Source organism: Psychromonas marina (assembly GCF_030161115.1).
Lineage (GTDB): Bacteria > Pseudomonadota > Gammaproteobacteria > Enterobacterales > Psychromonadaceae > Psychromonas > Psychromonas marina.
Genome location: NZ_BSPQ01000019.1, coordinates 115,343 through 173,013 on the forward strand (window position 1 = coordinate 115,343; position 57,671 = coordinate 173,013).

A 57,671-nucleotide genomic window follows, 5' to 3' on the forward strand; every position below is an offset into this window, starting at 1 on the left:
GAAAAACGCGTATTTTCTAATACGGTTTTAAAACAACGCTGTGCAACCAACCAATCTCCCTCTAAAAGTGAAAGGTTAGCTAATGCACGTTGTCGAGGAATATTCTTAGGAGAAAGTTTGACCGACTCCGCGAGCACCTCTTTGGCTTGGGAGTAACATTCTCGCTGCGCATAGATGCTAGACAGCCAGTTCAATGCTTCAATACGCGTTTCTGGTACTTCACACAGATCATTTAAAAGTTCTGCTGATCGGGTGTAATCATGAAGATGATAGTAAGCGACCGCTTTTCCTAGTTTAGCCCATGAAAAATCACGCAGTGTCAATACTCCGTTATAGAGCCCAAGTGCCGCTTGAGCCTGTTGCAAATGTAATAAAACCTCTCCCTTAAGGCGCATAATTGCTAGGCCATACTTTTCACTTACCTTAGCTGCTAGAGCACACTCTGCGAGAGCTTTATGGTAATCTTTTATAGCAAGCGAATCATAAATTTTGCCGAGTACTTTACGTTTTTCAAGGGCACGCACTAATCGGGTTTCCAGCTTTTTGTATGAGAAAGGCTTTAGTAGGTAGTCATCAGGCTGAAGCTCGACTAAACCATGAACAACCTGCAAAGCCGTTTCTGCACTAATCAATATAAAAACGGTACTTGGCTTCATTAAAGAACGCAGCTTTAACTCTTCAAAAAGTTGATAACCATCCTTCCCTTTACCTAAATTAAAGTCGCATAATATAAAGTCATATTTACTTTTTTCACATAGCACCAGCGCTCTTTCACCGTTACTTGCTACAGAAATATCTTTACAACCTAGCATCTGTAACATGCCTTTTACTGCACTGCGGATAGTGTCTATATCATCAATTATTAATACCGATTGACTTGAAAAGAAATTACTGGGTAACGCCATAAGGTTAAACCACACTTATTTAAAGGTTGAATAAAAGCTTAGCTGAATAGATGTTTTTTTGCTAAAAAACATTAATGAAAATTAGATAAGTTACTTAATAAAACTGCAACATTTACGAAGTATTGTTTATTCCCGCAACGCTGCTTTAACTTAATTTATGTGAGGATGGAATATGCAAATGCACAATACTGAAGTACCGATGACTGATGAAGAAGCACTTTTTTTCACTCCTAAGAAAAAACCAATACGTACTCGTAAGTGGCGTGAAATAGAAGAACTCAAGGCGAGACAGCGCTTAACCAGAGAGTTACGCGAGATAGATCAAAGCTTTGATTATTCACTTTCAGATCTTGTTTAACCCCACAAATAAAAAACGCATCGTAATGATGCGTTTTTTATTATGCTCAATAGCAATTACACTTGAAACAATGACTCAATAGAAAGCCCTTGTTCTGACAGTACATCACGTAAACACTTCAATGCTTCAACTTGAATTTGACGCACTCTTTCACGTGTTAAACCGATCTCTTTACCAACGTTTTCAAGCGTTGCGGCTTCATAACCTAATAAACCAAAACGTCTTGCTAGTACTTCACGTTGTTTAGGATTTAAATCCTCCAACCAATCAACAATACGTAACTTCATATCGTTATCCTGTAGCTCATGCTCAGGGGTTGCTTCTTTTCGATCAGGAATAATATCAAGTAACTCTTTATCGGAGTTATTACCGATTGGAATATCAACAGAGCTGATACGTTCATTAAGCTTTAGAATTTTAGATACTTCTTTGGCAGGAACATCTAGCTCCTTGGCAATATCTTCAGCCGTCGGTTCATGAGTTAGCTTGTGGGCAAGTTCACGAGCCGTTCTTAGATATACATTAAGTTTTTTAACAATATGGATAGGAAGACGAATGGTACGAGTTTGGTTCATTATCGCACGTTCAATGGTTTGGCGTATCCACCAAGTAGCATAGGTAGAAAAACGAAAGCCTTTTTCAGGGTCGAACTTTTCAACCGCTCGAATTAAGCCGAGATTCCCCTCTTCAACTAAATCTAATAATGACAATCCTCGGTTATTATAACGACGTGATATTTTAACAACTAAACGTAAGTTACTTTCAATCATACGTTTACGAGCTACTTCATCGCCGCGTAATGAACGTCTGGCATAATAAACTTCTTCTGGAGCAGTCAATAGTGGGGAAAAACCAATCTCTCCTAGGTATAACTGAGTAGCATCCATTATTTTATTATCGACACTGCCGGTATCAGTAATAACTTCATTTTTGGGACTTATTGCTGCGGACTTGACACCCGACACCAACTTTTCTTTATTAGCTTCCGTCATGTTAATACTCCCTTTACTGCACTAATGCTTTACTTAAATAAGGTTTTATACTTTATATGCACGCGCTTTTTATATTTTTTTTACATTTTACACGAAAATAAACCCACAAATACACTAATCGTAAATATTTTTATAGTCTGAGACGGCGACACTTACCTTTTAGGTAAATAACGTAATGGATCGACAGACTTGCCACGGTAGCGAATTTCAAAATGAAGGTGTACATGACCAGTACCACTATCCCCCATCGTTGCTATTTTTTGCCCCTTTTTTATTACCTCGTTTTCACGAACCAGTAGGGTTTCATTGTGTGCGTAAGCACTTAAGTAATCGAAGTTATGCTTGATAATGATTAAATTACCGTATCCCCTTAAACCATTTCCTGCATAAACGACTTGACCAGACGCCGTTGCATATATTGGTGTTGCTCGATCATTCACAATGCTAATGCCTTGCATTCCTGATAGCGAAGCTGAGAATTTTTTCGTTAATTTACCCTTTACAGGCCACTGCCAATCACTCACCTTTTGGTCATTAACCGTGCTTTTTTTACTTACTGTTGATCTTTTGTCAACATTATCAGTAGAGTATGCCTTTGTTTTTTCTTGAGCAATAGCCACAGGCTTATTTTTTTGACAGTTTTGACCTGTGCAGGCAGTGTTAGACGTTTTATTTACATTTTGGGAAGGTAGATCACTTTTATTATTTACTTTTTTTGCAGCGTGAATTTTATTATTCGTTAACTGCAGCGTCTGCCCTACTTTAATAATGTAGGGTGCTTTAAGATTATTGTGCTGAACAAGGGTATTTACATCAAGGCCTGTTTTCCAACCAATACTGTATAACGTATCGCCTTTTTGTACCTTGTAGGTTTTTTTATTCGTGCTTCCCTTTTTGACAGCAGAACGCGAGGTCGTAACATCCGTCGCTTTCGTATGACTATTTGGTTGGGCAGTAAGATCAGAAACAGGCGCGCGATCCACTGAGGATGAGCAAGCGTACAAACCTGAAATAAAAATGAGTAGGAGCGTAAAACGAAGAGACATCAGTGCTTAAGGATAAAATAGAGAAAAACAACAAGCAGCATTCTCGTTTTTCCTGATAATTGGCTATATCTACTCACATTCACCTCCATTTTATCTCCGTCAATAAACATCAAATCAAATACTAAAAGTTGCCATAAGTTCAAAAAAGTTAATACGATTAATCCAAAGGATAGAAATAACCGACTGATTATGCTAGCAATAATAGTTAAATATTCTTACAACATTAATGCGAACCGCTATTATAAGAAAATTATTACATTGTTATAAAAAGAGGAAAAGCTTATCACGCAAAAATTGTTACCAGTAAGTTAGTTTGCTAACCACTCAGATAAGTTCTTAAGCAACTCCGTCGCAGTTAAATCAATTTTTAACGGTGTAATCGACACATAACCCTCTTCAATCGCATGAAAATCCGTCCCCTCTCCCGCATCAGCAATCTCACCGGGAGGACCAATCCAGAAAATATCACGACCACGGGGGTCCGTACTGGTTTCAATCATTTCAGCTTGGTGGCGCTTACCAAGGCGAGTTACCTTAATACCTTTAATTTTATCAAAAGGTAAGTCCGGTACATTAACATTAAGTACTTGATCTTGAGGAAGAGGAGAAACTAATAGTTTCTCTACTAATTGCTTGGCGTAAAGGGCTGCACTTTGATAATGGTTTTTGCCCACTAATGAAACAGCCATCGCAGGTAACCCTAAAAAGCGTCCTTCCATTGCCGCAGCAACAGTGCCAGAATAAAGCACATCATCGCCCATATTCGCGCCTGCATTAATGCCAGAGACCACCATTTTTGGTACTACAGCACAGAGTTCATTTAATGCAAGGTGTACACAATCAGTAGGCGTACCACTAACCGCAGTAAAACCATTTTCTAATTGCTGAATACGCAGTGGATTTTCTAATGTTAAGGCATTACTCGCACCGCTATGATTACGTTCAGGCGCAACCACAGTAACCACGGATATTGTACTCAGAGCTTCATTTAATGCCGCTAACCCCGGCGCATAAACACCATCATCATTACTGACTAACAGGTTGATCATTGAATTAGTTCTCTTAATAGACTCGTTGCGTAACAACCAGAAGGCAGATAAAAATCAATACAAACGGTTTGCTCATCAAGCCAACGCGAAGATAGTTTATCGGCGACTAATAACAATGGACGACGTTGTTGTTTTAATCCGTTTTTAGCTAAACCAGCTTGTAAGTCTTCATAACCCTTTAATTTTTCCTGCTCATAATGTTTAGCATCCTGTTCACTAGTCAGCTCACCAGCCCCCCATAAAGGAGCTGTTAAGCAGATTTCACGTGATGCTAAACGATCTAAAGTCGAGGCTTCAAGATCAGGCAACGGAAAGAAAGATCGATTACTCACAAACTGCACACAATCACCCAGCATCGGGTTGAGGTAAAGTTCATCGGAAATTCTGGCAGACACGACTTGGTTAAACAGGTAACTTCTTGCTGCACTGAGGTACATACCACGCTTAAAACGATCTTTTATTTTTCGACCAGTAAACATCGTTTGCGCAGCACTGACATTATGCCCTCCATGACCAAAGCGTTGCTCACCAAAATAGTTAGGCACACCCTTTTTAACTTTTAGTAACGCTTCTTCTACAGCTTGTTTATCAGTAATATCACGTAGCGTGATAGAGAAATAGTTGCCCGCCAAGGCACCAGTTTTAATTTTTTTATTGTGGCGAATCACTTTATGGATCGTTACCCCTGGCGATTCAAACAAACTGAAATCGGGTGTTATTTTTCCCGGAATCTGTAACGAAAACCATTGCCACGTATCACCCTGTCTATCTTTAAGACCCGCATAGCTCACATCACGCGCTTGAATACCGGCAAATTTTGCTAGCTGACGTGCTAAATATTGGGTGTTTTCACCAATTTTTTGAACCCATAAACAAACGTGCTCACCTTCACCCGTTAATTCAAAACCAAGATCTTCCTGCACGATAAAGTCTTCACAGCGTTGCTTGTAAACGCCTTTACTTGTAGGTTTACCGTATAAAAAATTAAAATCTAACGGGAAAGCTTGTTTTGGTTGTGCATCACCTTCAGGTAACGCGGGTGCTTGTTGTTCTATTTCGCTCATTTAGGACTCTTTTTTAATAACTATTTTTTTAATCAGTATTTTTTAACAATAATACAACAGCATGGGTTGAGATGCCTTCACAACGCCCCACAAAACCTAACTTTTCAGTGGTGGTCGCTTTGACATTCACATTGCCAATATCACTATCTAAAAGTGAAGCTATCTCGCTACGCATTGCTTGAATATGAGGAGCCATTTTAGGGGCTTGCGCGGCGATGGTTACGTCTAGGTTACCAAGGTGATATCCCCTCTCTGACGCTTGCTGAAATACTTCTTTTAATAATTGACGACTATCAATACCCGCATATTTAGGATCGTTATCAGGAAAGTGATGACCAATATCCCCTAAGGCTAACGCGCCTAACAATGCATCACAAATAGCATGTAATGCGACATCCCCATCTGAATGTGCGATTAATCCTTGCGTATAGGGAATCTTAACTCCACCAATGGTGATAGGTCCTTGACCACCAAATTTATGTACATCAAAACCATGACCAATACGGATCATCTTATTTCTCCTTGGGAAAGATAAAAAGCAGCAAGCTTGAGATCCTCTTCGCGGGTTACTTTTAAATTATCAGAACGCCCCTCAACGATGTTTACAGGCAAGCCAGACATCTCTAATGCAGAGGCTTCATCGGTAACTTTTTCAGGCTGTTTGTTTTCTTTGATGGCATTCATCAGGGACTGATTAATAAACATTTGCGGCGTTAATGCATGCCAGAGATTATCACGCTCAACCGTATTCAGGATGCTATTGCTAGCATCACTTCGTTTCATCGTATCACGGACTTTACTGGCTAAAATTGCCCCCTGCTGATGCGCTTTTACGTTATGGATCAACTTATTTATATCGCCTGATGTAATACAAGGTCTTGCTGCATCATGCACTAAGACATAATCATCACTATCAATTTTATTTAATGCCGCTAATACCGAGTCAACGCGCTCTGCGCCACCAACAACAGTCTCTATCTTGGGGTGTTTAGCAACAGGGAGAGAAGCAAACCACTGATCATTTTCTGCCAATGAGACAATGACACGCTTAATTTCAGGGAGGTCAAGAAAAGGCGCTAAACTATGCTCGATAATCGTTTTATTCAGTATCGATAAATACTGTTTGGGAATTGTTGCACCGACACGTTTGCCGATACCAGCTGCGGGAATGACCGCTACTAACTGCCTATTAACCATTATATTATTCACTTTTAAGCGGAGTGACAGAAGACCGTTATTACACGCTTTTATTACGGCTACTTAGGTATGATACGGAAGAATGTTTCTCCCTGTTTGACTAACCCGAGCTCATTGCGCGCACGCTCTTCAATCGCATCAGACCCCAATTTCAAATCATAAATTTCAGAAAACATCATTTGATTACGTAGTTGCAACTCTGCATTACTCTCATTTGCTAATGCAACTTCTTGCAATAATTGGTGATGATCTTGCCATCCATTTTTCCCCCACCACAGGTGATATTGCTCAAGGGCAAACACAAACAGTACAAGAACAAAAAAGAAACGCATCGAAAATCACCTTTAAAAAAGTTGTAGTTGATTATCTTACATTGAAACTAGTCAAAAGATAAAAAATTTATTCATTTTAGCGTTACCACTTAAAGTCAGTAAAATAAGTGGCAACGGAATTGATTAAGCTTTTTTCCAAAAAAGTAGTTTATCTTCTAATTCAGGAAAACGTGGGTGAATAAATAACTTATAACCGGTAATACCAGCAACAATTATCTTAATAACTACCATCTGCTCAATTCCTAATAGGTAATAAGCATAACCGCCAACAAATGCAGATAAAAGCATGAAAGATTGGAATATACGAATTTTTTTAACGCTGAGAGCGGTCAAAATAATCACAAAATCAACCCAAGTGAGCAATAAACCTAGTGAAGGGTCTGCCAAATAAGAATTAACAGCGAAATAGAGGAAATACAATAAACCTGCAATCATCAACGCAAGAGATAGATTAATTATTTTTTTAGGCATATTAGTGAAATCACAAAGGTATCGATAAAGCGTAACGCTGCCCACAACCAAGTTGAGCAGTACTTTTGGTAATACACCAATCATAAAGCCCCATATCACATCATTCGCTACCGATAGAAACGACGCTAAGCGCATATGTTTCATACCATTAAAAACAAGCAGGAAAATATAAAATCCAACACTGGTCCAGCCTAATACTTCAATTACCAAGTCCATCACTTAAATCCTAAAAACAAAAAGCGCATAATACTACAAATCACCTTAAAATATGAGCATAAAAACCGCTCTACTGAAGATATAATCGGCTGCTAAATTAAAGGCAAAAAAAAACGCTCAATGAGCGTTTTTTTATCATGCTATAGGAAACTAATTATTCCCATTCGATAGTTGCAGGCGGCTTGCCAGATACATCGTAAACAACACGTGAGATACCGTCTATTTCATTAATAATACGATTTGAAACATGACCGATTAAATCGTACGGTAAGTGTGACCAACGCGCCGTCATAAAGTCGATAGTTTCAACACAACGAAGTGAAACAACCCAATCGTACTTACGACAATCGCCCATAACGCCAACAGAGCGTACTGGTAGGAATACGACAAATGCTTGGCTTACTTTATGGTAAAGATCAGCTTTGTGTAACTCTTCGATGAAGATAGCATCTGCACGACGTAATAGGTCACAGTACTCTTTTTTCACTTCACCAAGAACACGTACACCTAAACCAGGTCCAGGGAATGGATGGCGGTATAACATGTCGTACGGTAAACCTAGCTCTAAACCAATTTTACGTACTTCATCTTTAAATAGTTCGCGTAATGGCTCAACTAAACCCATTTCCATATCATCTGGTAATCCGCCAACATTATGGTGAGATTTGATAACATGTGCTTTACCGTTTTTAGAAGCAGCAGACTCGATAACATCTGGGTAAATCGTACCCTGTGCTAACCATTTCGCATTTTTTAGTTTTTTCGATTCTTCATCAAAAATTTCAACAAATACACGGCCGATAATTTTACGTTTCGCTTCAGGCTCACTTTCGCCAGCCATTTGCTCAAGGAAACGATGCTCAGCATTTACGTGGATGATGTTTAATCCAAAGCGATCACCAAACATATCCATTACTTGCTGACCTTCGTTTAAACGAAGTAAACCATTATCAACAAATACACAGGTCAGTTTGTCGCCAATAGCACGTTGTAATAACATCGCAACAACAGATGAGTCAACACCACCAGAAAGGCCTAGGATAACTTCGTCATCACCAATCTGTTCTTTCATACGTGCAACAGCATCTTCGATGATAGAGTTTGACGTCCAAAGTCCATCACAACCACAGATATCTTTAACAAAGTGAGAAAGCATACGCTCACCTTGACGAGTATGTGTTACTTCTGGGTGGAACTGTACGCCGTAAAAACGTTTTTCTTCATTGGCCATCGCTGCAAATTGACAGGTTGCTGTGTTAGCAACTGTTACAAAACCTTCAGGAATAGCCGACACTTTATCACCGTGGCTCATCCAAACGTCTAACAGTGCTTTACCGTCAGCAGAAACTGCGTCTTCAATTGATTTAAACAGTTCAGAAGGTGTTTGCATTTCGATTTGAGCATAACCAAACTCGCCCTCGCCTTCACCTTTTATCACTTCGCCGCCAAGCTGTTTCGACATGGTTTGCATGCCGTAACAGATACCTAATACAGGTACGCCTGCATTAAATACATACTCAGGAGCACGCGGAGAACCTTCAGCGGTTACGCTTTCAGGGCCACCAGCTAATACGATACCATTTGGGTTAAACTCTTTAATGTCTTCTTCAGAAACATCCCAGCTCCAAAGCTCACAGTACACCCCGATTTCACGGATACGACGCGCGATAAGTTGAGTATATTGCGAACCAAAATCTAAGATTAAGATACGTTGTTCATGGATATTCGTAGTCATTTTTATTCCTTTTGTGTAAATACTTGAGGCAGCTATTATCGCGTTGAGTATTTACGATCAATTTTTTAACACAAGATTAGTCGTGCTAACAGATCATTTTAAAAATAATAAAAGAGGATTTTCATCCTCTTTATAAATTTAGTTCACCACTAGGCAAGCGGATTCTACCTGTAACTGTATATTGAAGATAACTGTTTCTGCATAGAAATTTATAACCGCAAAACAACAATAATATCAACAACATCAGCAACTACTTTCAGGCTGCTAAAGACAACACTGAAAGCATAAACAGGCTAGCTACCAGAGCGGTAATTAGGCGCTTCTTTAGTGATCGCTACATCATGCACGTGGCTTTCGCCCATACCGGCACTAGTAATCTTCACAAACATCGCTTTAGTGTTCATCTCATGAATGGTTGCACAACCCGTAAGACCCATTGAAGAGCGTACACCGCCCATCTGCTGATGAATGATCTCTTTTACTTTACCTTTATATGCAACGCGACCTTCAATACCTTCAGGTACTAATTTGTCAGCTGCATTATCGCTTTGGAAGTAACGATCCGATGAACCTTGAGACATCGCGCCTAAAGAACCCATACCACGGTATGACTTGTATGAACGACCTTGGTATAAAATGATTTCGCCTGGAGATTCTTCCGTACCTGCAAACATACTACCCATCATTACACATGATGCGCCCGCTGCGAGTGCTTTGGCGATATCACCAGAGAAACGAATACCACCATCGGCAATAACTGGAATACCAGTACCTTCAAGTGCTTCAACTGCATCTGAGATAGCTGTGATTTGCGGAACACCAACGCCTGTTACGATACGTGTCGTACAGATTGAACCTGGGCCGATGCCCACTTTAACTGCGCTACAACCAGCAGCAACTAATGCTTTAGCACCGTCACCCGTTGCAACATTACCACCGATAATTTGTAGATCTGGGTAGCTTGCGCGTGTTGCTTTAATGCGATCTAAAACGCCTTGAGAGTGGCCGTGTGAAGAATCGATTAACAGTACGTCAACGCCCGCTTCAACTAACGCATCAATACGCTCTTCGTTACCAGCACCAGCGCCTACAGCAGCACCAACACGTAAACGACCTAATTCGTCTTTACATGCATTTGGTTTACGTTCTGCTTTACGGAAATCTTTAACCGTGATCATGCCTTTAAGCTTAAAGTTATCATCAGTTAATAATACTTTTTCGATACGTTTCGCGTGCATTAACGCTTCGATTTCATCACGAGGTGTATTTGGTTTTGCAGTCACTAGATCTGCTTTACCTGTCATTACCGCAGAAACAGGTTTTGCTAAATCCGTTTCAAAAAGTACATCACGACCAGTAATAATACCAACTAGTTCGCCCGATGCTTCTACCACTGGGTAACCAGCAAAGCCATGCTGCTCTGTTAATTCTTTAATTTGGCCTAATGTTGTTTCAGGAGAAACGGTAACCGGCGCTGCAACCACACCACTTTCGTGAATTTTAACTAAACGAACTTGTTCAGCTTGCACTTCGATTGACATGTTTTTGTGGATAAAACCGATACCACCCTCTTGAGCTAGAGCAATTGCAAAACGCGCTTCAGTTACAGTATCCATCGCAGCAGACAAAATTGGAATGTTCATTTGGATGGTTTGTGTTAGTTGCGTTTTTAAATCCGCAGTGTTTGGAAGTACAGTCGAATGAGCTGGTACTAGTAATACATCATCAAAAGTTAATGCATCTTTGGCAATTCGTAGCATTTGCAATATCTCACTTATAGTTGGGAGGATTGTTCATTACCCAATAATCTATTGGGTATGATATTGCGGATGGATTTTAATCGTTTTGTGACGTAAGCACAATTAAAAAATTACATTTCATACATTCTTTTTATTTTGTGGTTAATAGCAGACAGAATCGATTAATCTGTCATTGGCAACAAGTAGCAAATCAATGTTAATATTGGCTTCTATTTCTCTGTCAGTGAAGCACCTATGAACTCTCAAAACAGTAATATATATAGTGTCAGTAGCCTCAACCGTGCTGCTAAGTCACTTTTAGAGACCGGCCTAGGTGTTATCTGGTTATCGGGTGAAATTTCCAACCTCACTATCGCTGTTTCCGGACATTGGTATTTCACGCTAAAAGATCACAGTGCCGCAGTACGCTGCGCGATGTTTAAGGGTAATAATCGTCGTACCGGTTTTACACCAACGCATGGTCAGCAAGTATTAGTCCGTGCGAAGCTAAGCCTTTATGAAGCGCGTGGCGACTATCAACTGATCGTTGAGAGCATGCAACCTGAAGGTGATGGATTATTAAAGCAGCAGTTCGAACAGCTTAAATGTCAGTTAGCGGCCGACGGCCTTTTTTCTGAGCAGCATAAAAAACCATTACCGCAAATCATCAAACGCGTTGGTATTATCACCTCCTCAACAGGTGCCGCATTGCACGATATTTTAAGTGTGCTTAAGCGTCGAGATCCGCGTTTACAGGTAGTGATCTACCCAAGCCAAGTGCAAGGTGCAGGCAGTGGTGATTCCGTTGCCGCACAAATAGCACTGGCTAATCAGCGTGAAGAGTGTGATCTGTTAATTGTTGGTCGTGGTGGTGGTTCATTGGAAGATTTGTGGTGTTTTAATGAAGCAGTCGTCGCACACGCTATTTTTAATAGCCAATTACCTATCATTAGCGCAGTCGGTCATGAGATAGATGTCACGATCAGTGATTTTGTTGCCGATGTACGCGCAGCAACGCCCTCTGCCGCCGCTGAATTAGTAAGCCAAAATAAAGCCTTTGTCAGCACCCAACTAGATACACTGGTGAACCGCTTAAAAGCAGCGATGCAGTCGAGCCTACACCGTCAACAACATCAACACGCATTGCTTAATGAAAAACTGCTAACTCAAGATCCAAAACATAAGCTACAACAGCAAACATTAGTGTCTGATGAACTGAGTTTACGATTGCAACACGCAATGAGTGCACTCCTTAATCGCAAACAACAACGTCAGAATCACCTGACTTCAGGGCTCATGCAACATAGCCCAGAACAAACGGTTAATCTTGAATTACAAAAACAGGCACAATTAAAAACACGCTTAAAAAATGCGATGCACAATAAACTCAAGCAGAGCGAAACAGACCTACAAAACAATATAAGCCAACTGAATACAGTGAGTCCATTAGCAACGCTAGCGCGTGGTTATGCGATCGTAAAAGATGACAAAGGCAGAGTGACTACCGATGCTAGTAAATTGAATAGTGGTGATCAGGTTGAAGTGCGATTAGATAAAGGGCTGTTTAAGGCGCAGGTGATTTAAAACAGCTGTTAGCGGTTAGCTTTCAGTTGTCAGTAAAAGTGCATTAAAACTGATAGCTGACAGCTAAAAACTGATCGCTGCTGTTAATCAAAGGTCTGCATTCGGTAGATAATGCGATCGTTGCCGCGGAACAGACCAAACTCCACATAGCCTTTAATGCAATCATTTAATCCCGCATTAGCACCTTTACATTCAACTTCATTGCCGCTATCCAATAACCAAGGCGCAACGCTATGCAGTTCGATAAAGTAGTTCATTTTTCCACGTAGTTGAGGAGCAGAAAACTCAAAATGGCTTTGCCCAGAAATTAGAGGGGAATTTAAAATGGTTAAATTTGTTTTTGCCGTTATATCATTTTCCGTTCCCGCTAGTGTTTCTTTCTCTACTTGTGTTGCAACTAGGGTTGTACAGTCATCACGTTTAAAAGGAACAAACTGAGTACCATCAAAATAGGTGGCTTCAACGAGGGTTCGTATCGATTGAAACTCACTGCCGTGACCATTACCCGCTTGCAGTCTGCCATGGACGATATCGTTTAAGTCTCCGAGCAAACACTGATCTATGAAAGCAGAAGAAAATTCATTACACGAAGTCTCACTGTCAGTTTTTAGTTGCTCACCATCCACACCGGTTAATTTTATAAAATAATCAATAGCACTATTATCATCGATTAGGAAAGGCCCTTGCGCAGTAGTTCTATCTCGATCTACTCCGATATATGATGGGGAAAGCGTAAACACACCTCCACTCCAATCACTTTTCGAGTAATAATTAACTGCGGGAGATAGCTTTTCTTGCAATACTGATAACTCATCATTGCTTTGGTCTCGCGCAAACTGCTCAAAGCTTTCGGCAACAGGGTAACCAAAGCTATCATCATAGTTTAAAGTGGTGTCTGTCGCCCCCTGTGGGTGTGCTGTTAGTTTATAAGTAACCCCTATCTCCTCTTGGCCTAAATAACTAAAATCACCTGAATCACTAGAACAACTTGATATTGCAATAAAACTATCAGCGGTAAGCGCTAGATAATCTGGAAAAAAACGCCCTACCGTTGTCAGAATGTTATTATCACCTGCATCTTTTTCCGCGTTAATATGGTTACCTGCCACTAAGTAATTTTTCCCCTCTGCATATAAATCAATACTGCCGACTTCGCTATAAGCAAGTCTCGGAGAATTTTTTGATGATGCTGTCGTTTTGAATGTAGGTGATGAAGCACCGCTAGGTGAATATAATGTACCTAATTCGCCAGAGGTAGGAAAAACAAGTTGTGGGGTGACTTCAATTACATCACCGTCATCACTGCCATTGTAAAAGTTTGGTGCTGTTGATGTACACCCTATAGAATTATCACAATCAATTAATGCCTGTATCGTTACCGTAAATGTATCGACAGCATCAGCAATCCCACCTGTGTAGTTAGTATAACTAGCCCGAATAAACCCATCTCCGATCCCTTTGGTACTCGGGTTACTTATTGGGTTACCAGTATTGTCTGTATAACCATTTATATTGGAAATTTTTATTGCAAAGGGGTTAACGATAGTTTGTGCACTGCCCGTTATGGAAGGGTTATCGACATCTACAACATTGATATTTATTTTCCCTGCGTCTGGGTAATTAACACCGACAGTTGCCTCTCCAAGCAAAAACACTAAGGCTAAATTAACTGGGTCGCTATTTATAGGTAATGGCTGTGTTGTTTCCATTTCGTTGTTATCTTTATCTGCATAGATAATTTGCACCTCTGTTGCAGAGCTATTTGGCGTTACATAATCAGAATTAAATGCAATACTCGAGGGATTATAAGACTCACAAACATTACTTTCATCGGCTTTAATTGCTGTAAGCTTAAGGCTGAACTCTTTGTTAGCTGTGTTAATACAATGGCTAACACCACTTGTATCAGAGATATTTTTATCACACTCTAACGTCGTTTTAATTAAAGCGGGGTGAAAAGTAATCTCTTCTGAAGTCGTACTAATTCCCCCTTCATTTACTGTTACAGTGAGTTTTTCATTAGCGGTTGGATTAGATAACCCTAGCGTCGCAGAGCCTTTATCATCTTCATCAAACGAGTAAGTCGCCTCTCCATTGCCTTTATCAGTCAATATCCCTTTCGCGCCCATGGTACTCCAAGTTGTTAAAACAGAAGCTTGCTCTGCTTTTAAAGTGACTTCTTTAGCATAACTTTCAATCAAATCACCATCAGCATTTTCCACTCTTATTGTTACGGCATGAGGCTCACAAGTTAATGCATCGCTGTTAGTAATAATTTCAAAACGATATTCATCGGGGGAAGGAGGGGATGTACCTGGACACTGCCCGTCTGTAATTTGCGCAAACTGTTTTAATTCAATCAAACCTTCCGAGTAAACCGTTCCATTTACCGTTGCCGAGTTTTTAAGCTCGACATCACCAGTTGCATAAATATTGCCATTGAAAATACTGCGATTATTGAGTGTCACGGTTCCATCAACATATAACCCGTCATAACCACTCGGAACCGTATACTCATCTCCCTGACCTAGCCTAAAATAATTATCAGGTTCAATTTTATAATTACTTAAATCTGGTGCAATATCACAAATATTTTCTGTCGGTGGATTACCATCCCACGGTTGGGAGCAATCTTCACCAACAAATATATTGTCGTAAGAAATATTAGAACCATCATCTATATCTGTATCATCGACTCCTGATTTACCACAAATTTTACCATTCTGTTTAGAGACATCACCAATTAAATAAACAACACCATCTGCGACGACATCACCATTAGGAATTGTAGCCCCATCTTTTAATGTAATATTTCCCTCGGCGTAGACATGCCCATTTTGTACTGTTCCCGCTTCGATAATAATATTACCACCAGCATCAATATTATTATTAACCCTAGAACCAGCTTTCAACGTAATATCGCCATCAGCGGAAACACTACCATTTTGCACTGTTGCGTCTTCGATAATGACATTACCACCAGCCGTAACACTATTATTAACTAGAGCCCCATCTGTTAAAGTGATATTTCCTCCAGCTGAGATATTACCATTCTGCGCAGTTCCCCCTTCGATAATGATATTACCACCAGCCGTAATATCATTAGCGACTATTGCCCCATCAGTTAACGTAACATTTCCATCTGCATTTATACCGCCATTTTGTACCTTAGCATTATTACTAATAGTCACATTACAATAACCATTAATGCTCCCATTATGTGTAGTACTTTCTGGAACCGTTAGGTCATTACCAGGAATATCACAATTATCAGCATAAACATTAGAAATAAAAAACAGACAAAAAAAACACAGAATAATTTTAAAAGGATTCATCATAAACTCACTGCCTCAACAGTAATTTGGCGACGGGTAACGGTTTGTGCATTTTCACAAACGGCTGTGCTGACGACTTGGTAACGGGTTGGCAGGCTTGCAGAGGCCTCGGGTTTAAGTATCTGGCATTGATATGCGGCGCTGCAGCCGTGGAAACCGTCATCATCACTCAGTGTAACTGTTATATCGATTGGATCAGACTCACTGCAATTAGTTTCATTAGCAGTTGTGCTGCCTAGAGGGAACAAGTCTACCAAAGCGATCTCACTTGCTGAATAAGCACTCAAATAGGCACGCGCGGCATACACTTCATAACTTGTGCCCTTTGCACTGTCACGTTGCAGGGAAACTAACGCGGCGCCCACCAGCGAGATAATAATAATCACAAAAATGGCGAGTACGATCGCACTGCCCTGCTGTTTTTTGCATATATTTTTATGGGACATTATTAACATGCAACGTTTGTTCAATTGGCACCTCCTGCCCATCAAAATCTAGCATAAAAGTGACCTTGGCTAAGCCGTTTCGCTGTAGGGTTGGCTCAAATACCAAGAAATCTCCCTCAATATTATTCGCCATTAGACTGCCATCTGAGAAGCAATCTTCAGCTAACCTAAGTTCTTTTGAAGAATTAAAATAGTAACTTTTACTGTCTCGAATAATATACAAGCGCTTACTGGGAGAACCGAGAGGAAAGCTCACTGCATTTGCAAAGCTGATTGTTTCGCCATCAACCTCACTAATAGGCTGTACCTTATTCGAGGTTAACTCGTCCGCCTGTAATAAATAAACCACCGCTTTGTCGCCATCTTCAAAGCTGTAATCATCGATACTAGCGATCCCTGCGGTTGAGCTACTAAAGGGGGAGATAGGAAAATCATAATCGTAAAGCGTACTTTTAATAATTGGTGTATAGGTTAAACACTGACCACTATAAGAGACGATAAGGCTATTAGGCAGTGCGTTTAAAATATCACGACGCAGACGTTCCATCACAAAGCGGGTGCTATTTAGCTCTCTATCGCGTTCGCTAATATCGGTATAGATACCGATTCCCGTGGCGATATAACTACTGGTGGCAATACCTATCGCAGCTAAAACAATAATAACAATCACCAACTCAATGAGGGTGAAACCTTGCTGCTTTAATCTCATTAATAGTTTCCTTTTAATGCGCTAAAGCGGATCTCTTCGTTACTTGGTGTTTTAATGATAACCACGAGTTTTTTGGCTCTATCATCAACTACACCGACATCCGTAGATATTTTTACCACTTCGATTTTGACAGAATAGTTTGTATATTGATCGGGTAAAAGATTGCCTAAAACATCACCATAAGCCACAGCAGGAATAAAAACAGCAATACGGCCGTTATCACCCAAATAGGTAATAAAATCATCTACATCGTTAAAGTCTTGGTGTTTTTTAAGTGTCTCACTCCCATCTCGACCCAATGTAGTGGAGCAGGCACTGTCAACCACTTCGATAGGCCAACCCTCACCACATCGATATAAGCCACCATTGTGGTCAGAGTTTTCATCGTAACTACGTGAAAGCATATTTTGCATAATGCTTTGTCCAAGTTGAGAAGCACGCAATCGATATAAGGGTTCGAGTGCATCTTTGCTTTGTGAAATCAGCATGGTATTCATGATCATCATCGCAACGGCCAGCACCACAATACCAACAACGAGTTCAACTAAGGTAAAGCCTTTAGCGGTAAACTTACTGCGCATGGATAAAGCCCTCAGTTTCGATTGTAATAGACAATCCGTTATCGCCATCAATAGTGATGCTATTATCCCCCTCGACTAACTTCCCCTGAAGATCAAAACGATATTTTTTAGTATCAAGCATACCCGTTGGAAATTTGACGGGTGCAAACTCATTATAACTCTCGTTATTACAAACACTCCCCTGAGAAGGGTTAGCGCAACTGCCACCTGATTTACTAGTATGTTCATTATAAAAACAGTCACTTTTTACCACTAGCCAATAACAGGCATTTTTGCTGGCGTCATCTTTCGGGTCGGCATTCATGCCCTGCAGTTGTACTAAGCGCAAACGCGCGATCAATTGGTCACGCACGGTATAATCTTCAAAACTGGTACGGTTAACAAACTTAGGCACAGCAACCACCGCTAACACAGCTAATACAATGATCACTACCACCAATTCAATCAGTGTAAAACCTTGGTTTAAGCGTTTATCGAATAACCCCATTGATGTTTGACCCTAAAGTAAAGAAAACTGTTAAATGAGTTTACAAGTATAAGAAATATTTACGGTTGTTTCGAGATAAAGTGAATTTTTTAGTGTTTCAGAAACAAAAAATCCCACAAATTTGTGGGATTTTTATTTACCATAGCAGTTATGTTTCTAACTAACAGTCAGTATCATTTACAGTTATTGTTGGGCGAGCAGGCGATGTTCCTAATGTGTACGAAACATTACATTTAGCAGGATTATAAGTTGCAGCAGCACTTGAGGCATAAAAGTACATTGGACCTGTTGCTGTAGTACCATCAGTGGTGTACCAATCATTAGTACTTAAGTCAATTACAGAACCAATACCTGCAGACGTCGCGGTCGGGTAGCCATAAACAACTGGCAGATCTTTAGTATCATTATCATTAATATCAATAAATGTAGAGGCCAATTTCTCAACACCATCAATCGCTGCTTTTGAATAAGTTAATGTCGCACCGCCTTCAAGCGCTGCTTTAACGCCTTTCAATGCAGAAACACGCGCATCACTTTGCAAATCAATAAATTTAGGCACGGCAACCGCAGCTAAAATACCTAAAATAATAATTACGATCACTAATTCAATTAATGTAAAACCACTTGCTTTTTTCATATTACTCTCCAAATTTTAAAAAATAATTAACAGCCAGTATCAGTGACTTCTATTTCAGGACGAACTCCGACAGTCGTTGGTGGCTCATAAGAAACATTACATGTTGCTTGAGAAGCTGATGAATCAACTGAGAAAATAAGAACACCTGTACCGTCTGCTGCAGAAGTCCAATCACCTGAGCTTAATTCAATCGCATCAAATATTCCCGCTACAGTTGGGTAACCAAACTTGCTCATTACACCACTTTTTGTAGGTGTTGCAGTTGAACTCTTTTCAATCCCCTGAATAGCAGCTTGTGAATAAGTCAATGTTGCACCGCCCTCTAATGCCGCTTTAACACCTTTTAACGCTGACGCTCGTGCATCACCTTGTAAATCGATAAACTTTGGCACGGCTGTTGCAGCTAAAATACCTAGAATAATAATTACGATAACTAATTCAATTAACGTAAAACCTGACTGTTTTCTCATTTTCCTACCTTAAATTTATATTAACAGTGACTAAGAATAGACACTTAATTTTAAAAAAATACATTTAACTGCGATTATGAACAATTATTTAGCAATCATCAACTTTTGCATCAATTAAAGGACGTTTACCTTGTCTGGCAGCACTGTATTCGACTCTACATTCCACCGTTGCAAGAGCACCTGATGCAGTAATAATTAAAGGGCTACTTGTTGTTTCAGGACTAACCGCCCAATCAAGCTCACTTAATTCAATCGCCTTGATAATCCCGCCGACTGTTGCTGCTGGGTAACCATACACAAGTTCAACCCCCTCTCGAGTACTTTTTCCTGTGGATGTTTTTTCAATCCCTTCAATAGCCGCCTGTGCATAGGTTAAGCTTGCACCGCCTTCTAGCGCTGCTTTCACGCCATATAATGAAGATGCACGTGCGTCACCTTGCAGGTCAATAAACTTCGGCAACGCAGTGGCCGCTAAAATACCGAGAATAATAATAACAATAACCAGTTCAATTAATGTAAACCCCGACTGTGGCTTCATTGCCGTAACTCCATGAGTAAATAACTTCGCAAAATGCAAAAAAAGCGAGATAAAATGAATCGCCTAGTCTACACAAGCAATTTACACGCCAAGTTAAAATGATAATGAAAATCATTTATTGACAGACAGCTAATTGAATGAGAAAGAGAAACCATTCAATATGTTATGTCAAAAAACAATATGAGAACATATCATTTTTTTAATATAAAAAAAGCCCTTACCTATCCATTTTTTAATTTACTAGGTCAAATTTTTAGCATATTGCGTATTGATCATTAAATGGGTAATCTGCAGCTAAGCTTTGGCAAATGCTAAAGCACAAAATAATAAAACTATTAGTAATTATCAGTTTTTTAAAAAGGAATATTTATGAAACGAGAACAATGGGGATCCCGAGCCGGGTTTATCCTCGCAGCCGTCGGTTCTGCAATCGGCTTAGGTAACATTTGGCGCTTCCCTTATATGGCTTATGAGAATGGGGGCGGAGCGTTTTTCATCCCTTACCTATTTGCTATGTTAACCGCCGGCATTCCCTTTATGATCATGGAATTTGGTATGGGCCACAAATATCGTGGTGCAGCACCGCGTGTATTTGCACGCTTGAACAGCAAGTTTGAATGGCTAGGTTGGTTCCAAGTGATGCTTGCAGCAATTATTGCGGTTTATTATGTTGCCGTTATTGGTTGGGCTATCTCCTACTTTAATATGTCATTTACACAAAGCTGGGGCTCAGATACTAATGCTTACTTTTTTAGTGAGTTCCTACAACTAGGTGGTGATAATGGTCCGAGTAAATTAGGTTCGATTCAGTGGCATATTGCAATTCCTATGGCGATTGCATGGGCGATTACCTTCGCAGCAATTTTCACCGGTGTTAAAGGTGGTATTGAACGCGCAAGTAAAATCATGATGCCTTTACTGTTCCTGATGGTGATTGCGCTGATTGCGCGTATGATCATGCTACCGGGTGCACTAGATGGCCTGAATTACCTTTTCGAACCTGATTTTAGTAAAATTGCGGATCCTAAAGTGTGGTCAGCGGCTTATGGTCAGATATTCTTCACCCTGAGTGTCGGCTTCTCAATCATGCTTGCCTACTCAAGTTACCTACCTGAAAAATCAGACATCACTAATAACGCGTTTATGACGGTATTGATTAACTGTGGTTTCTCTATCATCGCAGGTATCTTAATTTTTGCTATTTTAGGTAACATGGCACACGAACAAGCAAAACCATTAACCGAGGTTGTTTCATCGGGTGTGGGTCTTGCATTTGTGACTATTCCTTCTGCGATTAACCTCTTACCAGCGCCTTATATTTTGGGTCCGGTATTCTTCTTTGCATTAGTGATTGCAGGCCTAAGCTCGCATATCTCTATTATTGAAGCGGTAACATCAGCGTTTATCGATAAATTAAACTTATCACGCAAAGTGGCCGCATCTTTGGTGTGTGGTATCGGCTTTGTGGTATCGATGTCATTTGCAACCAATGGCGGTCTATTACTGTTAGACCTAGTTGATTACTTCATGAATAACATTGCACTGTTAGCAAGCTGTTTGATTGAACTATTGATTATGGGCTGGATTATCAAACTTTCTGATATCCATAAACATGTAAACAATATTTCTGAATTCACTATCGGTAACTGGTTTGAGATCTGCTTGAAGTTTATCAGCCCACTCTTCCTATTGGTGATTTTAGGCACAAATATTTATACCACGATAACGGAAGGTTACGGCGGTTACTCAACCTCAGACTTAATGATGTTAGGCTGGGGATTAGTTGCTGCGATGTTGGTGAGTGCTGTTTTAATCAACAAAGCAAGTAAAAATAACACACAGGAGAGTTAAGATGACAACTGGTGCAATTATAATGATGGTTCTGGGGTTAGGGATCACTTGGGGAGGCGCAGCCTTCTGTATTCGCAAAGCGATGAACGCGAATAAAGCCGAATCGTAGAACGAAGAAATAAAAATGCTGAATCATAGGCAAGATAGCGAATCTGCTATCTTGCCTAATTCCTACCCTGAAATATTCCCCCCATTACCTCCAACACGCATCTCGATTAATTGACAAAAAAATAATTTACATCAAGTTTATTCTCTAAGTTTTAAGTAATCTATTTAAACCATCTACTGATAAGGAGATTAAGGGGTGATAAACAAGACATTTTTTTTGTGTGTGGCAGCTGCACTCTTACCAACAATAGCAAATGCAACACCTAGCGATGCTCAGCAACATGAGCAAGTCTCAGATAAAGTCATTGCAGATCAACGCTTCAAATTATCACTTCAGTCGACGAGCAAAGGGTTTGGACCGCAAGCTCCTCGTGATATCGACACCATCAAAGGAAATAACAAGCGTATTTCTAGTCCTGCACCACCCTACACCTCAATGAATCTTTGTAATATACATTTCCATAAAAATGCAGAGCATAAAGGTGGTGAGTTTACCAAGTATGCTGGTAACGGAGATGGGCACGGTTATAACACCGGCTTTGTTTATTCAGGGACATTAACGAAAGCTGAATTGGCCCCATTAAAACATGCAATTGGTGTGAGCAAACATGCTGGCCTTAATTCCGGTGACACGATAGAAGTACATTACGTGTATTCAACCGCGCTAGTACAACCAGGCCCAACATTAATCGCCTGCTTAGATGACGCAATAACTAATCCACAACTGCGTGTAGAAACACAGGTTTATGTTCTCGTGAATGATCGCAATGCGTTAGATTTTTCAACCTTAACAGAATTTGCTATGAGAGCGGGTTATCACCAAGCCCTTCATATTCCCAATAATACAGGGGTAGCAGTTCAATATGCAGGCTCAACAACAGGCCCAAGTTATAATGAAAAAGCGTCTCCTTTTCAGGTTACCTGGAACGTTCGACCTAAGGTTGCCAAAGTTAATATTAAGAGTGTCGGTAAATGGTTAGAAAGTAATGCTTTTAATGAAAATCATGCCCATGCTGTGCGTAATTTAGTGGTTAACCCATCGTTATTGTCTAGCCGTTAAAGGGCTGATAAATTAGTGAGCAGAGATTACCCAATAAAAATACTCACTAACAGCAGAGAGACTTATAGCAATAACCATGTTCGGTTGTTGGTATCAATAAAGAGGGTAATGCTCCCCCCTCTTTTCCGCGTCTATTTTTGTAAGATAATAAACAATTCAACAGCAGCAATAACAAAAAAAACACAGGTTAATGATTGCCAAAACTGCACAGGATTTCGCTCTAATAAAGAGGTAGGCAAGATCTGTTTTTGAATGGTTTTATTAACCGGGTAGAGGTCGTTAACAAATTCACTCATTGCACCATATCGCTTTGTGGGTAATGGGTTAGCGCCTTTCTTTAGTGCAGCATCCAACCAGTTAGGTAACTCTTCTCTAAACTGCTGGATCGGGCGATACTGCCATTGCGCAGCACGCGCTTTCTCTAATGACTGCGATGTACTTGGTTGGTAAGGTAATTCACCGGTTAATAATTCATAAGCAATAACCGCAATAGAGAATAGATCCGAAAGAGAGGTGGCTTTATTTTCATTAAGGTACTCAGGGGCAATATAGTCGAGTGCGCCTAATGGTACTTCACTTGGGACTGCGGGAGATATTTCATCGAGCCCATCAATCTGTACGGTACCAAAATCAATAAGAGTTATGGTGCCGTTTTCAGAAATCATAATATTTTCTGGTTTCAAATCACGATGTACCATCGATGAACGCTGTAATACACGTGTTGCTGAGACGACTTTTTTTATAATATCGCGTACTACATCGAGGGATGGTTCTGGGTTTTCCTGCATCCAAACACGTAATGAAATGCCCTGCACATGTTCACAGATATGATAGAGAAAAAGCGAATTAGGATCACGCGGAAAAATCCCCATAATACTCGGGTGCGTTAATTTTTGACCGACCCACTGCTCCTTACAAAATCCCTCGAGGTAAGCACTATCATCAATAAAATTTAACGACGGCATCTTTAAAATATGTTGTCTATCGTTGTACTTATCTGTCGCCAGATAAACATGACTGCGGGCACCTTGATGGACGATTTTATCTATTTTAAACCCGTCTATTTCGTTACCAATTTCTAAAGCGGGCGGAATAGTCAGATTAATGGAGTTTTTAAATAACTCCCCTACATCGGAGTTGGGTAGGTTAGTAACTTTGAGCAATAAGCAGGTTAAGTTATCCGCACTGCCTTTTTTAATCGCTTCATGAGAAATGGTTGTTGCGCTTCGCTCTAATGAAGAGACAGTACTTTCCCTTTCAGTATGTGGCGATAATTGTTTACTTAATTCATCTTTAGATAACCAATCATGGATGCCATCACTGCTCAGTAAGAAGATATCACCGCGTTGTAATGTACAGGTTTGATAATCGATATCGACATTGCAATCCATGCCTAATCCGCGCGTTAATACGGTTTTTTTAGCGTATAAACTACGTGCATGATCATGGGTCAGTTGTTTGAGAACACCATCTCGGTAACGATAAATTCGGCTATCACCAATATGGAAGATATGTGCTGTAGTAGATTTGAAAATGATACTGCTGAAGGTGGTGATTAAACCGTTATGGCGTAAATCTCCTTTGCTATGGTGGTATAACCAACCATTCAATGAATTTAATACCTTACTCGCAGAAAGCTTAACACTCCAACTTTCTGCGGTGCAGTAATAATCATTGATAAATTGAGTAACGCTAGTCTGGCTCGCCTGCTGTCCGTTATTGCTACAACTAACACCATCAGCCACACTTGCGACAATACCTTTATATTTTTTTTCAGAGTATGAAGTGGGCACCTTAACCGCAAACGCATCTTGATTGACTTCACGTACCCCTGCATCAGAAAACCCACCAATACAAAGCTCAAGTTGTGCTTGCGATTTTTTAGTCAATTTCATTCCCTAATTATTACCTATCAAGACTTAAAGTTTTTATAAAAATGGTAAATGCTCAGGGCTAAGCTATTTATGCTAAGTGCAAGGCGTAAAAGCGCAGTTTGCTCCTGCAAATGAGCATTTTTCAACGACGCAATTAGCTTAAATAGCAACGACCTGAGCAATTATTTGCTAATGTGAGCCTACATCTATCATAGTCACACTACCATCTTCGTTCACTTCAGCGATCTGGCCCTTAGGTTCAGTCATAAACAGTAATGTAACCAGTCCACCAAATGCAGTCACAGCAATCACATAGAAGAACGTTTGGTAGTCTACAAATGATAAAACCGTTAAGTAAACAACCGCGCCAACATTACCGTAAGCCCCAGTCATCCCTGCAATTTGTCCTGTCATGCGACGTTTAATTAGGGGGACTGTTGCAAATACAGCACCTTCACCCGCTTGCACAAAGAAAGAACATAACATTGCAGCAGCAACGGCAACCCAAAGCGTCCAACCGCCATCAATTTGTGCCATTAATAGGTAACCTAATGCCAAACCAGCAGTAAGAATAATTAATGTTGATTTACGACCAAACTTATCAGAGATCCAACCGCCACCAGGGCGCGACACTAAGTTCATAAAGGCGTAAGCTGAAGCCACCATACCAGCCATAACCGGTGTTAATTCAAAAGTATCGAGGAAGAATAACGGTAACATAGAAACAACCGCTAATTCTGAGCCAAAGGTAGCAAAATAAAGGATATTTAACACCGCAACTTGTTTGAATTTATACTGGTGCATCTCTGGTACAGGAGTCGTAAATATCGATTTATTAACTTTCCAAACCTGAGACCATTCATAAAGATAGAGTGTGAATAAGCCTGCATAAATTGCGTAAGTCACGGTGATCGAAATCATATCAATATTTGCAGGTGATAATTTCCAAGCAAGCAATGCAAGTGCAGCATACATTGGGATTTTCATCAGTAGTAACAGAAAGAAATCACCTTTTGATGTTACTTCCATCGCCGTTAAATTAGCTGGTTTAAAGTAAGTAGAACCTTTTGGAGTATCGGTTATGTTTACATAAAAAATGAAAGCAAATACTAGGCTAATTACACCTGTTAATGCCATTGCATAACGCCAGCCATCTTCGCCACCAAACATCAATGCAATCGTCGGTAATGTAAATGCAGCAGCTGCACTACCAAAGTTACCCCAACCACCATAAATGCCCTCAGCAGTTCCTAATTCATTATGCGGAAACCATTCAGACACTAAACGAATACCGATAACAAAACCTGCACCAATAAAACCTAATGCAAAACGCGCAATCGCCGCTTGGATAAAGGTTTCTGACAGTGCAAAGGCAAAACAAGGAATCGCACAAAGTGCTAATAAAGCGGAATATACGGCACGTGGACCATAGCGGTCGGTTAGTGAACCAACAATAACACGTGCAGGAATAGTGATAGCGACGTTTAAAATAAGCAGTGTCTTAATCTCTTCGGTAGTTAACCCTAAGCTCTCTTTCACTGCGTGTAATAAAGGTGCGAAGTTAAACCAAACAGCAAAGGTAATAAAGAATGCCATCCAGCTTAAATGTAGTGTTTTCATCTTCCCTGAAAAAGAAAAAATATTAAACGATGATTTACTCATAAAAATCCCTATTAAAAAAGCTCATCATTGAGCCTCATTTTTGAAAGCTAAGTCGTTAACTTAGTTTCTGTAAACACTCATCATTGAGTCTTTACTTCGTGGAAGCGGTCTATTGAACTCGCTTCTTGAAGGCTCTACATCGAGCCTATTAAATTGCATACCAAATGCTTAACTTGCTTCTTTTAGCAGTACTTGTTCATTCTCAACACGCACATCAAAAGTTTTAAGCTTATGCACTTCTGAGTCTAAACATTCCCCAGTCGCTAAATTAAAACGTTGCTTTAATAAGGGAGAGGCAACATAAGTGATCTCTTCCGTTGAGCCCATTAGGCCACGCGACAATACATTCGCTTCACCAAAGGGGTCAAAGTTAGCAATCGCATAAACATTGTCGCTACGCTTACACAAAAAGATGGCCACTTGTTGGTCATTAAATTGTGCGCACGTACCACCATTAGGAGTTAAATCTTTAACTGAACAAATCTCAGTCCATGTGCTGTTATTTGATGTTTCCATTTGTTACTCCTTATTACACTAATTCAGTAATTTTGATTTCGTCTTTTAACAGTGGGAAGCGTTGCTCTCTTTCCACTTTGAATTTAAGCCCTGTATCAACCTCTTCACTATTCACATAATGCTTAAAACGTTTCAGTTTTTCTGGACTTTGAATAGTTGTTTTCCATTCACATTGGTAGTTACCAATATTGCTCTCCATTTCAGTTTCTAGTTCTGCATTGATATTTAACGAGTCATTAATAACAACCTCTCTTAAGTATTCAACGCCACCTTCCATATTCTCTAACCACACTGAAGTACGCTGTAAACGGTCTGCAGTACGGATGTAGAACATGTAGATACGATCAATATAGGTGCGTACTTGTTCATCGGTTAAATCAGAGGCAAACAGGTCACCATGGCGAGGACGCATACCCCCGTTACCAGCAACAAAAAGGTTCCAGCCTTTATCCGTTGCAATTAACCCAAAGTCTTTACCCTGAGCCTCAGCACATTCACGCGTACAACCAGACACACCGAATTTCACTTTATGCGGAGAACGTAAACCTTTGTAACGATTTTCAAGTTCAATCGCAAAACCAATACTATTTTTAACCCCGTAACGACACCAAGTGCTGCCAACACAAGACTTCACCGTACGTAATGATTTACCGTAGGCATGCCCTGTTTCAAAACCGGCATCAACTAATTTTTCCCAGATAGCCGGTAATTCATGTAACTGTGCGCCAAACAGGTCGACACGTGCCCCACCGGTAATTTTTGTATAAAGGTCGAATTCTTTAGCCACTTGACCGATTGCAATCAATCCGTCCGGCGTCACTTCACCACCAGCAATACGTGGCACAACAGAGTAAGTACCATCTTTTTGCATGTTACCTAAGTAAATATCGTTAGTATCTTGTAGCTCAATATGAGCATCTTCTAGGATGTATTCATTCCAGTAAGAGGCAAGAATATTACCCACCGCTGGTTTACAAATTTCACAGCCTAAACCCTGTCCACATTCAGTTAATAATGCATCAAAGTTTTTAATTTTCTTAACGCGGATAATGTCAGCAAGTTCTTGGCGAGAATAAGCAAAATGCTCACAGATATCTTTCTTCACTTCAAAACCAAGATTAGCCAATTCGCTATCTAATACTTGTTTCGCTAATGCAGAACAACCACCACAACCTGTCGCAGCTTTAGTTGATGCTTTAAGCTCGCCCATGCTCGTACAACCCGCGGCTACGGCTTCTTTAATATCACCTTTGCTGACATCAAAACATGAACAGATAGCTGCAGTGTCTGGCAGTGCATCAACACCTAAACCAGCTGACTCTTCATCACCTGAACTTGGCAGAATAAGGACGCTAGGATTAGCAGGTAGGTCCATATCATTAAGCATTAATTGTAATAACGAACCGTAGGCATCAACATCACCAACGAGTACCGCACCAATTACTTTTTTACCGTCCGCAGAAACCGTTAAACGTTTATAAACTTGTTCAATTTCATCATTGTAAGTATAAGATTGTGCGCCCGGTGTTTTACCGTGTACTTCACCAATACTGGCTACATCAACACCTAGTAACTTCAACTTGGTACTCATATCGGCACCCGTAAAGGCTAAACCGCTATCACCTTTAATATGTGCAGCTGCAACTTTCGCCATTTGGTAACCCGGTGCAACAAGACCAAAAATGAAGTTTTCCCACAATGCACATTCGCCAATCGCGTAAACATCTTCAACACTGGTTTGACAGTGATTATCAATCACAATACCGCCACGCTCACCAATCGTAAGACCAGAAGAGCGCGCTAATTCATCTTGAGGGCGAATACCCGCAGAGAAGATAATCGTATCGGTTTCTAAAAAGCTACCATCGGCAAAGTTCATGCGGTAACGACAAGTTTCGCCAGCAACAATTTCAGTAGTCGCTTTTCCTGTATGCACGTTTACACCGAGATCTTCTATTTTACGACGTAACAGCGCACCGCCACCTTCATCTAATTGCACCGCCATCAAGCGGGGTGCAAACTCTACAATGTGTGTTTCTAAACCAAGGTTAACCAGTGCATTACCCGCTTCAAGACCGAGTAATCCTCCACCTATAACAACACCCACCTTACTCTTCTGACCTGACTCTGTGATCGCTTCAAGATCATCAATAGTACGGTATACATGACAATGTTCTTGGTCGTTACCAGGGATTGGTGGTACGAATGGAAATGAACCGGTTGCTAGCACTAATTTGTCGTAAGCTTCAACACGACCACTTGCGGTGATCACTTGTTTGTTAGCAAAATCTAACTCAACAACTTTATCGCTAAGCACAAAATTAATGCCGTTTTCTTGATAGTAGGTTTCATCGGTAAGGGCTAAATCTTCAGCCGTTTTACCTGAAAAGAAGTAACTGAGTTGCACACGATCATAAGCAAGACGAGATTCTTCTGAAAAAGTGATCACCTCGTAATCAACGCTGTCGTCAGTAATGATAGAGTCAATGAACTTATGCCCTACCATTCCGTTGCCCACTACAATAATTCTTTGTTTACTCATGATCGTTATTCCTTTAATGATGCTTTGGTTAATTCTTTAATGTTAATTAAGCTGATAATTGCTTTATCACGCTATCTATATTGCTGTGCTGCTCTACCCATTGAAGTTGCTCTGCAAGTGCGACTACCTTGCCAACCATAATCAATGAAGGGGATTTGATTTGATGTTTATTCACTAACGAAGCAAGTTGCTCAAGCGTACCTGTAATAACCCGTTGCTCAGGGCAACAGCCATTTTCAATAAATGCGACTGGGGTATTAATATCTAATCCAGCTTTAGTGAGTTGTGTTTCGATGAGTTCTGCTTTGCTTAGTCCCATATAAAAAACTAATGTATGGTCCAAGTTTGCTAATGCTTGCCATTTAATAGAAAGCTCTTTTTCAGCATGCGCGGTTACAAAAGTACAACCTTGAGATAAACCGCGATGTGTTAATGGAATGCCAGCATAACTACTACAACCTGCAGCGGCAGTAATACCCGGTACAATTTCAACCTGTACACCCATCGCTTTCAGTTCTAAGACCTCTTCCCCACCACGACCAAAGACAAAAGCATCGCCACCTTTTAAGCGGCACACATTCAGCCCTTGTGATGCTTTTTGTTTTAAAAGTTGATTAATTTCGGATTGTGTTGAGCTATGAAAACCTTTCATTTTTCCAACGTAATGGGTTTCAGTTTTTAGGGGAAATAGAGCGCGTATCTCTTCACTTACCAAGTTGTCATAAATAATCACATCGGCTTGCTCAATAACACGTAGTGCTTTAACAGTGAGCAGATCTGGGTCACCTGGTCCTGCACCAACCAATGATACATAACCCAAATGATGATTAAGCTGATCGGTATTTTGATGTTGTTTAGGTTTTGTATTAGCAGAGCGGCTACTGCTTGAAGGCAATACAACAACATCACTTATATTTTTTTTAAATACCATAATCAGCCCTACTTCTGTGGTAACTAAAACAACGCCATTGTTGTTTCATCATAATTTATTAATAGATTCACGAGTAATAGAGCAAAGGCAGTGCCAACATAATAAAAAACATCAAAATAAACAAAACAACAGAGAAAATACAATAGCTTAAGCATCCTTAAAGCTCATTATTTGTGATTTCAAAAGCGCTCACAGCAATCTAATGTTAAGCAAATGTTAAACTTAAGTGCAGTGACGCACCAAAGCTGTGCGCAAAATGAACTAAACAGGACTAATCAATATTCAAGAAAGTAAAAACGACCATTTTCATTAAAAAAAAATTAACCTTAACCATTGATTGCAATGGGTTAAATAAATAATCACCAATAAATAATGATTATAAAAACGAGTTGGTGCGGTCTTTGCTCTATATATAGGAATGATTGAATATTTAGTTACCAAAAGGATTGCATGATGAAAGAGAAAGCTAGCTGGACGAAAACAACTTGTGCCTATTGTGGCGTTGGCTGTGGAGTCGAAGCTAAAATCAATGCACAAGGTTTACTTGATATTCGTGGTGACAAGGAGCATCCAGCCAATTACGGACAATTATGCTCAAAAGGGTTAGCACTGGGTGAAACGGTTAGCCATGAAGGACGATTATTACACCCTAGCATTAACGGAGCAGATACTGATTGGCCTACAGCGCTTGAACATGTAGCAACACAATTTTCGGAGATCATTAAAGAGCACGGCAAAGATGCGGTCGCTTTTTATGCATCGGGTCAATTATTAACAGAAGATTATTATGTTGCGAATAAGCTTATGAAAGGCTTTATTGGCAGTGGTAATATCGATACCAACTCACGATTATGTATGTCTTCATCGGTGGTTGGTCACAAACGTGCATTTGGTTCAGATACAGTACCTATCTGTTATGAAGATTTAGATCATGCAGAGATGGTGGTGATCACCGGTTCAAATTTAGCATGGTGTCATCCGGTTTTATTCCAACGTTTAAAAGCCGCTAAAAAAGCACGCCCAGAGCTATTTATTGTGGTCATTGACCCTCGCAAAACAGATAGTTGTGCTATTGCAGATCTGCACTTAGCCATTGAACCAGGTAGCGATGTGGCACTGTTTAATGGGTTATTAAGTTATTTAGCTGAGCATAATAAAATTGATACCGATTATATAAGAAACTATACCGAGGGTTTTGAGACCACATTAGAAAGTGCGCTTGATGATAATGACGATCCAATACAACTACTTAAAAAGTTAAGCCTTCCAGCTGAACAGTTAGCCACTTTCTACCAAAAATTTGCAAGCATAGAAAAAGTAGTCACCATCTATTCACAAGGGGTTAATCAGTCATCGCAAGGCAGTGATAAAGTAAACAGTATATTAAACTGTCACTTAGCAACAGGTCGAATTGGTAAAGTGGGCATGGGCCCCTTTTCTGTGACCGGACAGCCAAATGCAATGGGTGGTCGAGAAGTAGGCGGATTGGCAAATACGCTAGCCGCGCACATGGAGTTTGGCGATGAAAACGATCATGCCCTTATCAGTGATTTTTGGAATACCGATAACTTAGCAACAGCACCCGGCCTGAAAGCCATTGAGCTCTTCGATGCTATTGCAGAGGGAAAAATTAAAGCGGTATGGATAATGGCAACCAACCCTGTGGTGAGCTTACCGAATAGTAACAAAACCATCGAAGCGTTAAAAAAGTGTCCGTTAGTGGTGGTTTCTGACTGCATTAAAGATACTGCCACCACTCGCGTGGCCAATGTTTTATTACCCGCTCAAGGATGGAGTGAAAAATCAGGCACGGTAACCAACTCAGAACGCCGTATCTCGCGACAACGACGCCTATTACCCACACCAGGCGAGGGTAAAGCCGATTGGTGGATTATTAGTGAAGTGGCTAAACGAATGGGGTTTTCTGATGCATTTAATTTCCTCCATGAAGGTGAAGTCTTTGCAGAGTACGCAAAAATGACCACCCTAGGTAATGAAGATGGTAAAACACGTGATCTCAATTTAATTGGATTAACCCAACTTGATGCCAAAGGTTACGGCAAACTCACCCCACAACAGTGGCCAGTAACAACATTGCAAGAAACGATTGTGCATCAACGCATGTTTAGCGATAACCTGTTTTTTACCCCATCCCAAAAAGCTCAGTTTATTGCCGTCACACACGCATTACCAAAAGCAGAGTGTAGTGAAGAATACCCATTATTATTAAACAGTGGCCGTATTCGTGACCATTGGCATACCATGACACGCACCGGACTCTCAAGCAGACTAAGTGCACATATTAGCGAACCTTTTATCAGTATTAATGCTGCAGAAGCACAATATCATCATTTAAAAGATGGCGATTTAGTGGAGATAAATAGTGCAAGCGGCAGTGCTTTGGTAAGAGCGTCGATATCAGAGGCAATCACCAACAAACAAGCCTTTATGCCGATCCACTGGAATCAAGCTAACGCTAAAAAGGCTAGCGTTTGTGCTTTGATTACTGCACATACGGATCAAAGTTCAGGGCAACCAGAGTTCAAAGCAACGCCGATTAAAATCGCCAAATGGGTATTTAAAGGTGAGGCATTATTACTAAGTCGTCGCAAACTCAAACTTGATCATTTTGATTATTGGATTGAGCAAAAAGTCGCGGACGGTTATCTATATCGACTGGCAGACAAAACAGCACCAGAGCAGATACAAGAGAAAATACAGCAACTTATCAGCGATAGAAAAGGTAAGAACTTAAATTATTGCACCAGTAATGATGATCAAACACCACTCTATCGTTATGCTAATATCCAAGATCAACAAGTGAAATGTGCTTTTGTCGTTTCTGCAAACTTGCAACAACAAGCATTAGATTGGATGCAGCATTTGCTCGAACTGCCGTTAGATGTGGATATTGAACGTTCGATGATATCGGGCGTAGTTGAAGGTAAATTAGCACAAGGCAAGATAGTGTGTGCTTGTAAGCAAGTAGGTGAAAATAGCATTAAAGATGCGATTCAAAATCAAGGCTGTAACAGTGCAGAAAAAGTATCACAATGCACTAGCGCAGGCACAGGTTGTGGCAGTTGTATCCCTGATATTGAGCAGATGGTTGACGAATACAGACTTGTCTTAAACTAAATAGATTGGAAGCTAAAGGAGACCCCTTTAGCTTTATTTCTTAGCCTTTACTCTTTTAGTAAGCTAATGACCTCTTTTAACGCCTTGATAAAAGCATTCACTTCAGCCAATGTATTATATAAAGACAAAGAAACACGTACTGTACCACTGCAATTTAACTGCGAAATAAGTGGCATTGCACAATGACTGCCACTGCGTACCGCAATACCCTGTGCGTCTAATAACATCGCGATATCACTGTGGTGCTCACCTGCAACCGTAAAACTAATAGCGCCAGATTTTGGGATACCTGCACAAAACACAGATACTTCAGGTATTGCGAGCAGACTACTTTCTGCCACCGCTAATAACATCTGTTCGTGCAGCATCAACATTTTACGATCGTAACTATTTAAAAAATCGATGGCCGCCGCTAAACCGATCACGCCAGCAATATTAGGTGTACCCGCTTCAAACTTAAAAGGTAATTCGTTGTAGATTGTTTCAGAAAAACTAACGCTTTTAATCATCTCCCCACCACCTTGCCAAGGAGGTAAGCTTTCAAGAAGATGTTGCTTACCGTACAAAACCCCAACACCGGTTGGTGCAAACAGTTTATGCCCTGAAAACAGGTAATAATCACAATCAAGTGTCTGTACATCAACAGGAAGGTGCGCGACGGCCTGTGCGCCATCGATAATCACCTGCGCATCAACTTGATGTGCTAGCGAAATAATCTCTTCAACCGGATTAATAATACCCAATGCATTAGAGATATGAGCAACCGACACAAACTTAGTTTTAGTATTTAGTAACTGCTGAAAAGCAGCTAGATCTAGTTGCTTTTCAGCAGTTAATGGAATTACTTTTAATACAATACCAATCGACTCAACGAGCATCTGCCACGGCACAATATTAGCGTGATGCTCAAGGGTACTAATAATCACCTCATCACCACTCTTTAATTGCTTGGCGAATACATGAGTAAGTAGGTTAAACCCTTCCGTCGTGCCCTTGGTCCAAATAATCTCTTTACTGCTTTTAGCATTGATAAACTGACAAACCGTTTCGCGTGCAGCTTCAAAAGAGCGTGTTGAGCGAGTACTTAATTGATGACTAGCACGATGTACATTGGCATTATCATTTAAATAATAGTGAGTAATCGCTTCAACGACTGCAATCGGTTTCTGAGTAGTAGCAGCATTATCTAGGTAAATTAGAGGATGATCATTTACCTGTTGATCTAAGATAGGGAAATGTTCGCGCAACTCATTAACTGAAAAGGGTTTATTTTGCATATTATTGTTTACCATTATCATGGCGACTTAAAGGTTAGATACTTCAAAATTGTAAATACTCAGTATTAAGATATTTGCGCCTAAATCAAGGCGAAAAAGCGCAGTTGAGTGGTTTCAATGAGCATTTTTCAACGATGAGTTAGGTGCAAATAGCGACACACTGCGGATTTACTGGCTATTACGCCCCTCTATCATCAGACGTTTCATCTCTGATACCGCAGGGCCGAAACCATCAATAACAGCACGTGCAACGATAGCATGACCGATATTCAGTTCGATAATTTCAGGCAAAGCAGCAATTGGTTTTACGTTGTGATAATTCAAACCATGACCTGCATTGACTTTAATGCCCGCTTGGCTTGCATAGGTAGCAGCAGCGGCGATACGAGCAAGTTCAGAAGCTTCAATATCTTCGTTCTCAGCATCAGCATATTGACCCGTATGTAGCTCAATATAAGCCGCACCGGTTTTAATCGCTGCATCAATTTGAGCATTTTCAGGATCGATAAATAGTGATACTTGGATATTAGCCGCATTTAATCGCTCCACTGCCGATGCGATCTTAGCAAATGAACCAACCACATCTAAGCCGCCTTCGGTAGTTAACTCTTCACGCTTTTCAGGCACTAAACAAACAAAGGCTGGTTTAGTTTGAATCGCAATATCAACCATCTCGTCGGTCACAGCCATTTCAAGATTCATACGTGTTTGTAGAGTTTGTGCAAGCACAGCGACATCACGGTCGTTAATGTGGCGTCTATCTTCACGAAGGTGGATAGTAATGCCATCTGCACCCGCAGTTTCGGCAATCGCAGCTAAATGAGCCGGCTCAGGATAACAGGTGCCACGTGCGTTACGCAGTGTTGCAATGTGGTCAATATTAACGCCTAACAATAATTTACTCATGAACTTCCTCTATTTCGCGCCGCTAAACAGTGCGCGACTATGTAATGGTTTGCCACCCAATAGATGGGCTAATGCTTGGCGACAAAATCGTTTTGCAGCCAGTAAAACTTCAGGGTTGGAAAAGTCACGTTCAGATAATGCCTGAATCTGCTCTCCAGTATAGATATGCTGTTTATTATGAATGGCTTGTTTCGCAAAAAAACCTGCTTGCTGCTGGTATTGATATTCAAAACCACGCTCAAGTAATTCACCACTATAGATATCCTGCTCAAAATTAACACCATAACCGAGCGTTTCCAATAGGGTTAACTCAAAATTTCTCAAAGCAGTCTGGGGGCATTCATCTCTCGCAATGGAGATCAGGGTATCTTGGTAGGTATTAAACAGGCCATCACAGGCCGTTTCAGCCTGCAGTAAACGATATAGCAGTTCGTTAACATACATTGCCATATATAAACGGTTACCGACTAATGGCACAACTTGGGTTTTTGCTTCTAATGATTTAACGGTTTTTAATTGGCCACGACCAAAGTAAGTCGCCTGCAATAACGTAAAGGGTTGGGCAGTACCTCTGCGCATACGTGTGCCACTGCGTCCGCCTTTAAAAATAAGACTGACTTTACCGACATCCTGACAGAAGAGATCCAGTAATTGGCTAGTCTCCCGATAGGGTCTACGGTGCAGTATAAATGCGTTGTGGCACTCGATTGACATAATTAAGGACAGCGGTTAGCGGTTAGCTATCAGCTGTCAGTTTTCCTGAAGTCTGATAGCTGAATGCTAAAAGCTATTTACTCGAGTAATCGTCAGAGTAACCTAGGCTGTGTAGAGCACGTAAGTCGTCAGACCAACCTGTCTTCACTTTTACCCAAACTTCTAAGAATACTTTTGAGTCAAACAACTCTTCCATATCTAGACGCGATTGAGTGCTGATCGCTTTGATTTTTTCACCATTATTACCAATAACCATACGTTTTTGGCCATCACGCTCGACTAAAATAAGAGCATTAATGTGCAACATGCCATTAGCTTGTTGTTTAAACTGCTCAATTTCAACAGTAACAGAATACGGTAATTCATCACCTAAAAAGCGCATCAGTTTTTCACGTACAATTTCTGACGCCATGAAACGTGATGAACGGTCTGTTATGTAATCTTCAGGGAAATAGAATTCAGACTCAGGTAAAATTTCCTGCGACCATTGACGAATTTTTTCGACGTTATCGCCTTTCTTTGCTGACAACGGCAAAATATGTTTAAAGTTGTAACGTTTACCTAACTCTTCTAAGTGAGGTAGCAGTAACTCTTTATCTTCAACATTATCAACTTTATTCACCGCAAGAATAACCGGACATTTCAAGTACTTGAACTTACTTAATACCATCTCATCATCTTCGTTCCAGTGCGTCCCCTCAACCACGAAAATCACCATTTCTACATCATTAATTGAGCTAGATGCTGCACGGTTCATTAAACGGTTAATAGCACGTTTTTCTTCGATATGAAGTCCCGGTGTATCAACGAAAATTGTTTGATAATCACCATCGGTATCGATACCTAAAATACGGTGACGCGTTGTTTGTGCTTTACGTGATGTGATACTTACCTTTTGGCCAAGTAGCGCATTGATTAACGTTGATTTACCTACATTAGGACGACCAACAATCGCGACTAATCCACATTTCTGTGTCATTATTTCTCTCCCAAAAGTGCAACTAACATTTTTTCTGCTGCGATCTGTTCTGCTTTACGACGACTAGTACCCTGCCCTTGCACGGTTTCAATACCATCGATAATACATGCCATAGTGAACTGCTGATTGTGCGCTTCACCTTTTATCTCTAATACTTCATAGATTGGCAATGGTTGCTTACGAGATTGTAGATGCTCTTGTAAACGTGTTTTTGGATCTTTCTGACTAATACCTGGTTTAATGCTATTTAAACGGCTATCAAACCATTTTAAAATTAGTGCGTTAACCGTATCGATATTTGAATCTAAAAATACCGCGCCAATAATCGCCTCTACGCCATCGGCGATAATAGAATCGCGACGGAAACCGCCACTTTTCAGTTCACCAGGACCTAAAATCAGGCAATCACCTAGGTTAAATTCACGGCCAACTTCTGCGAGCATTTTTCCACAAACCAGTGTTGCACGCATACGGCTCAAGTCACCTTCCGTCACTTTTGGAAAGCGCAGGTAAAGATCAGTAGAGATAGCAAAGCTTAGAATTGAATCACCTAAAAACTCTAAGCGTTCATTGTGCGCGCCTAGTGCACTTCGATGCGTCAATGCTTGTTGCAATAAATCAAAGTTAGTAAAGTGATAAGCGATACGTTTTTCAAGGCGTTTTAATTCTAGTTCTTTCATATTTTCATTCATTTGATAGCTCCAATACGGTCAAAACGTACTGCGCTTGGTACCCATGTTGGTAATAAACCATTCGCATCGCGATAGAACTCAAAGCTAATCCAAGTTGCTACGGCTTTACCCACTAAGTTTTGCTCTGGAACGAATCCCCAATAACGGCTATCTTTACTGTTATCGCGGTTATCGCCCATCATGAAGTAATTACCTTCAGGTACTATCCACTCATAAGAATAGGTTTTCACGTCTGTCTGTTGATAATAATATCCGGTGTGATCACGGCGATTAGGATTAACGATAACTTGATGAGCAACCTCACCTAAAATCTCACTGTAAACATGCATGACAGCTTCTTCATCGGTGAATTTCTCTTCACCTAAAAATTGCATATCAAGGGCTTTGTAATTGCCACAGTTTTCTGTTTCACAAGCAGGTACAAGGTACAACTGCTTATCTTTATAGACAATTTTATCGCCCGGTAAACCGACAACACGTTTGATGAAGTCTACACGCTGATCTTCAGGGTATTTAAATACCGCAACATCACCACGCTTAGGCTCACCGATAGGAATCAATTTATTCTGCCATACAGGTTCTTTCACGCCGTAAGAAAACTTCTCTACAAGAATAAAGTCACCAATCAATAGGGTTGGCATCATCGAACCCGATGGAATTTGAAACGGTTCATATAAGAATGAGCGTAATACAAATACCACTGCGATCACAGGGAACAGCGAACGTGCGTTTTCAATAATTACATTTTCAGGGTGAATTTTAGCTAATGTTTGCTCATCCAGACCTGATTCAGTTTGCTCTTGTGCAGCTTGGCGTGCAGCTTTACGGGCAGGACCCCATTTTAGCTTATCAATAACCCAAACAATGCCTGTTACAAAAGTTAAAATAACCAATATTAATGCAAACGTATTTGCCATCTTTTTTTCCTAATATGTAAAACACAAAATGCGCTGATAATAATCAACGCATTATTCATTTCTTCAAAAAGGCGGGGCTTTCGCCCCACTTCAATTACTTATCTTTACCGATATGTAATACAGCTAAAAACGCTTCTTGTGGAATGTCTACATTACCAACCGACTTCATACGTTTTTTACCTTCTTTCTGTTTCTTCAACAGTTTTTTCTTACGGCTAATATCACCACCGTAACATTTTGCTAATACATTTTTAGTCAACTGTTTAACCGTTGAACGGGCAATGATTTTACTGCCAATCGCGGCTTGTATTGCAATATTAAACATTTGACGAGGAATCAGCTCTTTCATTTTTTCAACTAAGTCACGACCGTAATTTTCTGAATTGGCACGATGGGTAATTAACGCAAGTGCATCAACACGATCACCATTAATTAATACATCAACACGTACCATGTCTGCTGGTTCAAATTTAATAAAGTTATATTCAAGTGACGCATAACCACGACTGGTTGATTTTAGACGGTCAAAGAAGTCCATCACAACTTCACCCATTGGGATATGGTAAGTCAGTGCAACTTGGTTACCGTGATAAACCATACTCGTTTGTATACCGCGTTTTTCGATACATAGGGTAATTACGTTACCTAAGTATGCTTGTGGTACCAGCATATTACACTCAGCGATTGGCTCGCGAATCTCAAGAATATCATTAACAGCCGGTAATTTTGCGGGGCTATCAACGTACTGAACTTCACCGTCAGTCTTTTCAACTTCATAAATTACCGTTGGTGCAGTGGTAATAAGATCAATATCGTATTCACGCTCTAAACGCTCTTGAATAATCTCCATGTGCAATAGACCAAGGAAACCACAACGGAAACCAAAACCTAATGCCGATGAGTTTTCTGGTTCAAAAAACAGTGATGCGTCATTGATGCTTAATTTAGCTAAGGCATCACGGAAGTTTTCATAATCATCAGAGCTAACCGGGAAAAGGCCCGCGTAAACCTGTGGTGTAACGCGTTTAAAACCGCCTAATGCTTCTTCAGCAGGGTTATTAACTGTCGTTAACGTATCACCTACTGGTGCACCTAGAATTTCTTTAATACCGGCGATAACGTAACCTACTTCGCCTGCTTTAAGAATACCCGTTTCTAACTGTTTTGGAGTAAAGTAGCCCACTTTACTTACAAGATGAACGCCATCTGTCGACATCACTTTCATCTTATCGCCAACTTTAATTTGGCCATGTTTAATACGTACTAATGAAACAACACCTTGGTAGCTATCAAACCATGAATCGATAATCAGTGCTTGTAGTGGTCCATCAGGATCACCCTCTGGCGCAGGGACCGCACGTACAATTTCTTCTAATACGAGATCAATACCAAGACCTGTTTTAGCTGAACAACGTACTGCTTCAGTTGCGTCAATGCCGATAATATCTTCAATCTCTTCAGCAACACGCTCAGGTTCAGCCGCTGGTAAATCAATCTTGTTTAAGATTGGCACAACCTCAAGATTCATATCAAGTGCTGTGTAACAGTTAGCAAGCGTTTGCGCTTCTACGCCTTGTCCTGCATCTACAACTAATAATGCACCTTCACAAGCGGCCAATGAACGAGATACCTCATAGGAGAAATCTACGTGTCCTGGCGTATCGATAAAGTTAAGTTGGTAAGTTTCGCCATCGTTAGCTTTATAATCAAGGGTGACACTTTGTGCCTTGATAGTAATACCACGTTCACGTTCGATATCCATAGAATCACATACTTGAGATTCCATTTCACGGTCACTTAAACCACCACAAGTACTTATTAAGCGGTCAGATAGTGTTGATTTACCATGGTCGATATGGGCGATGATTGAGAAGTTACGAATATTTTTCATTAAACGGTTAATACCTTAAATAGAGGGTGTTGATACACATACCTAAAACACCTAGATAAAATAAGAGGCTTGGGTATAGATTTAGTCGGCATTCTAGCGAATTTGTGGTCAGATAACCATCTTTAAAAAATCGTAAAAAATATAAACTGAACACGACTTCAATGACGATAAGTCACAACATTATCTATACAGGTGATTTAATCGCAATGTTGCTCACCAAGGATTTAATGAGATAGGTAAAATATAACGGCGAGGCAATCGAGGCTTTAGAAGAAAATGATAACCAAATTCAGTCTATGATCCACAAAAAAACATAAAACTTTTAAATTACATAAATAATATCACCAATCGATTACCCTTATAAACCAGTAATCCAACCTCTGTTTTATTTTTTATAACGTGCTTATTTAAAACGGCAATATAAAATAAAGCATACTAATTGAAAGAAAAACAAGAAAGTAAAAACATTCTAACTGAAGAATTCATCCACCATCAAAAAGCAGATAAGTGTTTCATTCCTACCCATTAATGAATATGAACAATAAAACAGCAAATATTGAATACAGTTTAATCGTGTTCTGTTTCACAAAATAGAGTTGTTAATAGGTTATATAAATCTCATTTTGTTAAAGAAGTTAACGTAACTACAGAAATTAGCTTACAATATGCTTTGCTTTTTTAGGGATGATTAAAGAGTAGGCAAATTGCTCTTGTGCTGATTCTGTTAGCGACTAGCCCCCTAAAATTGTTGATTTAGTAATTCCTATCAATATTACACTTTACCTTTGAGGTTATTTTATTATGAAGTCAAACACTTCAATTCTGCTTTCTATCGCCGTTGCGATTTTAGGTTATATCATTATTAGTTTTGCTGCTTTAACGATTCCAGCAGGTATTTCATTTGCAATTGGTGCTATCGTGACAGGATTCACGATACATTTCATCAAAACAGGGAAGTCTACAAGTTCAACTGACTCTGCCGATTCGGCTATGCCTGAAGGTGACTTTGCTACAACCACACTTTACGTAGGTAACTTACCTTACCGTGCAAATGAGATGGCTATACGTACTCTTTTTGCAGAACAAGGAAAAGTGCTTTCTGTTCGTCTTATGAAAGACAAACATACGGGTAAACGTCGTGGCTTTGGTTTTGTAGAAATGCCAGAACAAGATGCACAACAAGCGATTAATGCATTAAATGAAAAAGAGTTCCAAGATCGCTCTTTAAAAGTACGTGAAGCGAATGAACGTGCTCCTCGTACAGAGCAACAAAATAATGATGTTTAATATTTAAACTGCTGCAATAAATAATTAAACAAAAAACGCCCAACTGGGCGTTTTTTTATAGTTACAAAATAGTATGCTTATTTTGCTAAATTAATTAAAAAGGCAAACTCTCTTGCCGTATCTTCAAAGTGTTTAAAACGTCCTGATTTCCCTCCATGCCCTGCTTCCATATCAGTATATAAAAGTAGTTGGTTATCATCACTCTTCACATCTCGTAACTTAGCAACCCATTTAGCAGGCTCCCAATATTGTACTTGCGAATCATGTAAGCCAGTAGTTACTAACATGCTTGGATAATCTTGTTTTGTCACTTGATCATAAGGACTGTAAGAGAGCATATAATGATAATAGGTTTCATCATTAGGATTCCCCCATTCATCGTACTCACCTGTCGTTAATGGAATAGACTCATCCAGCATCGTAGAAACCACATCAACAAAAGGAACCGCGGCAACAATACCTTTATATAGCTCCGGTGCTTGGTTAATAATCGCACCCATTAATAATCCACCAGCACTGCCGCCCATTGCAAAAAGGCGTTCCTTATCACCATAGCCCTGTTCGACTAAGCTTTTAGATACATCCACAAAGTCATTAAAGGTATTTTGCTTTTTAAGTAACTTACCCGTTTCATACCACTCCCGGCCAAGCTCTTCACCACCACGGATATGTGCAACGGCATAAACAAAACCACGATCTAACAAACTTAAGTTCGCACTACTAAAACCGATATCCATGCTGTAACCATAAGAGCCGTAAGCATAAACGAGTAAGGGGTTATTATGGTTAAAATGACTTTTATGATAAACCAAAGAAACAGGGACTTTGATACCATCACGTGCCGTGACCCAAACACGCTCACTTTGGTACTGATCGCTCGTAAAAACAGCGCCCTCAGGCGTTTCCATCACTTGGCTCTGTTTTAATAACGTCGTTTCCCCAGAATTAAGATCTAACTCATAAATCGTAGAGGGGGTAGTAAAAGAGGTATATTGATAGCGGAATTTAGTCGTAGCAGGATCGGGATTATAGTGGCTAAACACGGTATAAACCGGATCATTAAAGGCTAAGATGGTCGACTCGCCCGTTAGATGATTGATTTGACGCAATTGTGGTAGGCCAGCATGACGTTCCTCAACGATTAACCATTCATTAAGTAACTCATAACCTTCCAATAACGTATCTTCACGCGCTTCAATAAGGGTTTTCCAAGCAGAACAATCAGTTTGAGTCAGCTGCGTAGAGGTTTGTAGAGCAAAGTTTTTACCACTATGGTTGCTGCGTATATAAAATTTATCTTGGAAATGGTCGATGCTGTATTCGTGATCGCGTTGGCGTGGCATAAAGCTAACAAAATCACCCTCGGGGTTATTTGCATCTAAAATCAGACACTCTGAAGTTTGTGTGCTATCGATACAAATAACCAGATATTGCTCTGAACGAGTTTTATAAAGGTTCACATAAAACGTATCATCAAACTCTTCATAAATAAGCTGATCATTATTTATATCATCACCTAAAATATGGCGATATACACGATAGGGTAATAATGTTTCTGGGTGCTTTTTAACGTAAAAAATAGTTTTATTATCATTTGCCCAAACTACATCGGAAATATCTTCAATAACATCATTCAGATCGTCACCGTTTTGTAAGTCTTTAATACGCAGCGTGTACTGGCGTCGACTCACTGTATCTTCAGAATACGCCATCAACATTGAGTTTGGTGAAAGTGACAAATCACCCAATTGATAAAACTCATGGCCTTCTGCACGTTGATTACAATCTAAGAAAATCTGCTCAGGTGCATCCATGGTGCCTTCATAGCGACAATAAACAGTGTAATCTTTGCCTTCATCATAACGAGAAACATACCAGAAACCTTTCTTAAAATAGGGAACCGATTCGAGCTCAGGTTCTTGGCGAGCGACCATCTCTTCATATAGCGAGGTTTGCAATGCTTGCAATGGTTGCAACTGCTGTTCGGTATAGTTATTTTCCTGATCTAAGTACTCAAGCACTTCTGGGTTTTCACGGTTATCGTCGCGCAACCAAAAGTAATCATCGGAACGCTGATGATGATGAATTTCATGGGTGTGGTTTTTCTTCTTCGCAATCGGTGCAGGCATTGTTGTCATATGAAGTGCTCATTGAAAATAGAGTTGGGACAGGAGGTAATAGTACCATAGCTATCGAACAACATGCTTCCTGATGAATGACCTGCGAATATAAAAACAACCAACAAAATACAAAAAGTTATTTATAAATAACAGCTTATATTGATAAATTTACACATAACAAACAACGATAAAATAATGATAAAAATATAAAGCAACAACATCAAAAGATCGTACGAATTTAAAGCGAGTCAAAATAAACCTTAACGTTAGCAAAAAAAGATCATTTGAAATAAAGAAGAGTTTAGGCTGGAAAATAAAGGCAGATAACAATAAATCTCAGTTCAGAGATCACAGGAAAACGCTAAAAAAAAATCCGATGAGAGCGACTCATCGGATTTTATTTTTCTCAGATTAGCTCAATAGAGCTAACCTTTCCACGGTAATTTTTACCATGGCAATATTAGAATGCTACTTGTACACCCGCAGCATAACCAACTTCAGTATCATCCATATCATTACCACCAACCTCAATATATGTATTTACTTTACTTGTAAATTCATATGAAAGGTTTACGTAGTAACCCAGTATACCTTCACCTGTAGTTGCCTCCATATCACTATAAGCAATACCCGCTCCAAACCCTACATTGTTCTCTGCAGCATAAGCGAATGAACCACCGTATGAAAGGGAATTATCATCAGAACCGTTATCAGTGCCCGCAACTGTCAGCGCAAGTGCTAAAGCATCTAACTGGTAACGTCCTTCTACCGTGTAGTTTGAAACGGTATTAGTTGGAAGGCCGTCAGTAGTATTATTAGGAACTTTAGTCACTTCCGCTTGTCCATAAAATACAGTGAAATCGAAATCAGCAACACGGAAACCAAAGTTAGCATCAACTGCATATTCGTTTGTTGTTTCTTCTAGCTCAGTATTCATCAAGTAAGCAATACCACCGTAGACATTACCATGATCGATTTTGTATTTAATAACTTGGAAGCCAGAGTTTTTGTCTTGCTCGTAAAAGTTTTGGAAACCAAACTGGTAATCGTTACCGATGCCGGCGTCATCATAGATCGTCGCTTGTTTACCGATCGTTAATGTACCCGTTCTATCTGATTTGATACCTACAAATGTATCACCTAGTGATACGTCACCATCTTCACCTGAAAACTCAAGTACACCACCAACAGTGTAACCATTACCCAAATCATAGCCAAGACCAAAACCAAAATCGGCATCATCGATATGAATAACCACATCTGTATCTTCAGAAGTCGTATTTAAAAAACCAACTTCAATATCACCGTATACGTTAACCTGAACACCATCTGCTTCATAGATAGTCGCGGCCTGTGCTGTGGTTGCGAATAAACCTGTCACTGCTAATGCTAATATTGTCTTTTTCATGTTACTTCCCTTTAGTGTAAATGACATACTATTTATGTACGTTCTATTTAAATTCTAAAAAACAACTGAAGCCACTAGGTGAATTAATCACCAGCAACTGCGAGCAAATTCAGCATAAAGGGGGTTAACGGGGATCGCTACAAAACAAAAGGGGAATTTTGCTTTAGCTCACAAAAAGAACACCTACAACGAAAAAAATCGTGAAGTGCGTCAACAAAAATACAGCGTAAAACGCTGAAATTGTGTACAGATATTAGGTTGGGCTCGTTTCTATCTCTAAAATAGAGATTAATTGCAGTGCCTCTTCTCTACTTGTTCCACAAACATCTAAGTTTGCTTTAAAGCCATCGCATAATGCAGGTCTTTCAGGTAGACCAAATATTTTACACCTATAATCCTCTCCCAGGTTTAAACAACGAACACCCGCAGGTTTTCCGTTGGGCATATTAGGTAAAGCACTTTGAATAGATGGGGCAATACAACATGCCCCGCAACTTTCTCTACACTGCATAAAACTACTCGATATGGTTATGGATAACAAAAAAGCGCAGTATACTTATTTGCTACTATTTAGAAATAGATAAATACGCCATATCGACTAAACACCACTTAAACTAGGTAACTGTTACTCAACTCCAACCTGATCCACTTTAATTTTAATCGGTGAAGCTATTCCCACTTCAAAGGGATTGATATGGGAGGTTGAAGTAAATATCAATTTATCTTCTAATCTAATTGAGGCTCTCAAGTTATAACGTCGATTAGCTTTTATTCGCTTGGTCGGGAAGGTAACTTGTAAAGCATAAGGTGGCGTATTTTTAATCTCTCTTGTTGTGCTGCTAATCAACTCTGAAGCAACATCCATTTTAGAGACATCTTCTAAACGCACTTCCAACTCAGCGCCATCAGGTAATAACATTTTTTGAGTATAATAAACTTCAGTTTCTAATAAACTCAGTGCATCATCAGAGGTTGCATTGTCGCTACTTTTATCGCAGCCACTCACCAATACAGCCACAAAAATCATCAATAACGGAATTATTTTTTTTCTCAACTTTCAAACCTCTAAACCCTATTTCAAAAGATTAGAGCGTAGGATATTAAAATAGTTCAATTGATTAGCAAAAAAAGTTATCTTAATGGCTAAAAAAGAGGAATAAAAAACATTGCGAACTGACCTAATTACCCCCGAAGGCTTTGATAACCTTAAAAAAGAGCTTAATTACCTGTGGCAAGAGTATCGCCCAGAAATCACCGAGAAAGTGGCATGGGCAGCTAGTTTGGGTGACCGTTCTGAGAATGCTGATTACAAAGAAAATAAACGTTTATTACGCCAAATCGATTCTCGTATTCGCTTTTTAAATAAGCGTATAGAAACATTAACCATCGTGTTACCTAACAAACAACAAGCAGGAAAAGTGTTTTTTGGCGCATGGGTAGATATAGAAAATGAGCAGGGAGAACAGAAGCGCTTTAAAATTGTTGGGCCAGATGAGATATATCAACGTGGTGTAATAGAGCAACGTAAAGATTATATCTCCATCGATAGTCCGATGGCTCGCGCGTTATTAAAAAAAGAGGTTGATGATGAGGCGTTAGTTAATACACCAAATGGCCTTACCACTTGGTATATCAACACAATAAACTATGACTTTGTTTAGTGGGGGAGATTAACTGTCTAGCAGATCGTAATCGTCTCCGAGTAACTCTTTAAGACGATTTTTCTCTTTTATTTCTTCGATATTACGACGTACCTTCCCTCGTTCAGCACCGCTATTTTTCTTTCTCGCTTGCTGTTCAATAAATTCAATATGTTCATCAGTATGATCTTCTAGCCACTCACTGATTTCAGAATCTGACGCATCATTTGAGAGATGCTCTTTGTTTCGATTTCCCATACAACACTCCTATTATAACTTGTTATAAAGCTTATATTTAGCTCGTTATTTAAAAAGCAGGTAATACCAACATCACCATTAAGTTAAGCTGACAACATAAATATTGCCACCCCTTTGATTTATATAATCAGGAATAGATCACTGTTTAAGCATCACTACGCCTACCTGTAGCTAATGCTACACATTTCCTTTAAATCGCTAGTAACTCCCTTATACAACAACATTTTTAAAATATTTCTCCCCCTTTTGCAACTCTTTTTCACTTAAAAACAATCCTATTTTAGTAGGCCTCCAGAGTCGATTATCAACACTGAGAGCAAACTCATATTTTTGAAAAAATCTCCCCCTGCTTGATATAACCTCGCGCCAAAATGCTCGTCTAAACCACTTTTACCTGCTAATAAAATCCAAGTTAATCTACAAACAGTCAAATGCAACGCAGCGCTAAATTCTTCGCTAACCACGGCTATTTTTTAGGCAGCACTGTTTTATAAAATGTCAGTTTATCACTGCTATCAGGCCGGATGATTCAGCAGATGCCATTGAGACATCACATTCCATACTCTCTTTTTGCGTTAATCACTTTGCAGTAATTTTTAATCTTTGTCCCTCACAGTTGAGCATGTCTGATATCTGATACCACTAGCCTGCATCATATGCGATACCCACCGATTAATTCCCTCAGCAACGATTAATATATCTACTATTTCAATTTTTATATTCATATCTACAATAAAAGAGAGCAATTAAAAGAGTAAACATTATGTCCACAAAAATAGTGATAGCACATCGAGGCGCTTGTGGGTATTTACCTGAACATAGTATGGAAGCCAAAGCGATGGCACATGCGATGAATAGTGATTATATCGAGCAAGATGTGGTGATGAGTAAGGATGATCAATTAGTCGTACTACACGATCATTTTTTAGATGGCGTGACCAATGTAGCAGATGTTTTTCCACAACGCGCCCGAGACGATGGTCGATTTTACGTCATAGACTTTACATTGAGTGAGATGCAATCATTGCAGATGACAGAAGCTTTTATCGCCCCGGATCAAGCAATCTATCCTGCGCGATTTCCACTTTGGCAGTCTCGCTTTCGAGTTCATACCCTTGCACAAGAGATTGAACTAATTCAAGGCCTCAATAAAAGCCGCAACAAGAAAATTGGCATCTACCCAGAGATAAAAGCCCCCGCTTTTCATCGTTTTGAGGGCAAGGATATCTCTGTAGCCCTATTAAAGGTGTTAAAAAAATATGGCTATCAAAAACAATCTGATCCTATTTTCCTGCAATGTTTTGACCCCAATGAGTTAAAACGGATTAAATATAAACTATTTAACCTGATGGATATGCAATTAAGATTAGTGCAATTGATTCCTAAAACAGAGTGGCAGGAGACCTGTGTTTATGTTGATGGCAAAGTAATTAATTATGATTATGACTGGATGTTTGAAAACGGGGCAATGCAACAAATCAGTAATTATGCCGATGCGATTGGACCATGGTTTCCATTTATCATTGATCCAGGTTCGACCAAACACAATTTACTACTTACCCAACTCACAGCGCAAGCACACCAACACAAACTACAAGTGCACCCTTTCACTCTTCGTGCTGATAAAGGTGAAGTACCTGATTATGCAGAGAGCTTTGAAGAGTTGCTCACCCTTTTCTATTTCAACGCTGATGTTGATGGATTATTTACTGATTTTCCAGATGTAGCAGTGAAGTTATTGAGAGATTAAAATATGAAAAGTTTCCTCTATCCAGTACAAGCTAATTTGTAATAGTGAACGACTGAATGAGATTAGCGGTTATTACGAAGAGAAAATCAGGTAAGCGATATATTAGGGGGAAATAAAAAGCTAACCAAAAAGAAGATTGGTTAGCTTTGATAATCATACACATCCGTGTGCGGTTTGCTTTATGAAAAAGAAAGTAGGAGACAAACTAGCCTCGATTTTCTCTATTATTAAAATGTATTAACTTTTATTACCCTTTGTTACCACCAGCCGTTAAGCCACCCACTAACCATTTTTGTGCTAATAAAAATACGATAGTAATCGGTAATGCTGACAACACGGCTGCCGCTGCAAAATCACCCCATAGGTAGTTTTGAGGGTAAAGGTATTGCTGCATACCAACCGCTAAGGTGTATTTATCAACATCCACTAGCAGAATTGATGCTACCGGTACTTCGGTTATTGCTGCAACAAATGAGAGAATAAAAACCACTGCCAAAATAGGAACAGACAGTGGCAACAAAATCAACCTAAAGGTCTGCCAGGGAGTTGCACCATCCAGCGATGCGGCTTCTTCAAGTGATTTGTCAATCGTTTCAAAATAGCCTTTGATCGTCCACACATGCAGTGCGATACCACCAAGGTAGGCAAAGATTAATCCACCATGCGTATTTAGACCAAGGAATGGGATATATTGCCCAACCTTGTCGAATAGTGCATACAGTGCCACTAACGCAAGTACCGCAGGGAACATTTGGAAAATCAACATCCCTTCTAGCAATACTTTTTTACCTGCAAAGCGCATACGCGCAAAGGCATAAGCACAGGTTGTTGATAGCGCTAATACGAAAATCGATGTGATACCAGCGACCTTGATAGAGTTCCATAACCATAATAGAACTGGGAATGGCGGGTTAGTGATACTGCCATCAGCATTTGTTACCGCTATCCCTAGTGCTAACTTCCAATGCTCTAAGGTGGGATCCGTTGGAATCAATGATCCCGACGCAAAATTACCTTCACGAAATGATATCGCGACCACCATTAATAATGGGAAGAGAATCGCTGCACAAAATACCCATAAAAAGAGGTGTGCGAACCAAACACGTTTTTTTTCATTTTTAGATTTAACAATCGGCATCAGTTACCCCTTAAGCTTGTTGTTTTTTAGAAACACGTAGGTTTAATAACGCTAATGCACCTACAACGATAAAGATCAGTGTTGCAATTGCGCTCGCTAAACCAAAGTCTTGACCACCACCACCTTCAAAGGCGATACGGTAGGTGTAACTTACGAGTAAGTCAGTATGACCAGCTGGTGTTGATGAGCCGATAATATCTGGTGCACCATTAGTTAATAACTGAATCAGTACAAAGTTATTAAAGTTGAATGCAAAGCTTGCGATTAATAACGGTGTTAATGGTTTTATCATCAACGGTAATGTTATTTTGAAAAAGTTATCAAGTGGCCCTGCACCATCAATTGCTGAGGCTTCATACAGATCACTCGGAATTGATTTTAATAGCCCCATACATAGGATCATGATGTAAGGATAACCAAGCCAAGTATTCACGATCAGAATCATGGTTTTAGCCATGTAGGGGTCTGTAAACCAATTGACCTTAAAGTTAAATATCCCTTCTAGTAGCTGATTTATTTCACCAAAGCTTTGGTTAAAGAGACCTTTAAATATCAAAATGGAGATAAAGGCAGGCACTGCATAGGGTAAAATCAGTAACATACGATAAACCGCTTTACCTTTTAACTCATCCCATTGCACGATTGATGCAAGTACCAAACCGACAGCTAAGGTAAATAAAACCGTTAATCCTGCAAAAATAACTGTCCAGATAAATATCTGAATAAACGGCCCTTGAATGCCCTTATCTAAGAAGATACGTGTGAAGTTCTTCCAACCATTACCTACGACAAACCCGGGAGAGATGGTATCACCAACAAATTCACCCTGTGCATTGATCGCTTGGTAAAAGCCAGCGTCCATATTCGGTTTTAAAATTTCGCCATCGAATTGGCTAACGAGTGTGATGTTATCCTCTTGTAATTGATAAAGCGGGCTACTTGCGGAAAACTCACGTAAGCCACTCATCGATAAAGGGTGTCCATCGGATGAGATGATGTTTAATTTTGTTAATGCATCACGATTTTGAATAATGAAACGAATAGCTGCTTTAGTACCTGCTTTTTCACCATTACTCGGTGCTAACGTGATAGGTTCACTAGCGCCTAAATTAAATGCATCAGTTTGATAATTTTCACCATTTTTTTCAAAATGTAGTTGAATCTTGTAATTTTCAACTTGGTATAATTCAAACTGATAAGCTGAATTGGGTTGATCATAGGTTTTCGCAAGGAACTGCGTTTGTACTCGTTCAAAGGTAAGTTGATTAGTGCCGCTGTAATTAGTAAATGCAATACCAATGGTATACATCAGCGGGAAAATGATAAACACCACCATCGCGGCGACGCCTGGGTATATATAACGATGTGAATAGGTATCTTCGCGTGCAAAAATAACCACGCCAGATGCAACAACGACTAACGTTAATAGTGCAAAAATAGTCTCATTCTGAGCGTACATTAATACAATGGCGTAACCCGCCACTAACGAAACAAGTGTTAATACAATCCATTTAATCCAATTAGCTCGCACACTTAACGATTGCCCAGATTCAATTGCTTGATCCATAAATACCTCTTTTAACCCCACGTTCAATAAGGTGCAATGGATAGCCATTACACCTCTTTATTACAACTATTTGATAATACGTTCTGCTGCATCATCTAATGCATCAGAGACAGTTTGACGTCCCTGTACAGCATTGTTAATCGCGGTACGTTCTGCATACCAAAATTTCGACATTTCTGCGATATTAGGCATAATTTCACCTGTTTCTGCATTTAACATCGTTGCCGTAATACGCGGATCTTTTTCAAGCTCAGTTTGGAAAGATTTCAATGCAACAGCACCTAGTGGCTTATCGTTATTTACTGATGCTAAACCTTCATCTGTTAATAGGTAGTTTTCGATGAACTCTTTTGCTAACTCTTTATTAGGACTTGCACTGTTAATACCAGCCGTTAAAACACCAACGAATGGCTTAGCAGGTTGACCTTTGTATGTTGGCAATACAGCTACACCGTAGTTAATACCACTTTTATCGATGTTACCCCATGACCAAGGGCCATTGATTGTCATCGCCGTTTTACCGGTATTAAACGCAGATTCAGCAATTGAGTAATCTACATCTGGGCTTATCTCTTTACGCTCAATCATATCCACGATAAATTGTAACGCACCTTTAGAACCAGCATTATTTACGCCCGTATTTTTAGCATCGTAAGCACCATTTTTAAATGCAAATGCGTAACCGCCATCAGCAGCAATTAATGGCCATGTGAAGAACGGTTCTTTTAAGTTCCACATGATTGCAGATTTGTCTTCTTTCTTTAGACGTTCATCAATAGCACGTACTTCTTCCCATGATTTAGGAGGATTAGGCACTAGGTCTTTATTATAGATAAGAGAAAGTGACTCAACAGCAACCGGGTAACCAACATATTTATTATTATAAGTTACCGCATCCCATGTAAAATCAACCATTTTTGATTTTAAAGCAGCACTTGGTTTAACTTCAGCTAGTAAACCTGCTTGTGCCCATTGACCAAAACGGTCATGTGCCCAAAAGATGATATCTGGCCCATCACCTGTTGATGCTACTTGTTGATATTTTTCTTCTAATTTATCAGGGTGAGCAACGATCACTTTTACACCTGTATCCGCTTCGAATTTTTTACCCACTAACGCCAAACCGTCATAACCTTTGTCACCGTTAATCCATATTGTGATTTGACCTTCATCCATTTTCGCATGAGCAATATTTGCACTACTAAGTGCAACTAAAACTGAAACGGCAAGTGTACTGAGTGTTTTTTTCATAGTTATTACCTTTAATGAGTAGTTGATTATGATGGTTTGTTGTTATTTCCTTTTATTAACGATGCAAACAATAAGTCGCATAGCTAGCTAGGTCATCCCCCTATCAACTACGCCCCCTGCTATAACTAACATAAACAGCTGTAAACAAAAGGAATATAATCATCACAAAAAAACAAACATTTACTTTTGTTACAAAATGAAACAAGAATTGTGACAACTAAAGGCGTATAATAGTAAGGTTAACTGGTCTAGATGCGAATAAGTTAAATCGCACTACTAAAAATAATTAATACTTAAGTGGATGAGAGCAACATTTAAATTAATTCAGCTTTCACACGGATGTTAAACAAGAATAAGTAATACCGTTTTATTAAGGGTTACAGATGCTAATAAAGTCTAAATTAAATGCACCGCGAATAGTCAAGAATACTATCTCACGCTTAAATCTTTTCAATGATTTTGATGCCATAAAACTAGGGTTAATCACCGCGCCAGCAGGTTATGGAAAAACCAATTTGTTGTGTGAATGGGCAATACAAAAGCAGGATAATAGCGCGTGGTTTAGTATTGACAAGTATGATAATACTCCTCAACAATTCGCTAATTACTTTATTTTCAGCCTTGCCGAAATCGAAGGCATTAACTGCCCTGCAACGATTGAGATAGTAAAACAAAGCAATGAATTAGATCTTATTTCATTATTTACACTTTTCTTTAATGAAACCTCAGAGCAGCATGCCGCTATCAGTATCGTTTTTGATGACTTTCATCACATTACTGATAACAATATTTTACAGGCACTCAGTTTCTTCATTAAGCATATGCCGAACAATTGGCAAATGTTAATGAGTTCACGATCTCCAACACAGTTGCCAATCTCTAATTTACGCATTAAGCAGCAATTATTTGAGCTAAACATCGAAAAGCTCTCATTTAGCGATGAGGAAAGTTTACAGTTTTTTGAAGCAAGCCTTTCATTCTCATTACCTACGCCTGTCGTGCTCAATCTCAATCAAGCCGTTTCAGGCTGGCCAACAGCGTTACAGTTGGTTGCTATTTTAAGTAAAGATGCAGACAGTTTCTCTGAATACGCACAGCAGATTGCTCAAAATGAGCATATATACCTTTGGGATTATTTTGATGAAGAGGTTTTCACGCACTTATCAGAGCAACTGCAAACATTGTTATTGCGCATCGCACCATTGAGTAAAATCAATGCTCATATTATTAATCAACTTTGTGAAACCAATGAAGGTGCACCTTTACTGGCACAACTTAATGAACAAAGTAACTTGATTATTAAACTGCCTAAACAAGACGATTGGTATGCATGTAATAGTTTTTTAAAGAATTTCTTACGTTATAAAAGTCAGCAAAATAATATTAAGTTATTAACCGATAAAGAAGTAGCCACCTTATGGCTAGGACAACATCAAGCTGATGAAGCGATGCCATACGTATTACGTAGTGCAGACCAAGAACTCACTATTTCACTATTACAACAAGCTGGCTGGGCACTGTTTCATGATGGGCAGTTTAACCAACTACAAGAATGTTTTAGTTTAATTAAGCAAGCTATCTGGTTACACCCAGAGTTAGTTATCTTAAAAGCGTGGATGTTACAAAGTCATCATCAGCATTACAAAGTAGCGCCTTTCATTAAACAAGCTGAAAAAATGTTTAGCGAACATGATTTGACGTTATCACCCGAGACATTAAGTGAATTGATGGTGATAAAAGCGCAGATTTCGATAAACCAAGGGCGTATCAGTGATGCACTGAAACAGGCGCAAGATACATTATCTAATCTCGCAGCCCCAACCAGCACACGTACCAATATTATTGCTCAAACGATTATTGGTGAATCATATCACTGCCTGGGTAAACTAGAGCCCGCTTACCAATGCTTTCAAGAGGTAATATTACTGGCGAGTGAGCAAGATATGCACCAAAACATTATCTGGTGTTTATATCAGCAGGCTGAAATATTACAAGCACAAAGCTTGCATCAAAAAGCGGAAGACCATTTAAATAGCGCCATTATATTAATCAAAAAACATCATTTAGAGTCCCTGCCTTTGTATGCGTTCCCATTACACTTCAGAGTGCAAAGGGCTTACCAAGCGGGGCAATTTGAACTCGCGAACCAACTCTGTGAGCAAGCGCTTGAGGTACTTAAAACCTACGATGAACAATGGCTTTTATATACCTATACACTGCAAGCTAAAGTGGCACTCGAACGTGGAAGCAGTGACCAAGCTAAGCATTTGATCGACGAAGTCGAGCGCTTATTACGCAACCAAAATTATCACAGTGATTGGATCGCATCAGCAAATTACGCACGCCTAAAATATTGGCGACTCACTAACGATGTAGCTGCAATTGAAAAATGGTTACAGCAAGCACCAAAACCAGTCAGTGCATTTAACCATTTTGATCAATGCCATAACCGTAACCTTATTCGTGCTTTTATTAAGCTAGGGCAGTTTGATGAGGCCTTGCAGGTTGCACAAAAAAATATGTCTGATGCGCAATCTTGTGAATTACAGATGGAAGTCAACCGCAACTTAATTTTATTAACCAGTATCGAAACTAAGCTACAAAAATTCTCCAATGCAAAACTGCACCTACATCAGGCTGTTGAATCATCACTTTACACCGGGCTAGATACTTGTTTTATCAGAGAATCTGAAAACCATAAGCCAATTTACCAAGAGCTGGCAAATGACCCATCGATGATCGCTTCGGTTAAAACTAAACTGATGAAGTTACTGTCATTGTCAGGCATTAGCTTAAATGAAGGTCCTAAAAATCCTTTTGATAGTGCTGCAGTCATTAAAATTACCAATCATACGCGTACCCCACGTTTGGTAAAAAACATTCCACTCACACCACGTGAATGGCAAGTATTAGGCCTGATTCATTCCGGATGTCGTAATCATGAGATTGCCAACTCTATGGGAGTTGCTCCCACGACTATCAAATCACATATCCGTAATGTTTATCAGAAACTAGGGCTTGAAAACCGTAAAGAAGCGTTACAACTGAGTGAGCAATTAGTCGCCCTGATTTAATAAATTGTTTATCACCTACTAAGCATTGCATTTATAAAATGAAAAATAAATGCAATGATTACAACCACTAACAAGTAAAAATAACAGCTTACATTATATCCTCACCCCCTAATTTATATAATAATTGTCTACTCCCCCCTTTCAGGAGGAGGATGAATAACCATTATTCAGCCATAATGGCGACACTGAAAATCAAATTGACACAAATGAGAGGAAAACAGATGGCGAATGTCGTGCTAAAAAAAGTAACCAAAGCATTTGGCAATGTTGTGGTACAAAAGGACATCGATTTAGAGATCATTGATGGTGAGTTTATCGCTTTTGTTGGCCCTTCTGGCTGCGGTAAAACAACACTTTTACGCATGATAGCTGGGCTGGAAGATATTACTTCAGGCGACCTTTATATCGACAATAGACGCGTTAATGATATTCCACCTTCTGAGCGCTCTATCAGCATGGTGTTTCAATCATACGCGCTTTATCCACACCTTAATTTAAAAGATAATATGACTTTTGGTTTACGCCTTAAGAAGACCGATCCTAAAGAAATTGAAGAGCGCTTAGATTACGCGACTTCTATCTTGCAGCTTGGTAGCCAGTTAGAGAAAAAACCAAAAGAGTTATCAGGTGGGCAACAACAGCGTGTTGCTATTGGTCGTACCTTAGTGAACCGCCCTAAAGTATTGTTATTTGATGAACCACTATCAAACCTTGATGCATCATTACGTGTACAAATGCGTATTGAGATAAGTAAACTGCATAAACGCCTTAACTCAACCATGGTATACGTAACTCATGACCAAGTTGAAGCGATGACAATGGCAGATCGTATCGTCGTATTAGAAGGTGGCCGCATCGCACAAGTCGGTACCCCACTTGAGCTATACCATTATCCAGAAAATCGTTTTGTAGCAGGCTTTATTGGTTCTCCTAAAATGAACTTTATCAATGCGAAGGTAGTAGAGTTAAATAACGAAGGTGTTAAAGTTCAACTGCCTAACGGCTCAGCTTTAACAGTACAGGTTGAGCATGACAGCTTAACGGTCGGTGATTCTGTTTCTGTTGGTATTCGTCCTGAACATATTGATACTTCAGTATCAGAACAGTGTAATAGCGGCGAACCAGTAACAGAAGGTCTTACCTTAAGTAGTGAAATTCAAGTACTTGAACAACTTGGACATGAGACACAAATTTATGTTGAAGCAACTTGTATCGAAAGCGATCTTATT

General features: G+C 39.7%; 50 protein-coding genes (2 of these 50 running past the window's edge). 11 read left to right on the top strand and 39 right to left on the bottom strand.

Translation table 11 applies throughout. From position 1 onward, the window contains the following. Positions 1–905: the 5' portion of a tetratricopeptide repeat-containing response regulator gene (locus tag QQK09_RS16770; RefSeq protein ID WP_284205320.1), read on the bottom strand. It extends 715 nt beyond the left edge of the window; the window shows 905 of its 1,620 coding nt (coding positions 1–905); the start codon lies at positions 903–905; its stop codon lies off the left edge, out of view. Positions 906–1,083: 178 nt separating this feature from the next. On the opposite strand from QQK09_RS16770, the gene QQK09_RS16775 reads away from it, so the two are divergent. Then, positions 1,084–1,263, top strand: coding sequence for a DUF3545 family protein (locus QQK09_RS16775; RefSeq protein ID WP_284205321.1), 180 nt, complete (start codon positions 1,084–1,086; stop codon positions 1,261–1,263). A 56-nt stretch (positions 1,264–1,319) separates the two neighbouring features. Here the strand turns inward: QQK09_RS16775 and rpoS are convergent, their stop codons facing one another. From rpoS to guaB, 10 genes are all read right to left on the bottom strand, one after another. Next, positions 1,320–2,255 (bottom strand): RNA polymerase sigma factor RpoS, encoded by a 936-nt coding sequence (gene rpoS / locus QQK09_RS16780; protein WP_284205322.1) that lies wholly within the window; start codon positions 2,253–2,255, stop codon positions 1,320–1,322. A gap of 152 nt (positions 2,256–2,407) precedes the next feature. Then, positions 2,408–3,301 (bottom strand): peptidoglycan DD-metalloendopeptidase family protein, encoded by an 894-nt coding sequence (locus tag QQK09_RS16785; RefSeq protein ID WP_284205323.1) that lies wholly within the window; start codon positions 3,299–3,301, stop codon positions 2,408–2,410. Between the two features lie 308 nt (positions 3,302–3,609). Beyond that, positions 3,610–4,350: a 5'/3'-nucleotidase SurE gene (gene surE / locus QQK09_RS16790; protein ID WP_284205324.1), complete on the bottom strand. Its 741-nt coding sequence runs from the start codon at positions 4,348–4,350 to the stop codon at positions 3,610–3,612. Beyond that, on the bottom strand, positions 4,347–5,414 hold the full coding sequence (gene truD, locus QQK09_RS16795; RefSeq protein ID WP_284205325.1) for a tRNA pseudouridine(13) synthase TruD: 1,068 nt from the start codon (positions 5,412–5,414) through the stop codon (positions 4,347–4,349). Before truD ends, surE begins: the two co-directional genes overlap by 4 nt. 28 nt (positions 5,415–5,442) lie before the next feature. Next, positions 5,443–5,925: a 2-C-methyl-D-erythritol 2,4-cyclodiphosphate synthase gene (ispF, locus tag QQK09_RS16800; protein WP_284205326.1), complete on the bottom strand. Its 483-nt coding sequence runs from the start codon at positions 5,923–5,925 to the stop codon at positions 5,443–5,445. After that, positions 5,922–6,611 (bottom strand): 2-C-methyl-D-erythritol 4-phosphate cytidylyltransferase, encoded by a 690-nt coding sequence (gene ispD, locus QQK09_RS16805; protein WP_284205327.1) that lies wholly within the window; start codon positions 6,609–6,611, stop codon positions 5,922–5,924. The genes ispF and ispD overlap by 4 nt, the downstream gene beginning before the upstream one ends. A 59-nt stretch (positions 6,612–6,670) precedes the next feature. Further along, positions 6,671–6,943 (bottom strand): cell division protein FtsB, encoded by a 273-nt coding sequence (gene ftsB, locus QQK09_RS16810; protein ID WP_284205328.1) that lies wholly within the window; start codon positions 6,941–6,943, stop codon positions 6,671–6,673. A 123-nt stretch (positions 6,944–7,066) separates the two neighbouring features. Beyond that, positions 7,067–7,630 (bottom strand): phosphopyruvate hydratase, encoded by a 564-nt coding sequence (locus QQK09_RS16815; protein WP_284205329.1) that lies wholly within the window; start codon positions 7,628–7,630, stop codon positions 7,067–7,069. 154 nt (positions 7,631–7,784) lie between these two features. Beyond that, the gene (gene guaA / locus QQK09_RS16820) at positions 7,785–9,365 is read right to left on the bottom strand and encodes a glutamine-hydrolyzing GMP synthase (RefSeq protein ID WP_284205330.1); all 1,581 of its coding nucleotides are present in this window, start codon (positions 9,363–9,365) and stop codon (positions 7,785–7,787) included. Positions 9,366–9,658: 293 nt separating this feature from the next. Beyond that, positions 9,659–11,125 carry an IMP dehydrogenase gene (gene guaB, locus QQK09_RS16825; protein ID WP_284205331.1) on the bottom strand — a complete coding sequence of 489 codons (1,467 nt, stop codon included), beginning with the start codon at positions 11,123–11,125 and terminating at the stop codon, positions 9,659–9,661. 234 nt (positions 11,126–11,359) lie between these two features. Here guaB and xseA point away from each other — a divergent pair, with 234 nt between their 5' ends. Continuing rightward, complete coding sequence (xseA, locus tag QQK09_RS16830; protein WP_284205332.1) at positions 11,360–12,688, top strand: exodeoxyribonuclease VII large subunit; 1,329 nt, start codon at positions 11,360–11,362, stop codon at positions 12,686–12,688. Positions 12,689–12,771: 83 nt separating this feature from the next. Here the strand turns inward: xseA and QQK09_RS16835 are convergent, their stop codons facing one another. The 8 genes from QQK09_RS16835 to QQK09_RS16870 form a co-directional block, all read right to left on the bottom strand. Next, entirely contained in the window at positions 12,772–16,026 is a 3,255-nt protein-coding gene (locus QQK09_RS16835) for a DUF6701 domain-containing protein (RefSeq protein ID WP_284205333.1), read from the bottom strand. Further along, entirely contained in the window at positions 16,023–16,469 is a 447-nt protein-coding gene (locus QQK09_RS16840) for a hypothetical protein (protein WP_284205334.1), read from the bottom strand. The genes QQK09_RS16835 and QQK09_RS16840 overlap by 4 nt, the downstream gene beginning before the upstream one ends. Further along, complete coding sequence (locus QQK09_RS16845; RefSeq protein WP_284205335.1) at positions 16,459–17,178, bottom strand: PulJ/GspJ family protein; 720 nt, start codon at positions 17,176–17,178, stop codon at positions 16,459–16,461. Before QQK09_RS16845 ends, QQK09_RS16840 begins: the two co-directional genes overlap by 11 nt. Beyond that, the gene (locus QQK09_RS16850) at positions 17,178–17,759 is read right to left on the bottom strand and encodes a type IV pilus modification PilV family protein (protein ID WP_284205336.1); all 582 of its coding nucleotides are present in this window, start codon (positions 17,757–17,759) and stop codon (positions 17,178–17,180) included. The genes QQK09_RS16845 and QQK09_RS16850 overlap by 1 nt, the downstream gene beginning before the upstream one ends. Beyond that, positions 17,749–18,246 (bottom strand): prepilin-type N-terminal cleavage/methylation domain-containing protein, encoded by a 498-nt coding sequence (locus tag QQK09_RS16855; RefSeq protein ID WP_284205337.1) that lies wholly within the window; start codon positions 18,244–18,246, stop codon positions 17,749–17,751. The genes QQK09_RS16850 and QQK09_RS16855 overlap by 11 nt, the downstream gene beginning before the upstream one ends. 160 nt (positions 18,247–18,406) lie before the next feature. Beyond that, positions 18,407–18,883: a prepilin-type N-terminal cleavage/methylation domain-containing protein gene (locus tag QQK09_RS16860; RefSeq protein WP_284205338.1), complete on the bottom strand. Its 477-nt coding sequence runs from the start codon at positions 18,881–18,883 to the stop codon at positions 18,407–18,409. A gap of 26 nt (positions 18,884–18,909) precedes the next feature. Continuing rightward, complete coding sequence (locus QQK09_RS16865; protein ID WP_284205339.1) at positions 18,910–19,353, bottom strand: prepilin-type N-terminal cleavage/methylation domain-containing protein; 444 nt, start codon at positions 19,351–19,353, stop codon at positions 18,910–18,912. A gap of 88 nt (positions 19,354–19,441) precedes the next feature. Beyond that, complete coding sequence (locus QQK09_RS16870; RefSeq protein WP_284205340.1) at positions 19,442–19,891, bottom strand: prepilin-type N-terminal cleavage/methylation domain-containing protein; 450 nt, start codon at positions 19,889–19,891, stop codon at positions 19,442–19,444. 369 nt (positions 19,892–20,260) lie between these two features. Between QQK09_RS16870 and QQK09_RS16875 the strand changes: the two genes are divergently transcribed. The 3 genes from QQK09_RS16875 (at position 20,261) to QQK09_RS16885 (ending at position 22,910) form a co-directional block, all read left to right on the top strand. Next, entirely contained in the window at positions 20,261–21,742 is a 1,482-nt protein-coding gene (locus QQK09_RS16875; protein WP_284205341.1) for a sodium-dependent transporter, read from the top strand. Between the two features lies 1 nt (position 21,743). Continuing rightward, positions 21,744–21,851 carry a MetS family NSS transporter small subunit gene (locus tag QQK09_RS16880; protein ID WP_284205342.1) on the top strand — a complete coding sequence of 36 codons (108 nt, stop codon included), beginning with the start codon at positions 21,744–21,746 and terminating at the stop codon, positions 21,849–21,851. 195 nt (positions 21,852–22,046) lie between these two features. Further along, positions 22,047–22,910: a delta-class carbonic anhydrase gene (locus QQK09_RS16885; protein WP_284205343.1), complete on the top strand. Its 864-nt coding sequence runs from the start codon at positions 22,047–22,049 to the stop codon at positions 22,908–22,910. A 131-nt stretch (positions 22,911–23,041) separates the two neighbouring features. Here the strand turns inward: QQK09_RS16885 and QQK09_RS16890 are convergent, their stop codons facing one another. From QQK09_RS16890 to cobA, 5 genes are all read right to left on the bottom strand, one after another. After that, a complete protein-coding gene (locus tag QQK09_RS16890; RefSeq protein ID WP_284205344.1) occupies positions 23,042–24,799 on the bottom strand; it encodes a bifunctional protein-serine/threonine kinase/phosphatase in 1,758 nt (585 codons plus the stop codon). Between the two features lie 174 nt (positions 24,800–24,973). After that, positions 24,974–26,446, bottom strand: coding sequence for a NarK family nitrate/nitrite MFS transporter (locus QQK09_RS16895; RefSeq protein ID WP_284205345.1), 1,473 nt, complete (start codon positions 26,444–26,446; stop codon positions 24,974–24,976). Between the two features lie 168 nt (positions 26,447–26,614). Next, complete coding sequence (gene nirD / locus QQK09_RS16900) at positions 26,615–26,962, bottom strand: nitrite reductase small subunit NirD (protein ID WP_284205346.1); 348 nt, start codon at positions 26,960–26,962, stop codon at positions 26,615–26,617. A gap of 13 nt (positions 26,963–26,975) precedes the next feature. Next, positions 26,976–29,504 carry a nitrite reductase large subunit NirB gene (gene nirB / locus QQK09_RS16905; protein WP_284205347.1) on the bottom strand — a complete coding sequence of 843 codons (2,529 nt, stop codon included), beginning with the start codon at positions 29,502–29,504 and terminating at the stop codon, positions 26,976–26,978. 46 nt (positions 29,505–29,550) lie between these two features. Further along, on the bottom strand, positions 29,551–30,435 hold the full coding sequence (cobA, locus tag QQK09_RS16910) for a uroporphyrinogen-III C-methyltransferase (protein WP_284205348.1): 885 nt from the start codon (positions 30,433–30,435) through the stop codon (positions 29,551–29,553). Positions 30,436–30,888: 453 nt separating this feature from the next. On the opposite strand from cobA, the gene QQK09_RS16915 reads away from it, so the two are divergent. Next, positions 30,889–33,573, top strand: coding sequence for a nitrate reductase (locus tag QQK09_RS16915; RefSeq protein WP_348532716.1), 2,685 nt, complete (start codon positions 30,889–30,891; stop codon positions 33,571–33,573). A gap of 47 nt (positions 33,574–33,620) precedes the next feature. Here the strand turns inward: QQK09_RS16915 and QQK09_RS16920 are convergent, their stop codons facing one another. The 7 genes from QQK09_RS16920 to lepA form a co-directional block, all read right to left on the bottom strand. Continuing rightward, positions 33,621–34,850 carry an aminotransferase class V-fold PLP-dependent enzyme gene (locus tag QQK09_RS16920; RefSeq protein ID WP_284205350.1) on the bottom strand — a complete coding sequence of 410 codons (1,230 nt, stop codon included), beginning with the start codon at positions 34,848–34,850 and terminating at the stop codon, positions 33,621–33,623. Positions 34,851–35,018: 168 nt separating this feature from the next. Further along, a complete protein-coding gene (gene pdxJ / locus QQK09_RS16925; RefSeq protein WP_284205352.1) occupies positions 35,019–35,756 on the bottom strand; it encodes a pyridoxine 5'-phosphate synthase in 738 nt (245 codons plus the stop codon). A 9-nt stretch (positions 35,757–35,765) separates the two neighbouring features. Beyond that, on the bottom strand, positions 35,766–36,470 hold the full coding sequence (gene recO / locus QQK09_RS16930; protein WP_284205353.1) for a DNA repair protein RecO: 705 nt from the start codon (positions 36,468–36,470) through the stop codon (positions 35,766–35,768). Between the two features lie 73 nt (positions 36,471–36,543). Further along, the gene (gene era / locus QQK09_RS16935; protein WP_284205354.1) at positions 36,544–37,449 is read right to left on the bottom strand and encodes a GTPase Era; all 906 of its coding nucleotides are present in this window, start codon (positions 37,447–37,449) and stop codon (positions 36,544–36,546) included. Further along, positions 37,449–38,141 (bottom strand): ribonuclease III, encoded by a 693-nt coding sequence (gene rnc, locus QQK09_RS16940; protein ID WP_348532717.1) that lies wholly within the window; start codon positions 38,139–38,141, stop codon positions 37,449–37,451. The genes era and rnc overlap by 1 nt, the downstream gene beginning before the upstream one ends. Beyond that, complete coding sequence (lepB, locus tag QQK09_RS16945) at positions 38,138–39,058, bottom strand: signal peptidase I (RefSeq protein WP_284205355.1); 921 nt, start codon at positions 39,056–39,058, stop codon at positions 38,138–38,140. The genes rnc and lepB overlap by 4 nt, the downstream gene beginning before the upstream one ends. Positions 39,059–39,152: 94 nt before the next feature. Then, positions 39,153–40,949, bottom strand: coding sequence for a translation elongation factor 4 (gene lepA, locus QQK09_RS16950; RefSeq protein ID WP_284205356.1), 1,797 nt, complete (start codon positions 40,947–40,949; stop codon positions 39,153–39,155). An 801-nt stretch (positions 40,950–41,750) separates the two neighbouring features. Here lepA and QQK09_RS16955 point away from each other — a divergent pair. Continuing rightward, a complete protein-coding gene (locus QQK09_RS16955; RefSeq protein ID WP_284205357.1) occupies positions 41,751–42,236 on the top strand; it encodes an RNA recognition motif domain-containing protein in 486 nt (161 codons plus the stop codon). Between the two features lie 77 nt (positions 42,237–42,313). Here QQK09_RS16955 and QQK09_RS16960 read toward each other — a convergent pair whose 3' ends face one another. The 4 genes from QQK09_RS16960 to QQK09_RS16975 form a co-directional block, all read right to left on the bottom strand. Next, a complete protein-coding gene (locus QQK09_RS16960; protein WP_284205358.1) occupies positions 42,314–44,374 on the bottom strand; it encodes a S9 family peptidase in 2,061 nt (686 codons plus the stop codon). A gap of 442 nt (positions 44,375–44,816) precedes the next feature. Beyond that, a complete protein-coding gene (locus QQK09_RS16965) occupies positions 44,817–45,764 on the bottom strand; it encodes a porin (protein ID WP_284205359.1) in 948 nt (315 codons plus the stop codon). A 253-nt stretch (positions 45,765–46,017) separates the two neighbouring features. Further along, positions 46,018–46,275 (bottom strand): YkgJ family cysteine cluster protein, encoded by a 258-nt coding sequence (locus QQK09_RS16970; protein WP_284205360.1) that lies wholly within the window; start codon positions 46,273–46,275, stop codon positions 46,018–46,020. Positions 46,276–46,389: 114 nt separating this feature from the next. Beyond that, entirely contained in the window at positions 46,390–46,818 is a 429-nt protein-coding gene (locus QQK09_RS16975; RefSeq protein WP_284205361.1) for a YbaY family lipoprotein, read from the bottom strand. A 112-nt stretch (positions 46,819–46,930) separates the two neighbouring features. Between QQK09_RS16975 and greB the strand changes: the two genes are divergently transcribed. Then, positions 46,931–47,425, top strand: a complete 495-nt coding sequence (greB, locus tag QQK09_RS16980) for a transcription elongation factor GreB (RefSeq protein ID WP_284205362.1) — start codon at positions 46,931–46,933, stop codon at positions 47,423–47,425. A gap of 9 nt (positions 47,426–47,434) precedes the next feature. Here the strand turns inward: greB and QQK09_RS16985 are convergent, their stop codons facing one another. Next, a complete protein-coding gene (locus QQK09_RS16985) occupies positions 47,435–47,662 on the bottom strand; it encodes a PA3496 family putative envelope integrity protein (RefSeq protein ID WP_284205363.1) in 228 nt (75 codons plus the stop codon). Positions 47,663–48,425: 763 nt separating this feature from the next. Between QQK09_RS16985 and glpQ the strand changes: the two genes are divergently transcribed. Continuing rightward, entirely contained in the window at positions 48,426–49,412 is a 987-nt protein-coding gene (gene glpQ, locus QQK09_RS16990; protein WP_284205364.1) for a glycerophosphodiester phosphodiesterase, read from the top strand. Positions 49,413–49,659: 247 nt separating this feature from the next. Here the strand turns inward: glpQ and malG are convergent, their stop codons facing one another. Genes malG through malE form a run of 3 tightly spaced genes read right to left on the bottom strand, consistent with a single transcriptional unit; the run spans position 49,660 to position 53,368 of the window. Continuing rightward, positions 49,660–50,550: a maltose ABC transporter permease MalG gene (gene malG / locus QQK09_RS16995; RefSeq protein WP_284205365.1), complete on the bottom strand. Its 891-nt coding sequence runs from the start codon at positions 50,548–50,550 to the stop codon at positions 49,660–49,662. Positions 50,551–50,560: 10 nt separating this feature from the next. Then, the gene (malF, locus tag QQK09_RS17000; protein ID WP_284205366.1) at positions 50,561–52,165 is read right to left on the bottom strand and encodes a maltose ABC transporter permease MalF; all 1,605 of its coding nucleotides are present in this window, start codon (positions 52,163–52,165) and stop codon (positions 50,561–50,563) included. Between the two features lie 18 nt (positions 52,166–52,183). After that, positions 52,184–53,368, bottom strand: a complete 1,185-nt coding sequence (malE, locus tag QQK09_RS17005) for a maltose/maltodextrin ABC transporter substrate-binding protein MalE (protein WP_284205367.1) — start codon at positions 53,366–53,368, stop codon at positions 52,184–52,186. 383 nt (positions 53,369–53,751) lie between these two features. Between malE and malT the strand changes: the two genes are divergently transcribed. Both malT and malK read left to right on the top strand, forming a co-directional pair. Beyond that, complete coding sequence (gene malT / locus QQK09_RS17010; RefSeq protein WP_284205368.1) at positions 53,752–56,442, top strand: HTH-type transcriptional regulator MalT; 2,691 nt, start codon at positions 53,752–53,754, stop codon at positions 56,440–56,442. 221 nt (positions 56,443–56,663) lie between these two features. Then, positions 56,664–57,671, top strand: partial view of a maltose/maltodextrin ABC transporter ATP-binding protein MalK gene (malK, locus tag QQK09_RS17015; RefSeq protein ID WP_284205423.1) — the 5' portion only. The gene runs 138 nt beyond the window's last position; only the first 1,008 of its 1,146 coding nucleotides appear in the window; its start codon is at positions 56,664–56,666; its stop codon lies beyond the right edge, outside the window.

What these genes read in the sequence shown, in the direction of transcription:
- QQK09_RS16775 (WP_284205321.1), top strand. Translation starts at nt 1,084, where the DNA reads ATGCACAATACTGAAGTACCGATGACTGATGAAGAAGCACTTTTTTTC.
- rpoS (WP_284205322.1), bottom strand. Translation starts at nt 2,255, where the DNA reads ATGACGGAAGCTAATAAAGAAAAGTTGGTGTCGGGTGTCAAGTCCGCA.
- QQK09_RS16785 (WP_284205323.1), bottom strand. Translation starts at nt 3,301, where the DNA reads ATGTCTCTTCGTTTTACGCTCCTACTCATTTTTATTTCAGGTTTGTAC.
- surE (WP_284205324.1), bottom strand. Translation starts at nt 4,350, where the DNA reads ATGATCAACCTGTTAGTCAGTAATGATGATGGTGTTTATGCGCCGGGG.
- truD (WP_284205325.1), bottom strand. Translation starts at nt 5,414, where the DNA reads ATGAGCGAAATAGAACAACAAGCACCCGCGTTACCTGAAGGTGATGCA.
- ispF (WP_284205326.1), bottom strand. Translation starts at nt 5,925, where the DNA reads ATGATCCGTATTGGTCATGGTTTTGATGTACATAAATTTGGTGGTCAA.
- ispD (WP_284205327.1), bottom strand. Translation starts at nt 6,611, where the DNA reads ATGGTTAATAGGCAGTTAGTAGCGGTCATTCCCGCAGCTGGTATCGGC.
- ftsB (WP_284205328.1), bottom strand. Translation starts at nt 6,943, where the DNA reads ATGCGTTTCTTTTTTGTTCTTGTACTGTTTGTGTTTGCCCTTGAGCAA.
- QQK09_RS16815 (WP_284205329.1), bottom strand. Translation starts at nt 7,630, where the DNA reads ATGGACTTGGTAATTGAAGTATTAGGCTGGACCAGTGTTGGATTTTAT.
- guaA (WP_284205330.1), bottom strand. Translation starts at nt 9,365, where the DNA reads ATGACTACGAATATCCATGAACAACGTATCTTAATCTTAGATTTTGGT.
- guaB (WP_284205331.1), bottom strand. Translation starts at nt 11,125, where the DNA reads ATGCTACGAATTGCCAAAGATGCATTAACTTTTGATGATGTATTACTA.
- xseA (WP_284205332.1), top strand. Translation starts at nt 11,360, where the DNA reads ATGAACTCTCAAAACAGTAATATATATAGTGTCAGTAGCCTCAACCGT.
- QQK09_RS16835 (WP_284205333.1), bottom strand. Translation starts at nt 16,026, where the DNA reads ATGATGAATCCTTTTAAAATTATTCTGTGTTTTTTTTGTCTGTTTTTT.
- QQK09_RS16840 (WP_284205334.1), bottom strand. Translation starts at nt 16,469, where the DNA reads ATGTCCCATAAAAATATATGCAAAAAACAGCAGGGCAGTGCGATCGTA.
- QQK09_RS16845 (WP_284205335.1), bottom strand. Translation starts at nt 17,178, where the DNA reads ATGAGATTAAAGCAGCAAGGTTTCACCCTCATTGAGTTGGTGATTGTT.
- QQK09_RS16850 (WP_284205336.1), bottom strand. Translation starts at nt 17,759, where the DNA reads ATGCGCAGTAAGTTTACCGCTAAAGGCTTTACCTTAGTTGAACTCGTT.
- QQK09_RS16855 (WP_284205337.1), bottom strand. Translation starts at nt 18,246, where the DNA reads ATGGGGTTATTCGATAAACGCTTAAACCAAGGTTTTACACTGATTGAA.
- QQK09_RS16860 (WP_284205338.1), bottom strand. Translation starts at nt 18,883, where the DNA reads ATGAAAAAAGCAAGTGGTTTTACATTAATTGAATTAGTGATCGTAATT.
- QQK09_RS16865 (WP_284205339.1), bottom strand. Translation starts at nt 19,353, where the DNA reads ATGAGAAAACAGTCAGGTTTTACGTTAATTGAATTAGTTATCGTAATT.
- QQK09_RS16870 (WP_284205340.1), bottom strand. Translation starts at nt 19,891, where the DNA reads ATGAAGCCACAGTCGGGGTTTACATTAATTGAACTGGTTATTGTTATT.
- QQK09_RS16875 (WP_284205341.1), top strand. Translation starts at nt 20,261, where the DNA reads ATGAAACGAGAACAATGGGGATCCCGAGCCGGGTTTATCCTCGCAGCC.
- QQK09_RS16880 (WP_284205342.1), top strand. Translation starts at nt 21,744, where the DNA reads ATGACAACTGGTGCAATTATAATGATGGTTCTGGGGTTAGGGATCACT.
- QQK09_RS16895 (WP_284205345.1), bottom strand. Translation starts at nt 26,446, where the DNA reads ATGAGTAAATCATCGTTTAATATTTTTTCTTTTTCAGGGAAGATGAAA.
- nirD (WP_284205346.1), bottom strand. Translation starts at nt 26,962, where the DNA reads ATGGAAACATCAAATAACAGCACATGGACTGAGATTTGTTCAGTTAAA.
- nirB (WP_284205347.1), bottom strand. Translation starts at nt 29,504, where the DNA reads ATGAGTAAACAAAGAATTATTGTAGTGGGCAACGGAATGGTAGGGCAT.
- cobA (WP_284205348.1), bottom strand. Translation starts at nt 30,435, where the DNA reads ATGGTATTTAAAAAAAATATAAGTGATGTTGTTGTATTGCCTTCAAGC.
- QQK09_RS16915 (WP_348532716.1), top strand. Translation starts at nt 30,889, where the DNA reads ATGAAAGAGAAAGCTAGCTGGACGAAAACAACTTGTGCCTATTGTGGC.
- QQK09_RS16920 (WP_284205350.1), bottom strand. Translation starts at nt 34,850, where the DNA reads ATGCAAAATAAACCCTTTTCAGTTAATGAGTTGCGCGAACATTTCCCT.
- pdxJ (WP_284205352.1), bottom strand. Translation starts at nt 35,756, where the DNA reads ATGAGTAAATTATTGTTAGGCGTTAATATTGACCACATTGCAACACTG.
- recO (WP_284205353.1), bottom strand. Translation starts at nt 36,470, where the DNA reads ATGTCAATCGAGTGCCACAACGCATTTATACTGCACCGTAGACCCTAT.
- era (WP_284205354.1), bottom strand. Translation starts at nt 37,449, where the DNA reads ATGACACAGAAATGTGGATTAGTCGCGATTGTTGGTCGTCCTAATGTA.
- rnc (WP_348532717.1), bottom strand. Translation starts at nt 38,141, where the DNA reads ATGAATGAAAATATGAAAGAACTAGAATTAAAACGCCTTGAAAAACGT.
- lepB (WP_284205355.1), bottom strand. Translation starts at nt 39,058, where the DNA reads ATGGCAAATACGTTTGCATTAATATTGGTTATTTTAACTTTTGTAACA.
- lepA (WP_284205356.1), bottom strand. Translation starts at nt 40,949, where the DNA reads ATGAAAAATATTCGTAACTTCTCAATCATCGCCCATATCGACCATGGT.
- QQK09_RS16955 (WP_284205357.1), top strand. Translation starts at nt 41,751, where the DNA reads ATGAAGTCAAACACTTCAATTCTGCTTTCTATCGCCGTTGCGATTTTA.
- QQK09_RS16960 (WP_284205358.1), bottom strand. Translation starts at nt 44,374, where the DNA reads ATGACAACAATGCCTGCACCGATTGCGAAGAAGAAAAACCACACCCAT.
- QQK09_RS16965 (WP_284205359.1), bottom strand. Translation starts at nt 45,764, where the DNA reads ATGAAAAAGACAATATTAGCATTAGCAGTGACAGGTTTATTCGCAACC.
- QQK09_RS16970 (WP_284205360.1), bottom strand. Translation starts at nt 46,275, where the DNA reads ATGCAGTGTAGAGAAAGTTGCGGGGCATGTTGTATTGCCCCATCTATT.
- QQK09_RS16985 (WP_284205363.1), bottom strand. Translation starts at nt 47,662, where the DNA reads ATGGGAAATCGAAACAAAGAGCATCTCTCAAATGATGCGTCAGATTCT.
- glpQ (WP_284205364.1), top strand. Translation starts at nt 48,426, where the DNA reads ATGTCCACAAAAATAGTGATAGCACATCGAGGCGCTTGTGGGTATTTA.
- malG (WP_284205365.1), bottom strand. Translation starts at nt 50,550, where the DNA reads ATGCCGATTGTTAAATCTAAAAATGAAAAAAAACGTGTTTGGTTCGCA.
- malF (WP_284205366.1), bottom strand. Translation starts at nt 52,165, where the DNA reads ATGGCTATCCATTGCACCTTATTGAACGTGGGGTTAAAAGAGGTATTT.
- malE (WP_284205367.1), bottom strand. Translation starts at nt 53,368, where the DNA reads ATGAAAAAAACACTCAGTACACTTGCCGTTTCAGTTTTAGTTGCACTT.
- malT (WP_284205368.1), top strand. Translation starts at nt 53,752, where the DNA reads ATGCTAATAAAGTCTAAATTAAATGCACCGCGAATAGTCAAGAATACT.